The following is a 57671-nucleotide window of genomic DNA, read 5'->3' on the forward strand; positions in this document are numbered from 1 at the left end:
AAGCTTTATTTACCGACTTTATCGTCTTGATTAAGCTGAACGTATTTATCAAAGTTTTGCGCATAATCGGTTAAGTTATCACTTAGCATCTGGCGATATTGTTTGACATAGAACTCGACGATATCGTCTTTTTCTTTGGCAAAGTCATCGCCTTTAACAAAACCGATAGAGGCCACTGAGGCGCTATAACGCGCGGCGGCGTACAATAAAGACGCGCCGACTTGACCTGAATGAGCATCAGGTCCCAATTGACTGTTTGCTACACCGATGATGGCATCCGCACGTTGATAAAATGCCTGCATTTCAGGGGTGATTTCAACATTAGCATCAACATTGTTGTCTTGAGTGTTGCTGTCTTGAATATTGTCTTGAGACATAAGCAATTCCTAATAAGTATCGGTAATTTTCAATTTATAGAGACGGTCTGTATGTAAGAGACTAAGGGGCATCAGGTAATATTTTACAACCCTGCGTCTGCTTTTAAGATTTCAGCTTTGTCTGTTTTTTCCCACGTAAAGGCAGTTTCAGAGCCGGGACGACCAAAATGGCCAAACGTCGCAGTCTGCTGATACATAGGCTGCAATAAGTTCAGCATACGGGTAATGCCATAAGGGCGCAGATCAAAATGGGTACGAATCAGGCGAATGATCTCGTCATGGCTGATGTTGCTAGTACCAAAGGTGTTGACCGAGATAGACGTCGGTTCAGCGACCCCAATGGCATAGCTCACTTGTACTTCACAGCGGTCAGCCAGTCCCGCAGCGACGATGTTTTTGGCCACATAACGCACGGCATAAGCGGCGCTGCGATCTACTTTTGAAGGGTCTTTGCCACTAAAAGCGCCGCCGCCATGACGTGCCATGCCGCCATAAGTATCAACGATGATTTTACGACCTGTTAATCCAGCATCACCAACTGGCCCACCAATGACAAATTTGCCCGTGGGATTGATATGATAGCGAGTGCCAGCATGCAGTAGATCAGCTGGTAATACTTGCTTAATGATAGATTCCATCACCGCTTCTTGCAGATCTGCCTGCGAGATACTAGGGTCATGCTGGGTCGATAGGACGACAGCATCGATAGCAATAGGACGAGTGCCATCATATTTTAAGGTCACTTGCGCCTTGGCATCGGGACGTAACCATGGTAGCTCACCTGCGCGGCGTAACTCAGACTGACGCTCCATTAAGCGATGGGCATATTCAATAGGGGCTGGCATCAATACTTCAGTCTCGTTGCTGGCATAGCCAAACATCAAGCCTTGATCGCCTGCACCTTGCTCTTCAGGATCGCTACGATCGACACCTTGGGCAATTTCTGGAGATTGCTTACCGAGCATGTTGATGACCGCACAGGTCTCGCCATCAAAACCCAAGTCTGAATGGTGATAACCGATACCATTGACGGTATCACGTACGATACGCTCGACGTCGATATTTGCCGTCGTGGTCACTTCACCTGCCAATATCACGGCACCGGTTTTAACCAAAGTTTCGCAGGCAACGCGGGCATGGAGATCTTCACGTAAGATGGCATCAAGGATAGCGTCTGATATTTGGTCAGCCATTTTATCAGGATGGCCTTCGCTCACAGATTCTGAGGTAAATAAGTTGTATTCGCGCATAGTTGGATCGCTTAATGGCAAGGACTGTAATCTATAAACTCAGTCATGATTAAATGTTAACGGAAAAATAAGGCAAAAGTGAATCAAAAAATTATGACATTTTACCGTGAATTGAGTGAAAACTCTAGCGATGGATAATACTAAGAAGTAACTAGGCATGGATTAGCCACGGTAAAAGTCATCAATATCGCTATTTTCTTGCCAGCGATATTCAGTATAGTGAGCGATCTGACGAGCCGTCTCTATATCATGTCTATCAGTGATAAAGCCAAGCGCCATATCCATGCCAGCACTAACCCCTGAAGAAGTATAAAACTTGCCATCGACGACCCAGCGCGCTTGCTCTACCCAATCAACTTTATCAGACTGCGATATTACCCATTGCCATGAGAGCTTATTAGACGTTGCACGCTTGCCATCCAGAACACCAGCTTTAGCCAATAATGCACTGCCTGTACAAACGCTAAGCGCCCAATCAGCGTGCTCAACCAATGCCCTAAGCGCCTGCAAAAACGGCTTGTGATAGACTTGCTGGCGAGTACCCATCCCGCCAACCATCAATACAATATCAGTCTGATACGCCAATTCTGTGACAGCGACCGTTTGCATCGCAACGCCATGCTTACTGCGAATGATACCACCACTCAGTGAGGCAAATTGCAGACGATAGTGCTCAGGCAAGCAGCCAAACATCTCGATAGGTCCAAACAGATCCAATGTTTCAAAATCATCAAAGAGTAGGGCAGTCAGCGTATGCATTAGGATTCCTTAATTCTAAATAAAGAATGGTTATAATTCCAAAAACTATAATCTTAAAAACTACAATTCCAAAAAATATAATCCTGAAAGCTATAGTTCTAAAAACTTGGCTTTGTCCTTAAACATACATTCCTCATAAACAGGGCAAGCACCGCATTTGGGTGTGCGAGCCTGACAGGTATAGCGGCCATGCAAAATCAGATAATGATGCGCATCTACGATAAAGTCATCTGGGATACGTTCGACCAGCTTGTTTTCAACGATTAACACGTTTTTACCAGTGGCGAGGCCAGTACGATTGCCGACGCGAAAGATATGCGTATCGACTGCCATGGTCGGCTGCCCAAAAGCGGTATTTAAGACCACATTGGCAGTTTTACGTCCAACGCCAGCGAGTGATTCTAAGTCCTTACGATTATCAGGAACGGTACTATTAAATTTCTCAATCAAATCTTGGCAGGTTTTAATGACGTTTTTGGCTTTGGCATTATATAAGCCAATATTTTTTATATAGGATTTTAAACCCTCTTCACCCAATGCCAAGATGGCTTCAGGGGTATTCGCCACAGGATATAATTGCTTGGTGGCAATATTGACACTGACATCCGTCGCTTGTGCCGATAAGATGACGGCAATCAGTAGCTCAAAATTACTTCTATAATGTAATTCCGTGACCGGCTCATCAATCGTTGCTGCCAACTTTTCAAAGAACGGACGGACGTCACGATTGGGCATACGCCGAGACGGCGGGGTATCGGCAGTTTTGTGTTTGACAGTTTTACTCATGGTATTTTTACTATGATTTTATTCGTTGGTTATTCAGAAGTGAGTACTCGCTATTAAAGTTGTGCAAGTTCAGTTTTTAATCCTTCAAGTTCTATTTTTTTGCGCTCATTTGGACGCACATTTAACTGCTTTTCTAATTTTTTAATTTTACTGCGCAGCTTGGCAGCGGCAATGGTGTTTTTTGCTTGAGCTTCACTGATATCTATAGACTGACTGGCGGCATTATTCAGTTTTGCCTCTACCATACTGACAACAGGCTTGCTATTGCTGCTGTCAGCAAGCTGCTCAGTGACGCGCCTAAGGTGCGTATGATAGCGCAGCCTTAAATCCTCTTGTTCTGCCTCGCGCTCAGAGATAGACAGCTCGCGCTCAATTGTGACTAGGTCAATGCAATCGACTGGGCAAGGGGCGATACAAAGCTCGCAGCCCGTGCACAAGTCCGTAAAAATAGTATGCATGTGTTTGCCAGTACCGACGATGGCGTCAACAGGACAGGCGGGTATGCATTTGGTGCAGCCGATACAGTCATCTTCACGGATAACGGCACGTACCTCGGTCGGTCGCGTCGATGTGGCGTCTATCGGCCACTGAGATGGCGCGGCTCTAAGGGTTGTTGTAGCGCTGGCGGGATTGACGATTTGCGCAATAGCATCAGTAACTGGTTGACCGCCCGGCACGCATTTATTGTATGGCTCGTTATCCACTACAATCGCGGTAGCATAAGGCAAGCAACCGTCCGGATGTTTGCACAGACCGCACTGCGTCTGCGGCAGACAGGCATCAATACGGGCAATTTTTGCCTGCATATCAGCAGGCAATGTCTCGATACGCAAGGTATCGAACAGGATTGGCAGATTGATTAGGCGAATATTACGACTGCTTTGCATTTAATTAAAAACCTTAACATCAGTCATCAAGACTGTCGTTATTAAAATAGATATAAATATTGAAATGATTGTCTTTTAGTCTAATTCTATAGTCAATCTACTATAGTACGATGCCTTGCTCATGGGCAACTTGGGCAATCAGCTCGTAGGCAATGCTGCCCTTAAACGGTATTTTGGGCAGATTAGAGAGGTCAAAAAAATCGGCGTGCGACAGCTCATCTTCTTGTATTACAATATCGCCAGCCGCATAAGATGCGCGAAAACCAAGCATTAAATTGGAAGGAAATGGCCATGGCTGACTGCTGACATAGCGAATATCTGATAGGCTGATGTTGACCTCTTCTGCCACTTCACGAACGACCGCATGCTCTAGACTTTCACCCACTTCTACAAAACCTGCAATCAAGCCGTACATGAGAGGACGTTTTTGTTCTCCATGGCGATGGTGATGAGCGAGTAAAATTTGCATCTCTCCCGTCTGTGGATTGGGGCGAGTGATAGCGGTGATAACGCAAGGCTGGACACGGGGATATTGGCGTAATCGGCATACTGGACAGACCATGGCGCGCTCATCTGCTGTGGCATGAACGACTGGGGATGCGCAGCGACTACAAAACTGCGTATCGGTTTGCCAGCGTAACAGTTGTATTGCTTGGCTAATCTGAGCCGATAAGGCGGCAGGTAGCTGGGTAATAAGCTGTCGATACGGTACAAAAGCGTTCCCGCTGCCCTCTGCAATGATGGGCAATGCGATATCATGCGCCATCGCATAATCATAAGTGATGGCACTGGCCGCTTGCGCAGTAAAAGCGACATTATTCTCGGCAGTTTCAGGCGCAAGCAAACCCTTTGTACCATCACTGATACTACTGTCAGCATCAGACTGCCAGTGATGTGGCGCTAGGCTTTCGAGTAGGGCGACGTTGCCTATTTGATAGGCGGGCACTGGTAGGTTGCCATTGTCGTTTGCATTTGACGATGGTGGTAGTTGGATTTGTAATGGCCACCAACCGTCAATCGTCTGACGGCAGAGGAGGGTATCATCACTAAATACAAAAGCGCGAGTCATAAGCAGGTTTCCAAACAGTCTAAAGTAAGTACGTAGCAAATGAAGAGCGAACTTGCTTTAAGTGGCTGTTTTGAAGTAACTATTTCAAAAGTAACTATTTCAAAAGTAACATTCAAAAGTAACATTCAAAAGTAACATTCAAAATCAATCGTTATCACAGCGCCGTCGCCGCTATCATTCTTAAGCGGCAAGTAATTGGCTTAAGCTTTGTTGACCAACATCAAGCGCCTGTTTACTCACGGGACGATTGTGCTCAAAACCATCTAAATGATGATCGACAGCCATAATCACATCAGCGATATAAGCCAGCGTACTATCATCGATACGGTGTCCGCTTTCGATGCGCTGCTGTATATAATTGGCCAATTGGCTCAGCATGCTAGCTGGGGTCGGCAGTTGCAAAAAGCGTACCGCGCCTGCCACTTGGCGTAGCATTTCAGGTATATTCTGAATATTGAGCATATCGCGCTCAGGCTCAGATAAATAATCATTAATCGCTTGCTCAGCACTGGCGATAGCCGTACGACTTTCTTGTATTAACGTATCATAGGCAGTATTGAGCTGATGCAATGAGATATGGGGGTTGTTCAGCGGCAGATAGATAGCCCCAGGGGTATGCATCTCAGCCATGGAAATAGTGGCATTTTCAGCATGCATCAATGCCAAGAGTAAATGATCGAAATCTTCAGGCGAGGGCGCACGCCACTTGCTTACCGCGTCGGCTGCTGTACTCAGGCTGCTCGCGGCATTTGACAGTCCCAACAAGCGTAATGCTGAGCCCAGTACCGTCAGCTGTTCGATAATTTGTGCCGTCTGCATATCAGCAGGATTGAGCGAATCACCACGCGCGTAGCTATCCACATCTTCTTTAATCGTATTGATTTGAGTCTGAATAATAGCGTTTAAAGTGTCTGTCAGCGCGCGGTTAGGACCGAATAAGAAGCGCTTCATTTGTTCGCGCTGTGGGTCTTCTAATTGGTTAACCGCATATTGTTCACGCAGCAGTTGCGCCGCTTCATTATCACGCTGACAGGCAAAGCTGACTAGATCAGCAAAACGCGTGTCCATGATAGGTAGATAGCTCTGGAACTGCTGCTCTAAATAAATAAGCGTATGCTTTTGGCTGAGGTTAAGCGGCAAAATGGTCGCGATATCAGTGACAGCGGCGGCGGCAGCTTGCCAGAATAGACTCTTGCTCTGAGCAGCTATCAAAGCACAAGCAGCACTCATGGCATCTAATTTTTTCTGAGCGTCTTGAGTTACTACGCCATCTTGGTTGAGCAGTGCAATACCAAGACCACTACGATACGCATAGGTCAGCAGCTCACTGTCGAGGTTAAGCTCGTGCAGGGGCTGAAAGTTCTGTTCAGGATTGGCAATAATGACACTGCTACTACCAAATGTCGCAAAATAATCCGATTCGATTGGCGCTAGCTGCCCATGAGCATTAAGCTTATTAATGATTGGTAATAATAAAGTCGGCTCTACTGACTCTGTCAACAGTACAAATTCCACATAACGATCGAGGGTCATGATGGCTTGTGATAAATCCATAATCAAGGCAGTATCATTATTATCACCACTGTCATAAAGGCGCTGCAGACCATTGACGATGGCGGTATTTAACACTTCTGCACCAACCAAAGAAATCAGCTCAAAAATACAAGACAGCTGCTTTAGCACGGTAATAGAGTCTAATAATAAAGGCGCTTGACTGTTATCATCGTTAAATTCGCTTAGATGAATCTCAGTGTCTTTAAGGGTGACGATAATTTCATCATGCAACAAATGTAGCGATGGCAAATTAAAGTCAGTAACGCTAAGCGTGGGAGCAGTTAATTTCATTTGGGCAGACTGGTTCATAGGTGTTTTTCCATAACGTACTGATGAAAATAGCGATCATTTAAAGGATGAGTTAACAGGCGTTTATGCGTAAAGGCTAACGCTTATAACAATCAAGACTACCGTATCCAAATGTCAGTATAAGAGGTTATTTTAATATAAGAGGTTATTTTAATCACGTGCTACATGTTTGCTTTTAATTCAGGATATTGTTCGGCCAACTCGCTATACCACTGCTGGCTGGCCATCTCATCGGTGGGTGACACTAATAATAAGGACGCCAAATTAGCAAAGCTGGCGTGGGCTGTTTGTCCGCCGTCTGCTTGTGAGTCTTCTTCGATGGCGAGGGTGACCTGACCGCCCGTCATTGCTAGATAGACTTCAGCTAAAATCTCGGAATCCAATAATGCCCCGTGGAAAGTACGGTCTTGTTTACCGACATCTAAGCGGCGCACGAGGGCATCTAGGGTGTTTTTTTGTCCTGGATATTGCTGTTTGGCCATGACTAGCGAGTCAGTGACTTTTACCCGCTGTGCAAAGTCATGCATGCCAACTTTAGCGAACTCCATGTTTAAGAAGTTCATATCAAAGGTGGCGTTGTGAGCGATGATTTCGGCACCGTCCATAAAGTCATAGAGTGACTGAGCGACTTGATCAAAGGTTGGCTTGTCGGTTAAAAACGCTTCAGAGATACCATGAATGCGAATCACTTCCTCATCCATCCCGCGCTGCGGGTTGATATAGACGTGTAGCTTTTCACCGGTGAATTTGCGCCCGATCATCTCAACAATACCAACTTCAATGATACGGTCGCCTTTTTGTGGATCAAGTCCGGTGGTCTCGGTATCCATAATGAGCTGGCGATCGGACTCGTGACGGTGTATCGGCTTGGGTAGCAATGGCTTAAAATATGGATTGGCACGACTGGTGTCACCATCAAATTTTGGCTCATCAGTTGCCATATCTGGATTATCATTATTTATTATAGTGTCAGTCGTCATCGTCTGGGCTTCTGGCATGTTGGGGGTACTCATTGGTTTGCTAGCATTGTCATGGCTTTGTTCGTCTAATAAAGGGTTGTCGAATGGTTCATCATCGAGCGCTTCTTCGTCAAGCTCATCATCGATATCAAGACCCAACGGATCATATTTTAGCCAGTCATCATTATTAGAGCCACTTTGATTAGAGGCGCTTTGATTAGAGCCACTTTGTGCTTTATCAGGCATTATTTGCTCTTTTTTTTTAGCCATTTCTTGCGACTCTATGCTCGATGATGCTTCACTACTGGACGTCACGCCTAAGTTTGCCAGCTCATCGGCTTTTTCATTGCCCGCATGTCCGGCGTGACCCTTCACCCAGTGCCAGTCAACATCGCGCTGTTGGCATAGTGCATCTAATTGTTGCCAAAGGTCTTGATTGGCAACGGGTTTTTTACTGGCTGTTTTCCAGCCTCGTTTTTTCCAACCTTCAATCCATTCGGTAATGCCTTTTTTGACATAGCTGGAGTCTGTCCAAATCTCGAGGTTTTGCTCATGTGGACTATGAGTCAATGCTTGTATCGCGCCCATCAGCTCCATGCGATTATTGGTCGTTTCTTTATCGCCACCATATAAATCCTGCGTACGCCCATCACTGAATATCAAATGCGCGCCCCAACCACCAGCGCCCGGGTTGCCTTTGCAGGCGCCATCGGTGTAGGCCACTGTGGTGTTTGCTTTGGCGGCCAACGGATCAATCGCGTGGTCTTTATAACTATGTGGCGTAGAGGTACGATTGTCTGACATAAAAACTTTGTGACCTAATAAATGAGAAACGTAGGGTGGCGTTAAGAGATTTTGGGAGCACCATAAAAACAATAGCGGCGCACCACTTAACTGCGCTTGAGTATAACAAATCTATCGCTGATATGGGCAATCGTAACGCACAAAATCGCAAAACCACATATCATAATAGTAACCCTGCAGTTTTCTGTTAAAATAAGCAGGATTGCGCCAAGCTGACCAGCATTTGGCAGCACGAGCATCAACGTATTTAACCCAAAATAGCACTAGTAGCAATTCTCAAAGTGGCTGCGTCGTTTTAAAGATGAATGCATAAAAAATAGCGTAAACTGCCATTTAAATAACGATGGTCATGGCTACTTTTTCGCCATTAACAATTAAAATTAACGATACTGTTTATCAACGGCTTGCTTCCTAAAAGTTTTAATGCATGAATGCAGGATAACCCTATTATGTCCTTACGCTCAAACGTTTTTTATAAAAGATTGACGCTGTTGATGGTCAGTATCACGGCAAGCAGCGCGTTACTGTTGAGCGCTTGTAATGATAGTAATACCCAAGCCGATACCGACGTGGTTGAAGCCGCAGCAGATCTGTCTGTCTTTGAAGGCTGCTATACGGTCAGTCATGACGAGCCTGCGCAAATAAAAGTCAGTCAACAGGACGGCGCTTGGGTGATGCAAATGAAGGAGCCAGCAAGCGCCAAGCGTGTTTGGGATGACGCTGAACCGTTAGAAGTACTCGAAAATAGCGAGATACCCACGTTTTTCTCTATCGACCCTGACAATGTCGATGCAGTCATCGGCCGTCCCGATAGGGTGCTGGTACTGGCTCATGTGAAGCCTGTCTATGCCAATATCGATCCGCTACTGGACAGTGAGTATTTGTCGTATATCTATCGCGGTGCCAATACTATCTATCGCGTAGAGTGTGATGACGTTAATACTGATATTTTAGCCAATCCCCATGCCAATATTATCATTGATAATGTCGGTACAGGCAGCTAAGAAAATGGTCTGATTAGCATTAGGGTCTGTTGAACATTCAAATGTGGCACTGGCAGTGGCTATTTTTTAGACAATACGCAGTGAAATTTTTGACGCCTAGTCATTCTAGGTTAGATAATTTCGCCATGTGTTGGCAAAAAATAGCCCTGCCCTGGAAGGCTGATGCTAAAATCACCCCAAACGTTGTTGTAAACCTAGCTAAGGTCTCGACATTATCGTCGGTTTACGCCTGATTTGATAAAAGGTTTGGGACGATTTTAGCAATCAGCAGTCCTAATATTTGAATGTTCAACAGACCCTAAGTACATCTCATCGATTATAGACAATCTTTTCTCATAATCAGTCTTTTCTTATAAGCAGTCTTTTCTCATAAGTAGTCAAGTCATTAGAGTCAGGTAATATGAATTTTTTTAGTTATGTGGTGTTGGGTGGGTTTTCTTATGCGGCTGGTTGGGCGATAAGAAGCTATGTATTAAACAAAAAACCTGAACCTGAGCAGCCTTATAATCTTAAGCATCCAGCCATCTTGGCGTATTTGGGCGGGTTCTTTATTGTTATGCTCATTATCTCATGGCTCATCGGTCGCTACTTGCTTGGGCATACCGCTATCGATTTGCCGTTTATCATTATAAACAGCCTCGTTGCGACCTTTGTTTATTCATTCGGTCTTAATCCAGAAAAAGCCCGTTATGATGTGCCAGATTGATAAAGAGTTGAAAAGGTAAATGTATAAATAGCTTAAAAGGTTTCTATTTTAAGCTTGTAAAAAACACGGTCAGTGAGTGCCTCATTGATCGTGTTTTTTATAAGTGATTGTTTACTAGATTATTTATCTGTTTTCTTTGAGCTTTTACTTTTATCTTCTAGCTTTTTATCAGTCGGCTTTGAGGCAGCGTCTTTATTAGACTTTTCATCTTTAGAAGCTGTCTGCTCATCTTTCCAAGTTTTGTACTTGCGCAAGTCTTTTTCCATGAGCTTGAGACAAAATTTCAGTACCAATGCATCATCGATTTGACCGATAAAGGGAATAAAATCTGGAATGATGTCAATAGGGTTCAGGACATAGAGCAGACCGACCACTGCCGCAGAAATAGTTTTGTAGGGAATATTGCGATAGTTGCCTTGATAATAATCTTTGACTAAACTCATCAGCAGTAGCAAATCCTTAGCATAACGCTCAAGGCCGCGACCGTTTTCGAGCTGGTCATTGAGCTTATCTTCTTTACCTAAAATGACCTTAATACTGTCTATCAGGCTTTTATTATCTTTCTCTTTGTCAGCCATACTCATATTCCTTATTTTTTGTTAAAGACTATTGAACGCCCTTTACTATAACAAGAGTAGCGACTTCAGCCAAATAAGACTGTGAGTGATTCTGTATCGTTTTGTTGACTATAGCAGCGATAGATTGAGCTGAGCTAAACCATCCTAAGACGCGATATTGTCCAAACCTGCGTTATAATCCAGTTTATGAGATCTTATAAAACAAATATTTAACGTGTGCTAAAGACGTCTGTCCAACAGACCCTAGCTGCATGGCAAAAAAGGTAGAATAATGACTAAGAAATTTTCTGAGCTGAATCGTCGCCAGTTTTTACGTCAAGTCGGAATCAGCGCAGGGGCAGGGCTGTTAGCGACCCAAAGCATTACTCAAGCACTGGCTGCTAATACTACTGGGCAAGATAGCAGCACGCAATTTACCAAAGATGATCTGCCAACGGCGTTGATGGATGAGAGCCTGCCATCAGGACAAGCACAACAAGCAGCGCCCGAAACATTGCAGGTGCAAACGAGTTGTATCACGCCAAATATTGAGACGCGGCTTTTTGCCAGCTCCAATGTCGGCGGTAGTGACGAGCGTAATGAGTTGGCGTTAGATCGCATGGCTTGTGCGGGCTTTAAGGTGGATAATCCTGCGATTACCAAACGGCAGTATTTACGCTTTGCGGGTACGGATTCGCAGCGCGCTAGTGATTTGCAAAACATTGCTACGGGTGCGATTAAAGCGCCTAAACTGCTACTTGGTGTACGCGGCGGCTATGGTGCGATGCGTTTATTGCCGATGGTTGATTGGTCAACTTTAGGTCGTATTATGAAGGAGCGCGGCACGATACTGGCGGGCTTTAGCGATGTGACCGCGATTCAGTGTGCGCTACTGGCAAAAGGCGGTATGAGCTCACTTGCCGCGCCGATGCTCTATAGCGAGTTTGGCAAAACCAAACCCGACCAAGTCAGCTGTCGCCAATTTGTAGAAGCATTAACCAATCCCAATCTGACTATCAATATAGCAGATGCGTCGTTAACCAGTGTAAATTTACCCAGTATTCTGACAAATTCTGAGCCAAAAAATCTAACCGGCACTATGTGGGGTGGCAATCTAAGCGTGGTATCGGCGCTGGCAGGTAGTGAGTATTTGCCACGTATTGCTGGCGGTATCGTATTTTTAGAAGATGTCGGCGAGCAAGCTTACCGCATCGAGCGCATGCTCTATGATTTGTATTTGGCAGGGGTGTTTAAAGGTCAGCAAGCGATTGTATTCGGTGCGTTATCGGGTAGCGGTGAGGACAGTTATGATAAGCGTTATGATGTCGCCACCGTCATTCGTCAATTGCATCAGCTGACAGGATTGCCGATTTATAGCGGCATGCGCTTTGGTCATATTGGGCAAAAGCACAGCTTTACACTTGGCGCGAGGTGTCAGATTAGTCCAAATACAGTTGGTGGCTATCAATTGGTATTTAATGATTACCCAACGATTAAAGCCGATGCCATTCATGTCGAAGGCTTGTGGCAAAAAAGTTTAAGCCTATAGTCAAATCCAAATAAATCAGATACGTAGTTATCAGGTCGCTCAATGAAACGTTGTTTTTCTTGCGTGCTGTGCCTACGCCGACAGAGGCTGCAAAAAACAACGTTTCATCTCGCTGTATCGTTTTTATATCGAATGAATTATATAAAAATTGTTGCTGTGATAAATTTATTGCAGCCACGTATTACTTCTAAAAAGTCTACTATCAAGTTAAATCGCCAGTCGTGAAAATTTATCCTGATATTCTTTCGGGGTTAGCTCAGTAGCGCGTTTAAACAGCCGCGTAAATGACGAGATATCATCATAGCCGACTTGCTCAGTTAGCGATTTTATCGTCACATCGCCCAATTCCAGTAAGCGCTTGGCCTGCTCAATTCGTACTGCTTGAATATACTCAATTGGGCGCATAGTAACGCATGATTGAAAACGCCTGTTTAAGGTGCGCGGGGTGATATTCACCATAGCAGCCAAATTGCTCACCTGCATAGGTTGTTTGAAGTTTTCCTCGATAAATTCTTGTACCTGCTTAACCAACTGGTCAGCATGTGGTTTATGCAAGGTTACATTGGTATAGCTGTTTTGATTGCCGCGTTTACTATCAATAATTTGAGTTTTTGCCACTTGGGTAGAAATCTCACGTCCGCAATACCGCTCGATTAACAACAACCCCAAGTCATAAAAGGCGCTACCGCCTGCCGCACAGAATATATTGCCAGATTGATTCTTTGATTGAGTGACAAACTGGTTTTCCTGCAAATCAACCAATGGAAAATCGGTCTTAAACTTACTGGCATAACCCCAATGGGTGGTGGCTACTTTGCCATCGAGCAAGCCTGCTTTTGCCAAAAAGAAAGCGCCGCTACAATTACTAGCGATATCCGCTTTGGTGTTTGCCAGCCGCTGTAAATGCGAAATTAGAGCGCTATTTTGACTCAATACTTTATCGATTGAATCGCCAATCGTTGGAATTAATAGTAAGTCGCACTCTGTGACTTCCTGAATATCGCAATGCGCTCGCATAATCAAACGGTTGCTGCATCTGATATCCGCGCCACCTAAGCTTGCAATCTGCACGTCAAACCTTGGTTCTACTGCCTCATCCAAGAATCGCTGCCAGCTGACGCCAGTAAACGAAAATAAATCTAGCGCCCCAGCAAGCACACTACCGAGCACGCCATCGAAGCCAACGATAATCACTTTAAACGGTTTGAAGTAGGGCAAAATTTGGCTTCCTTTAAGTGTATGCAAATTTATGGCTGATATTCACCAGCTACAGGATACGTAATTTGAAATTCACTCACTATAGGTTAGAGAGGATGTCTTATTTGACCATAATTATGTCATAAATGACAATACGGCAAGGCGTTAAATTAGATTAATATCAATGCATCACCAAATTTCATAAGTTAACGAGAATACTATGGCAGCAGATACACTTATCAATGACTTTGAGTTACCGTTCCAACTCTACGATGTATTGGGCACAGAAAATTTAACCGAGCATCCAAAATTTGCCGAACACAGCCGCGAAACCTTTGATGCGGTATTAGGCACCGCCAATAAAATCGCCACTCAGTTATTCTTACCGCACAACCATGTGGCGGATAAAAATGAGCCGCAGTTTGACGGCAAAAAAGTCAGCATGATAGACGATGTCAAAGTCGCCTTTGATGCGTTTCGTGAATCAGGTTTTATCGCCGGTCGTTATAGCTTTGACGATGGCGGCATGCAATTACCTGAAACAGTGATGACGGCGGTAGCAGGCTATTTTATGGCAGCCAACCCATCAACCACCGCTTATCCATTTTTAACCACGGCGGCGATTAATGTCATCTCACATTTCGCCAGTAATGAGATTAAACAGGCCTTTATGCCGCGTATGCTAACGGGTGAATTTACCGGCACCATGGCATTAACCGAACCACATGCCGGCTCATCGCTTGCTGATATTAAAACTACGGCTGTCAAACAAGACGATGGTAGCTATCGCGTCAAAGGCAGCAAGATTTATATCTCAGCGGGTGATCATGAGTTGTCCGACAATATCGTGCATTTGGTCTTAGCCAAGGTGCCGGGCGGTCCTGCTGGCGTCAAAGGAATCTCTTTATTTGCCGTACCAAAATACCGTCTAAATGATGATTTATCGGTTGGCGAGCGCAATGACGTGCATTTAACGGGTCTTATTCATAAGCTTGGCTATCGCGGCGCGACTTCCACGGCATTAAGCTTTGGCGATGCAGGCGAGTGTCACGGCTATCTGATTGGGGATGAGCATTTTGGTCTGCGCTACATGTTCAAAATGATGAATGAAGCGCGCATTGCGGTTGGCTTTGGCGCAGCGATGATTGGCTATCGTGGCTATCAGTATTCGCTCGATTATGCCAAAGACAGAACGCAGGGCAGAATCGCACCGAATAATAAGCCTGAAGATGCGGCAACGGCAATCATTCAGCATGGTGATGTCAAGCGTATGCTGCTCGCGCAAAAAGCCTATAGCGAGGGCGGTATATCACTCTGTCTATATGGCTCAAACCTAATCGACCGTATCAATACGTGTGAAGATGCAACACTAAAGGCTGAGCTATCAGAACTGCTAGATTTATTAACCCCAGTATTAAAAGCATGGCCCTCTGAATATGGGCCGAAAGCCAATGATTTAGGTATTCAAGTATTGGGCGGTGCAGGCTACACGCGTGAGTATCAGGCTGAGCAGTTTTGGCGTGACAATCGTCTCAATCCCATTCATGAAGGCACAAATGGCGTGCAAGCGTTAGATTTGTCATTCCGTAAGTTATGGCAAAACAAGGGTCTTGGTATTCAAATTCTAAAACGTGAAATTACCCAAGACTTAGAAAGTATCAGCACACCAGAAACTGCCAAACTTGCCGGTAAATTGATGCCTTATATGGGTCATATGCATGAAGTGCTCGTGCATTTAAGCAAAATCCTGCAAACGGAAAAAGCACTTACATTAACGGGTAATGCACAAGCACTAATGAATATTTTTGCCTCCATTGTGGTCAGCTGGATTTGGATTCGCCAAGCCAGCAAAGCTGAGCAATTGCTAAGCGAAATTAGTGAAACCACGGATGTTGAGAAACAAAACTTCTATCATGGCAAAATACAGGCGGCAAAATACTTTATCGATTGGGAATTGCCGTTAATCAAGCGCGATATTGAGCTGTTAAATAACGACAATGCAGTATGTACCAATATGCAAGCAGAATGGTTTTAAGTAATTGTTTGGAATGTTTTCAATATAAGAACATGCCTGAACAATACGACTAATGTGATGCTGGGATGAATTTTTCGAAGCCTCTGGAGTGCAAAGCGCACAGCAAGCGAGAAAAATTTATCCCAGAAGAACGCTTTTTAATATATTTGGCTTATTTTGAATAAACTCTTTTTAAGCAAACGATACCAATGGCTTTTTATAAAAATTTAAAGGAATAAATAATGACAACTGATAACAAAAAGATGAATAAGCAGTGGCGACTCAAAGCAAGACCTGTGGGCGAACCAAACGCTGATACGTGGGAGTATACCGAGACAGAACTGCCGACTATCTCAGATGGTGAGCTGTTGATAAAAATTGAGTATATCTCGATGGATCCAGCGATGCGTGGCTGGTTAAACGATGCCAAATCTTATATCGAGCCGGTACAAATTGGTGATGTCATGCGTGCGGGTACCGTGGGCGAAGTCATTGAAAGTAAGCATGAGAAGTTTGCCATCGGCGATTATGTCTGTGGTCATAATGGCGTGCAGTCGTATGCGGTCAGTGATGGTACTGGGTTATACAAAGTCGATCCAAACCTTGCACCCTTATCTTATTACTTAGGCGTGCTCGGTATGCCGGGTATGACCGGTTACTTTGGCTTATTAAAAACAGGTGAGCCAAAAGCTGGCGAGACAGTGGTCGTCTCTGGTGCTGCGGGTGCGGTCGGTGGCTTGGTTGGACAGATTGCAAAACTAAAAGGCTGCCGTGTCGTTGGTATCGCAGGCGGTGCTGAGAAATGTAAATTCTTAGTCGATGAGCTAGGCTTCGATGCTGCGGTAGATTATAAAAATGAGGATGTCAAAAAAGGCTTAAAGCAAGCTTGTCCAAATGGGGTAGATGTCTTCTTTGACAACGTAGGCGGCGATATCTTAAATGACGTCCTGACCCAAATTAATCTGCGCGCGCGTATCGTGATTTGCGGTGCGATTAGCCAATATAACAACACCACAGCGGTAGAAGGGCCGTCAAACTATCTGTCATTATTGGTCAATCGTGCCCGTATGGAAGGCATCGTTGTCTTTGATAATATCAAAGAGTATCCAATCGCGATGAAAGAGATTGCTGGCTGGATTCAGTCGGGTGAGTTAAAAGTAAAAGATCATATCGTTGAAGGTATCGAGACTTTCCCTGATACGTTGATGATGCTCTTTAAAGGTGAAAATTTCGGCAAACTGGTACTTAAGGTAGAGGGATAAATCATGACACTGAATACAAATGGAATTGCATCAGACGTAGCCAGTAACGTTTCTGGTAAACGTATTTTAATCACGGGCGGTGCGTCTGGCATTGGTGCGGCAAGTGCGTTATTGTTAGCCAGTCGCGGTGCGAAAGTCGTGATCGGTGATATGGCCGAAGAGATGGGCGCAGCCGTTGCCAAGCAAGGTCAAGATGCGGGCAATAGTATCGTCTTTAAAAAAGTTGATGTGACGAGTGGCGACGAAGTGCGCGCATTATTTACCTTTGCCATGGAAACGCTGGGTGGTCTTGATGTGGTGGTAAATAATGCGGGCATCGACCATCAGCCTGCACCGATGCATGAGCTAAGCGATGAGGATTTTGACCGCAATATCGCCGTTAATTTAAAGGGTGTTTGGCATTGTATGCGTGCCGCCGTCACTTGTATGGCTCCGAATGGCGGTGGACATGTGATCAATGTGGCATCAATCGCAGGACTTCGTTCTGCGCCGTTGCTATCAGCTTATAGCGCTGCCAAACATGGCGTGATGGGACTGACGAAGTCTGCTGCTCATGAATATGCGCGCGTCAATATTCGTTTTAACGCCGTATGTCCAAGCTTTATTGATACGCCAATGGTGCAGAATACCATGGCGAAGATGGGCGAGCGCGCGCAAAAAGCCACTATTAATGCCAGTCCATTACGCCGTTTAGGTAAAGTCGATGAAGTGTCTGGCGCGATTGCTTGGCTCGCGAGTGATGAAAGCAGCTTTATGAATGGTCATGCGTTTACCCTCGATGGCGGTATGTTGGCTTAATAGTCAAATAACTGCTAAATCATTACGCTGTTAGCCTCGCTCAATGTACTGGCTTGTATAAAATAGATACTATCTACACTCAGCTGCCTTGTAATAGATTTGCAGTTTTTCGACTATAATTTATTAAGTGGTTACGATAAAAAATTGAAAACTGAATAGCTAATTCAAAATATAAGGAATAACGATGAAAGATTTATTTGATTTAACCGGCAAGATTGCTTTAGTCACTGGTGCCAGTCGTGGTATTGGCGAATCTATCGCCCGCTTATTGGCGTCAAGAGGCGCGCATGTGATTGTCTCTAGCCGTAAGATTGATGCTTGCCAAGCGGTCGCTGATAGCATCGTCGCCGACGGTCATAAAGCCAGCGCCTTTGCTTGTCATGTGGGTGATATGGATCAGATTGAGGCGATTTTTGAGCATATCAAAAGCGAATTTGGTCAGATTGATATTTTAGTTAATAACGCCGCGGCAAACCCTTATTACGGCCATATCTTAGATACCGACTTAGCGGCTTTTGATAAAACTGTCGAAGTCAATATTCGCGGTTATTTCTTTATGTCGACGGCAGCAGGCAAAATGATGCGCGAGCAGGGCGGCGGGGTGATTCTAAATACTGCCTCGGTCAATGGCTTGGTCGCGGGTGACAAGCAAGGTATCTATTCAATCACCAAAGCTGCTGTCATCAGTATGACTAAAGCCTTTGCTAAAGAATGTGGCCCACTAAATATTCGCGTTAATGCGTTATTACCGGGTCTGACCGATACCAAATTTGCTTCGGCATTAACGACCAATGATAAAGTCTTAAAGATGGCATTACATGCGATACCGTTAGGGCGCGTGGCTAATCCTGACGAGATGGCTGGCACAGTTTTATATCTAGTGTCTGACGCGTCAAGTTATACCACGGGCGCGACGGTCGTGGTTGATGGCGGCATGTTGGCTTAATCCGTTTATCACTATCGCTATATTTTTATAATAAAAAACACGTTCATTAGTAACGTGTTTTTTTATGTCTCAACGTTCATTACTTTTAGTTCACTACTTTCAGCTCATTGCTTTAAATTTATCTACTCGCACGTTTTGATATGAGGCGATTTAATAAGTGTAAGCCCTTTTCAATGATATTCGTCGTCCGCTGCATTAATGGACTCAATGGCTTGGGGTGCATATTAATTTTACTCATATCATTACCATAATGTGCTCTGACACGCTTATTCATAATAGCAAACCACAGTGGCGGGATATAGGCGGGCATAATCATCGTGGCATAACCTATCGGCAGTTGCGGTGCTTCCTCAAAATGTCTGAGCAATTGATAAGCGCGGCTTGGATGCGCGTGGTGATCAGAATGGCGCTGCAACTGATACAAAAACAAATTGGTCACCGTGTGATTACTATTCCAGCTGTGCTCCGGCTGCGTACGCTCAAACTGCCCGTTATCGTCTTGCTCTCTGAGCAGACCGTAGTGCTCTAGATAGTTCACCACTTCTAACAGACTAAAGCCGTATACCGCCTGCAAGCCAATAAAGGGTAGAAACTTTTTGCCAAAAGCCTTATAAAGGGTGGCATAAAGTACCGCCGACATCGCCCAACCTTGCAACAGCTCGTTGTCTTTACTCCAAAAGCCTTTTTGTCGACGGGCGAGCCGTTCGGTTTCAATGTTTACGGCGGAACGTAGACCCCCAAACACCGTACGCGGCAAAAACTGCCAAAAGCTCTCGTTGTACTTGCTACTGGCTGGATCTTTTGGGGTCGCGACCCAGCGGTGATGACCGAAATTATGCTCTATGGCGAAATGTCCATAGGCCGCTGGTGCAAGGCTGACGCGCGCCAAAGTACGATTTAAGTGGTCAGACTTATGGCCAAGCTCATGCGCGGTATTAATCGCAATACCACTGCCGATTCCTGCTGTCAAGGCAACGCCTAAACGATTATACCAAGGCAATTTTCGCTGACTATACTGGTAAGCCAACAGTCCAAAAGCCATATATTGTAACGGTATAAAAGCATGAGCAATCCACTTATAATAGGGGTCTTGGGCAAGCGCTTGCATAGCGCTATCAGGTGGGTTGCTATCATCTCGACCGACCAACACATCCGCCAACGGTATGATACCGTGGATCAAGATAGTCCCTGCCCACGCCAGCGCTGTATTTTTAAGCTCAAAACCTTTTTGATCTCGTAATCCTAACGCGAACAAGCAGCCTAATAGAGGCAGTGATGGACTACACAACCAAAACCGCCTTTTTGGGTCGCGCCATAATGAGCCATCCATCGCATCTTGAATGATGGCATGTTCTTTGATGCTTAATGTCTTAGTCATTATACGGTCCTTGTATAGTTAAGCTTCTATAAATCAGAAACGGTCTCAGACTTATCCAGTCTATTATTTATTGCACTCTTACTTGATTGCCTGATAGCCACTTCAAACCGTTCCATTTATATATAGTTGAATCACTATAAAAAATACAGTGCTGCTGGGATGAATTTTGCGCAGCCTCTGTCAGCGCAGACACAGCATGCAAGTAAAATTTATACCAGTAGCACTGGTAATATTAGCGTATCGGTTTTATATCGAATTGACTATAGTATCAATCAAAATTCTGATAATTTATTATGACCTTTGATATCATTCAAGACGGCGTTGATTGACAAAAAAATCTCACTTTGTGTCCAAAAGTGCAAATATATTCAGATTTAATCGTCGGGCTTCGTTATGTTGAGAACTTATACATAGCGTATATACGGTAATTAACGTTGATAACGCTCTTTGAAGTGAGTAGTTTGGGCGTGTCATCAATTAGCATATTGATACATTTAGTGGTCTTAAAATGGCTAAATTTTGCCAAACATCGTCAGCAATCTTGTCAATATGTTCATATTTACGGCAATTACTTCCTTGTTTGGCTGAAATTTTCCTCATTTTAAGCCTCACAATCTAAATGATGACACACCCTAGTATTGGTCTAAAATATGGATATTTTAAGTCGATTGTTTGATGAGATGCATTTGCAAAAGGTGCAATATATCACTGTCAATGCGCGCGGCTCTTGGCAACTGGTACAGAGTAGACAGGATGACTATTTGAGCTTTATTGTGGTTATCAGTGGCGAGGTGCATCTGTGCTATGGTAATGATAATAATGACAGGCAAGTGATCACAGCCAACAATATGATGATGTTGACCACACAAGACAGCTATGTCTGTCAATCAGCACCAATGGTGTCTAATCTAACGGCTAAAACAATCATGCCTGCACACACTGAAGGTCAGATTGGCTTAGAGATTGACAATACAGATAGCGGTCATAAAATTATTGCCCAAGGTAACCATGTTCAAACTAAGCATACTCAAACTAATCATATGCAAGATAATGAGACTCAATTTATTGTGTTACGCAGTCAGTTTGACACCGATATGGCAAGACCTTTGCTATCTGCGTTGCCAGCCAGTCTGCCGCCAGTGACCCAAAAGCACTCGGCTTACAATGATGTGGTGAATATTGGGTTGCAGTTTTTCTTATTAGAAGTGAGCTTGCAGCGCCCCGGCAAAACCACGATGCTTGAGCGCTTGGCTGGCATGTTGATGATTGAATGTATACGCGAGTATGTCGAACAGCTAGAAATGGCATCAGGATTTAATGACAGCATAAATCACGCTACGGATAATACCCTAGACAGTACGCCATCGTGGATTGATCATCCATGGCAGATAAACATTGATGCCGACAACAGTGGTGAAAATAATGCCATTAGAAACGGAGATGAAAATGGCAACTGGCTAGCTGCCCTAAAAGATCCTTGCCTGTCAAACACCCTCTATTTGATGCACCGCTACCCAGAAGATGCTTGGACGCTACAGAGCCTAGCAAAAGCATCTGGGCTGTCGCGCTCAGGACTTAATGAGCGTTTTAAGCAGTCCGTTGGTATCACGCCGCTGGCATATCTGAGTCACTATCGCTTGCGACTGGCGGCAAGATTTTTGCGGCAAGAACAGTATTCAATTAGCAAGATTAGTGAATTGGTAGGCTATGCGTCAGATCACTCGTTTAGTGGTGCATTCAAGCGGCGTTACGGGCAGTCACCCAGTCATTACCGCAAATCCCATAGCAAAAAATCAACGCCATAACGTGAATGTTGGTCACAAATAGATGGATGACTACGGGCGATTAATTGTGAGGATAACGATGAAAACAACAATAGAAACCACAATAGAAGCAAATATGAAAAGTCCTATTAAAGATAAAAAGCAGCCTCATCATAATGTAATGATAAACAATCATATAAAAACGAAGACGTGGCTATTTGTCCCTGCGACTCGAATCGATAGAGTAGCAAAAGCCTTTGTGAGCGGCGCAGATGCAGTGATTGTCGATCTAGAAGATGCGGTCGCCTGCGAAGATAAAACGCAAGCTCGCGACTCTGTAAAAAGTTATTATGACGAGCAGGATAATGTACAAAACCCACGACCGATTTGGCTACGTATCAATAAAGCGGGTAGTGATGAGTATAAAAAGGATTTAGAATTGTGCCAACAGCTGCCTAATCTGGCGGGTGTCGTATTGGCGAAAGCCGAACAAGCATCGGATATTGAAGCAGTTTATCAAGCCACTAACTTATCGGTAATTGCCTTAATAGAAAGTGCGCTTGGTCTGTATCAGATAGACGAGATGGCAAAAGCATCAGGGCTGTTGACATTTAGCTATGGTTTTTTAGATTTGTGTAATGACTTGGGTGTCACTGTTGGAACGCCAGCAGCAGACATCATCGCCAATCAGATTCGCTATCAATTAATCTTAACGGCAACAGTACATCAATTATTAGCGCCTATTGATACGGTTTATCCTGACTTTAAGGACGACGAAGGTTTAAGTGCTACAGTACAGCTTTGGTCACAGATGGGCATGTCAGGGATGCTGTGTATTCATCCCAAGCAAGTCGCCACCGTGCAAGCATCTTTACAACCAACAGAGAGCGAATTGTCATTTGCCAAACAAGTGCTAGAAGAGTACGACAGAAGCGGACAAGCGGTGTTTAAAATAGCAGGTCAGATGGTCGATGCGCCCGTAATCGAGCGCTGCCGTCAGTTGCTGAGTGGATAAAAGGTTGTTAATAGAGTGCGCCGAAATAGGCTAAAAAAGTAAAAAAGGCGCAGTACGGCTGGTTTTTGACTTTGCGACTTCTGCTGGCGTGCCTTCTACCACAATAAGACCGCCCTCATCACCAGCACCCGGACCCATATCGATAATCCAATCGCTGTTGCTAGCGACTTGCATATCGTGCTCAACCATAATCACCGTATTACCAGTTGCGACCAGCCCATTTAACTGTGCCATCAGCATCGCGACATCAGAAGGATGTAAGCCAGTCGTTGGTTCATCGAGCACATACAGCGTATCGCCGCGCTGGGTACGCTGCAGTTCGGTAGCAAGTTTGATACGCTGTGCTTCGCCACCAGACAACTCGGTTGCTGGTTGCCCAAGTCTTAGATAGCCAAGCCCAACTTTTAGCAAGGCATCTAAGGCGCGCATTATTGGGGCATCATCAACGAAAAATTCAGAAGCCGCTTCGACTGTCAAATCGAGTACTTCAGCGATGTTTTTGCCTTGATAAGTAATTTCTAAGGTTTCGTCATTGTAGCGCTGACCGTGGCACACTTGGCAAGGCGAGTAAACACTCGGCAGAAATAGCAGCTCAACGCTGACAAAACCGACGCCTTCGCAATTTGGGCAACGTCCTTTTTTAACGTTAAATGAAAAACGTCCAGCATCATAGTGCCTTGCTTTTGCTACTTTGGTGGCAGCAAATAACTTGCGCACATGGTCAAACAGTCCAGTATAAGTGGCCAGATTTGAGCGCGGTGTGCGCCCGATGGCTTTTTGGTCGACAGTGACTAAGCGTTTGATATGCTCCATACCACTGACTATCTCACCGCCTATTGGCGTTTCTTGTTCTTGCTCCAGTAAAGCCGCTTCATCGGTGGGTGCTTCAATCACGGTTTTTTGCCCTAGCGCATTGTAGACCAGTTCAACCAACGCTTGACTGACCAAACTCGATTTCCCCGAACCTGAAACGCCCGTCACTGTGGTTAATACCCCTAAAGGAAATGCCGCATCTAGCCCTTGTAAGTTATTACGCTCGATATTGGCAAGTTTTAGCCAATGATTAGGTTGTCTTGGCTGCTGGCTTGTTAATTGCTGGGCTTTTGGTTGCTGGGCTTTTGATTTTTTATTTTTGGAATCCCCATGAAAAAGATATTGTCCAGTATAAGAATCAGAGATATCTTGCAAGCCTGCGACAGGGCCGCTATAGATGATTTCACCGCCATGACTGCCCGCTTTTGGTCCGACATCGACTATCCAATCGGCATGGCGAATGACACTGACATCATGCTCGACAATGAATAATGAGTTACCCGCCGCTACCAGTTCATCTAGAGCGCCTAATAGCGCCTGAGTATCGGCAGGATGCAGGCCAGCGGACGGTTCATCGAGTACATAAACCACGCCAAATAGTTTAGAGCGAATTTGAGTGCCAAGTCTTAGGCGCTGTAGCTCACCGGGCGATAAGGTAGGCGTGGTACGTTCAAGCGATAAGTAACCTAGCCCAAGTCTGGTTAACGCTTCTACACGCGATAAAATATCGCTGGTAATACGCTTGGCAACAATGGCTTTTTCACGGTCGGGCATATCATCGCTGAGTTTTTTATTGGCAGCGTCGTGAAGTTTTAGCGCCAGTTCAGTCAAGGTTAATTGTGACAACTCGCCAATATCAAGCCCTGCAAATTTAACCGACAGCGATTCTTGTTTTAACTTTTTGCCATGGCAGCTTGGGCATTCTGAAATTTGCATGAACTGCGCCACGCGTTTTTTGGTACGTGGACTTTGGGTGGTGGCAAAAGAATGTAAGACGAAATTTTTTGCACTGGTAAAAGTGCCTTTATAATTGGGTTTTTCACCTTTTTTAATCGCCTCGCGTACTTGCTCGAGATTGTATTCTGGGTAAACCGGCACTTCTGGGGTTTCATTGGTAAATAAAATCCAATCGCGGGTTTCCTTGGGTAAGGTGTTCCAAGGTTTATCGATATCGTAGCCAAGTGTGGTCAATATCCGGCTCAGATTTTGCCCTTGCCATGCTGGTGGCCAAGCAGCAATGGCGCGTTCTCGAATGGTTTTCGTCTTGTCAGGCACGAGCAAATCTTCTGTGACCTCAAACACGCGGCCAATACCTGAGCAAGTAGGGCAAGCACCTTCTGGCGTATTTGGCGAAAAGGCATCGGCATATAGCATGTCTTGCCCAGCAGGGTATTCGCCTGCTCGCGAGTACAGCATGCGTAGACCATTTGAAATCGTCGTCACGCTACCAACCGATGAACGTACCGACGGCGTACCGCGCTGCTGTTGCAGGGCGACGGCGGGCGGTAAGCCTTCTATCGAATCGACATCAGGATCGCCAACTTGGTCAATCAAGCGCCGTGCATAGGGCGATACCGAATCAAGGTAGCGGCGTTGCGACTCAGCAAACAAGGTACCAAATGCCAGTGACGATTTGCCTGAGCCTGATATACCGGTAAAAACGACCAACGCATTACGCGGTAAATCCACATCGACATTTTTGAGATTGTGCACCCGCGCGCCCCTAACTTGAATGCTTTGTGCAGCGGTAAGGTTGTGGTTTTTGAGAGAAGTGTTAGATTTTTTATGATTAGATTTGTTATTATTGGTCGTCATACAACGCTTATTCCTTTGACTAAAAACGGCTTGTTAACGCTTTGATTCAACAATACCGTGTCTGTTTGATACTGTGTTCTTTTAATATCGTATCTGCTTAAAGTCATCCTACCACCTTAAAATCAAATCACTGCGCAGGCTTACGCTTTATACACAGAGGATAGACACAGCAACGTCAAACGATAACATTTATAAGGTTTACCCGATAAATTGCAGATTATAGAGGTTAAGAAATACGGCGTTTTGGCCGCTATTAAGCGGGCAAGTGGCGCGTTAACTGGGAATGCTTTATCATTAACCTTATCTATCAATCATTTATAAAAGTATTTTATGATTTTTATCAGCAATACCATTAGCCTGAATGACAGTGAAGTAGAGATTAGCGCCATACGTGCGCAAGGGGCAGGCGGGCAAAACGTTAATAAAGTCTCTTCTGCGATTCATTTGCGTTTTGATATTCATGCCTCAAGCTTAAGCGATGTCATTAAGCAGCGTTTATTGGACAGCAAAGACAGCCGAATCACCAAAGAAGGTGTGCTTATTATTAAAGCGCAGCAGTTTCGTACCCAAGAACGTAATCGAATTGATGCCTCGGAGCGGCTGCAAAGCTTTATTATAAAAGCCACTCATGTCAATAAAACCCGTAAAGCGACCAAACCTAGCAGAAATGCCAAACGTAAACGCGTCGATCAAAAAACCCAGCGCGGTAAGACCAAAGCTTTACGCGGTAAGGTAGATTTTTAAATAAACGGCTTACTCGGTTTTTTAATAAGCCAAACAGCAAAATGCCAGCCCATTTAATTGGCTGGCATTGTGTATAGGCTTATTTACTATCAAATTTTTAGCTAACCAAGTCTTCTACTTAATTCAGGAAAGCGCTTTATCATAAATAACATCAGTAGCAGTGACACACTGGCGATAGCGGCACCAACATAGCCGACGCTTGATATTGAAATATGCGTTACTGCATAACCACCAAACAGCGCACCTGCGCCAATGCCTAAATTAATAATCCCTGAGAACATCGACATCAGCATGTCTTGCGCCGTGACATCGACCATGATGACTTTGGCTTGCATAGAGATAATCAGCAGCATCAGCGCCGCGCCCCACAGTAACGCAATGAAACTCAGCGCCCAGATAGAGGTCACGGCAAACAATAGTACCAGCATAGATATCAGCATTAATATGATCGATATCAGCATCAATCTGGTATTAAAACGATCACCCCAGCGACTGAATATCACACTGCCTGCAATCCCTGCTACTCCAAATAATAGCAAGACAACCGTCACGGCGTTTTCACTAATAGCGCCAACCTGTCGCATAAAGGGTTCGATATAAGAGTAAGCGGTATAGTGCGCGGTAAAGACCAGTAAAATGAGTAGATACAAACAGACCAATAAGGGATTTTTGAGCAATTCTGGGATTTTTCTAAACGAGCCTTCAAACATACTTGGTAGCGTTGGCAATAGCCTGGCTTGCAAGATAAACACGATAAAAGCAATCACGCCAATACCGCCAAAGGTTGCCCGCCAACCAAACCATTGACCGACTAAGCGCCCTAGTGGCACGCCGAGCACCATCGCCAATGAAGTACCGGTCGCAAGTACGCTAAGTGCCAGTGCTTTTTTGCCTTCTGGTGCTACGCGTATCGCAATCGCTGCGGTGATTGACCAAAATATCGCGTGCGAAAGTGCAATACCAACACGGCTAATCAGCAATATATCAAAGCTCCAAGCAAATACTGATAACACATGGCTGGCAATAAAAACCACAAACAAGCCCAAAAGTAAGCTTTTACGCTCAAATCGGCTGGTGAGCAGCATCAATGGCAATGACATGGCCGCGACAATCCACGCATACAGCGTCAACATCCAGCCAGTTTCTGCTGTAGTGATGGAAAAATCTTGGGCGATGTCACTTAATAGGGCAACGGGGACAAATTCGGTAGTATTCATAATAAAGGCGCTGACGCCCATCAAAAATACTTGGAAATACTGAGTTCGGCGAGCATTTGCGCTCACCTCAAGGTTATGTTTCATATGATCCAATACAAATAAAGAAGGCGCTAATAGTGCAAATTAGCTGAAAAATAATTCATGAGTTTAAGCGTGATGTCGGAAATACATGGCGGCATAGGTCGTAATGATGAAAAAGAGGAGGGCAAGATAGCAAATCAGTTGCGGTATGTCAGAGCCTATCATCAGACCCTACTATTTTATCAGGAATCGACCGTTTTTTTGTAGGAGAGTCTTTAAAATTGGCGACCGAGTAACTGGTTGAATGGTTAAGTAAATCCGATGATGGCATCAGTGTCAGTTACATAGTGCTTATAGTGAGGTATCGCTATTTACGCTTGAATATAGGTATGATGACGCCATAAGGATAGGCATAGGCTAGGAATGCCTGATAACGTGATTTTAAATAATCATTGATATTTTACTAAGATGGGATAAAAGAAAAGCAATCTATGAAAACCGACACCAATAAACCATTAGCCTTTAGACGATACCCTTCAACGACGGCGCTGCAATGTTTTGAGACCGCTGCCCGTCATTTGAGTTTTACTAACGCGGCGCAAGAGATGCACATGACCCAAAGCGCTATCAGTAAGCAAGTGGCGCAGTTGGAGGAGATGCTAAACCTGTCTTTGTTTTATCGGACGCCGCACCGGATTTCACTGACCCCTGCTGGCAAGTCATATTATCTTGAAGTATTAGAGATTTTAAAACATATCGAGGTGGCGACCACCAATTTGATGTCGCATAGCAGTAATACCGAGCTGCTAAAAATCGTCTCACATCCGACATTTTGTGCCCGTTGGTTGATTCCAGCACTCAGTGGCTTTAGTCAAGAATATCCGCTTATTAACTTGGATATTAAAGAGCTGGCGGGGCCATTTTTTTCTGAAGACCAAAATGTCGATATTGCTTTTTTATATGGTGATGGCATGTGGAGCAATATGGAGGCCATAAAGCTGTTCGATGAATACTGCGTTGCGGTCTGTCAGCCGCAGTATTTGCGAGATAAAACACTGAGTACTGAGTGTATAAATGACTATGTGTTATTGCAAATAAGTTCGCGCTTAAGTGCGTGGTATGAGTACTTTAAGCAAAAAGATATCAGCGTCGATGGCACCTTTGTAGGTCCACGTTTTGAGACTTTCCATGCTTGTATTTCTGCCGCCTTACTGGGCTATGGTATAGCCTTAGTGCCGTTACGTTTGGTTGAGCCCGAGCTACAATCAGGCGCTTTAGTGCTGGCGTGGGATTATGCGGCAAAGGGTCGCGGCAGCTATTATGTGACTTATCCTGTTGCTTCAGGGCAATCGCATAAGGTCAAAGCGGTTTTAGAATGGATTACGGCTTATTTAGCAATCTCAGATGAGCGTGAAAAGGCGTTAGGGTTGGTTTTATAATGTCACTTACGTTTATTTATAACCTAAAGTATTTTTTATAGCACTGGTCTTGTTATTTTATCCTACAAAGTTGTTTGCTGTGAAAACTTAACAAGCTAAACAAAAAAACTGCCTTGATACGCAGTTTTTTGTTTTTAAAGGATTCGTTTAGGGAGCTAATTTACTGGCAATGACAAAAAGGAATGCCACCACAACTATTATTCGTTTGCTGCCGGAATGATGTTTTGTTGAAATGAGTCTAACTCAAGGAAGAGATAGAGATTCATCATGGACAAGCTTTATAACGTGACCGATGCCTTTACGATGGTGCATCCGCTCACGCTCGTCAAAGGCAAAAATGCCAGAGTTTGGGACGACAATGACCGCAGCTATATCGATTTTGTCGGCGGTATCGGCGTTTTAAACTTTGGTCATTGCCATCCTCACATCGTTGACGCCATCATTCAGCAAGCCCAGGCGCTGATTCACTATGCCTACAATGCGGCAGCGCATCAGCCGTATCAAACCTTTATGCCGCGATTGTGTGAGCTTGTGCCTATTAGCGGCGATCTGGCAGGGATGCTCACCAACTGCGGCGCAGAAGCAACCGAAAACGCTATAAAGATAGCACGCATGAAGACGGGTCGCACAGGCGTCATTGCGTTTGATGGTGGCTTTCATGGGCGCACACTGGCTGCGGTCAATCTCAATGGTAAGGTCGCGCCTTATAAGCGCGGGCTTGGTGCATTAGGGAGCGGCGTTTATCATATTCCTTTTCCCAGCCCCGATAACAATATCAGCGACGAGCAAGCGATTGATGCGCTCCAGCGTTTATTTATGGTAGAAACCGATATCGATAATATCGGTGCCATCATCGTCGAACCTGTACAAGGGGAAGGCGGTTTTCAATTGTTATCGCCCACCTTTGCGCAATATCTACGTAAGTTTTGTGATGAGCACGGCATGTTACTCATCATGGACGAAATTCAATCCGGTTATGGTCGTACGGGTACGCCGTTTGCTTTTACCCATTTAGGGATTGAGCCTGACCTTATTTTACTTGGCAAGAGTATCGCAGGCGGCTTGCCATTAGGCGCAGTCATCGGCAAGGCTAGTGTGGTCAATGGTCTTCCTAAAGGCAGTTTGGGCGGTACTTATTCTGGCAATCCAGTTGCTTGCGCCGCTGCCAATGCCACGCTTGATATCATGCAAGCTAATGACGTTTGGCAGTCAGCCAAGCATTATGCCCAGACGATTGAGACGACCATCAGCCAATGGCAGCAAGAAGGTATCTCACCTTGGTTATTTGGTCTTACTGGTATCGGTGCGATGCGCGGTATCGAGCTGCGCCATCCTGAGCATGATGTGCATCCAAGTGTGATGGCGCAAGTATTAACCAAAGCCCGCGAGCGTGGTCTATTGCTGATGCCAAGTGGGCAATATCGCCATATCATTCGCTTATTACCGCCACTTACCATAGATTCTGACACCCTAAAAGAAGGGTTGGATATTCTAAAAGAGGTACTCATCGCGCTTCCTGATGGATTGCCTGCCGCTTAATGTTTAGGAGTGCTTAGGCGTGCTGAGGATAGATAGCGCATCGTCATAACCAAATGCTCGAAACAAAATACTTATTATTAAGCTAAAGATTTATTAACTCTATTACAAGGATGTTTATTTGTGAAAAATAGTAGCGTCAGTCCAGATAAGGATTTTATCTGCAGCGATGATATCCGCCATGATTTCTCTATGGCCATGTCAGCGATGTACCAAGATGAGGTGCCGCTATACGGCGATTTGGTTGATTTGGTCAGTGATGTCAATGTCGAAGTATTAACCTCACATCCCGATATTAAATCACAACTGCTGCATACGGGCGAGATTGAGCGTCTAAGCATGGAGCGTCACGGGGCAATTAGGCTAGGTAGCGCAGCAGAGCTGAGCATGATGCGCCGTCTTTTTGCCGTGATGGGTATGCACCCTGTCGGCTACTACGATTTAGCGCCTGCTGGCGTGCCGGTGCATTCAACAGCTTTTCGCGCACTTGACTCGCATTCATTGCATAAAAGCCCCTTTCGCGTTTTTACCTCGTTATTGCGTTTAGATTTGATTGCCGATGAAAATTTACAACAAGAAGCCACGGCCACACTGGCGCAGCGTCAGATATTCACTACTGGCGTCATTGAGCTTATTGAAGTCTTTGAGGCGCAAGGTGGTTTGACTACTGAGCAAGCAGAGCAATTTGTCCAAGAAGCGTTAGAGACATTTCGTTGGCATGATAAAACGCCGGTGGCAAAAGCGCTCTATCAGCGTCTATTAAATCAGCATCCGCTCGTCGCTGATGTGGTCGGCTTTAAGGGTCCACATATCAATCATTTAACGCCTCGAACCTTGGATATTGATGCCGTACAACAAGGCATGCAAGCAAGAGGCATACCCTCAAAAGCCATTATCGAAGGGCCACCGCGTAGAGCGTGTCCTATCTTATTAAGGCAAACCAGTTTTAAAGCGCTACAAGAAGCGGTTGGCTTTAAAGTTGCTAATAACTCAGACGCTAGCCATGAAGAGTACGAGCAAGGGCATCATACCGCGCGCTTTGGAGAGATTGAGCAACGCGGTGTGGCGTTAACACAAAAGGGCCGCGCGCTTTATGATGAATTATTGGCCGCAGCTCGCCGCCAGCTTGGTGCTACCCCAAATGAGGACAATGCGGCTCAGTATAATCAAATTTTAACTGAGGTATTTACCGCTTTTCCTGATGATTATCAAACTCTACACGATGAGGGGCTGGCGTATTTTTATTACCAGTTGACGGACAGCACCCTTGATTCTGAGGACGGTCAAGCGTTGTTGGCCGGCAGCTTAAGCAATGATGATTTGAATAAACTGCCTAATGCTAAGCTGACTGCTCTGATTAATGATGAAGTGCTTCGCATTGAACCCATCGTTTATGAGGACTTTTTGCCTGTCAGTGCCGCCGGTATCTTTCAATCGAATCTGCAACAGGCGCAGCCAAGCCAATATGATGGTTACTCAAGCCAACAAGAGTTTGAACGTGATTTGGGGGCAGTCATTTACGATGAGATGGCATTGTATGAAGCGATGCAGGCGCAAAGCCTTGAGCAGTGCCTGTCTAGTGTCAATATTTAGTAAAATTTAGGCTAAAAATAGCCAGCGTATAGCCGACTTATTACTACGTCATTCCAAAAAGGAATGACTGCAAGAAATTTATTATTTTGCAACTTAGTAGGTAGCAGGGTAATTTTATAAGTCAGTCAAGGACGTAGTAAACCATTATACCAATAAGCAAAGGATTGATTATGATTAAGCAATACATGTCTGCCATGGGTGTCAAAGAAGAACAATATCAACATGGCGATTTTGAAGTCAATACGCCTATAGACGGTACGGTTATTGGCAAGATAACTCTAGATAGCGTTGATGATGTTAATAATAAAATCCAAAATGCCAAACAAGCCTTTCAAGAATGGCGTGTCGTTCCTGCCCCTAAACGTGGTGAGCTGATTCGTCTGTTGGGTGAAGTCCTGCGTGAACACAAAGAAGACTTAGGTATCTTAGTATCGCTAGAAGCCGGAAAAATCAAAGAAGAAGGCCTTGGCGAAGTACAAGAAATGATTGATATTTGTGACTTTGCCGTGGGCGTATCGCGTCAGCTTTATGGTCTAACCATCGCCTCAGAACGCCCAGGTCACCACATGCGTGAGACATGGCATCCACTTGGCGTCATCGGCGTCATCTCTGCCTTTAACTTCCCAGTCGCCGTTTGGTCTTGGAATACGGCACTGGCCATCGTCTGTGGCAACCCTGTCATCTGGAAACCTTCAGAAAAAACCCCACTTGTCGCCTTAGCTTGCCAAGCGTTATTTGAAAAAGCCTTGGCAAAATTTGGTGAAGCACCAGCACATTTATCGCAAATTATATTGGGCAAAACCGATATAGGTAATGCGTTGGTTGAAAACAAAGACATCGCTTTAGTCAGTGCCACCGGTAGTACGCGCATGGGCCGAGAAGTGGGGCCAAAAGTCGCTGAGCGTTTTGGTAAATGCTTGCTTGAGCTTGGCGGTAATAACGCCATGATTTTGGCACCCACTGCCGATTTAGATTTGGCACTACGTGGCATTTTATTCTCAGCAGTAGGAACGGCAGGGCAGCGCTGCACCACCTTACGCCGTCTGTTCGTTCATGAGTCGGTCAAAGACGATATCTTACCGCGCGTTAAGTCTGCATACGAGACGGTGAGCATCGGCCATCCGCTTGAAGGCAATTTGGTCGGTCCACTGATTGATGAAGACAGCTTTAATAATATGCAAGCGGCGTTAGAAAAGGCTCGCAATACTGGCGGTAAAGTCACAGGCGGCGAACGGGTGCTGATGGATAAATTCCCCGATGCTTATTATGTGACCCCTGCGATTGTTGAGCTTGATGAGCAAAATGACGTGGCACGTAGTGAGACGTTTGCGCCTATTTTATATGTCATGCCTTATAAAGAATTTGACGATGCGCTAGCGATGCAAAACGATGTGCCACAAGGGCTGTCATCTTGTATCTTTACCAATGACTTACGTGAAGCTGAAACGTTCCTCAGTGACCGCGGTAGTGATTGCGGTATCGCCAACGTCAATATCGGCACCAGCGGTGCTGAGATTGGCGGCGCATTTGGCGGCGAAAAAGAAACCGGCGGTGGTCGTGAATCAGGTTCTGATGCATGGAAAGCTTATATGCGTCGTCAGACCAATACGGTCAACTATTCAACCGAGCTGCCACTGGCGCAAGGCATCAACTTTGGCTAGTAAGAATGTGATGTGATGTGATGTGACGCTTGTTAAGTAGGCTCAGCGCCTATTTAACAAGCCAAGTATCAATTGTTTTGGTAGCCAATTATTAAGTATTTATTGTTTTGGTATGAAAGCCTGCGCAAGTGATGAATAACTATTCATGATTTCAAAAACAGGTTTTTTTACTCCCTTTTTAGTACTCTTTTCAGCGTTTTTTTTAGCATTATCAGCAGCCATGGATTGGTTGTTCCCACTACTGTTATATCTATGACAACAGTAACCACTACTAAGGAAGGTAGGTGTCTTATGATGGATGATAAACCTTATGACGAAGCTAAAGATGGCTACGGTCCGTCTTCTAGTTTTTTATTAGATATTGCACCTCTGGTGTTGACTGCCATTATTCTGATGGTGCAGTTTTTTGTATTCAAAGATTTTACCCCTCACATTCCCTTAGCTTGCGGTCTTTTAATCACCGGCTTGTTTATGAAGCTGCGTGGCCGTGATTGGGACGGCATGGAACAACGCTTTTTAAAGGTTGTTAAAATTGGTCTACCGGCCATGATTATCTTGATGGGCGTTGGTATGCTCATCGGGGCTTGGATTATCGCTGGTACCGTCCCTACGATTTTATACTACGGTTTTAGCATTTTTTCCCCTTCATCATTTCTAGTCTCCGTTTGTCTTATCTGCGCCATTATTTCTGTCGCAACCGGTACCTCTTGGGGCACGGTTGGTACAGTCGGTCTTGCTATGATGGGTATTGGGCTAGGCTTGGGAATCCCGCCGTCACTAACGGGCGGCGCTATCGTTTCTGGTGCTTTTTTTGGCGACAAGATGTCTCCTCTATCAGACACCACCAACTTAACGCCAGCAGCGGCTGGTGTTGAGCTTTGGGATCATATTCGCGGCATGTTGCCAACGACTGTACCTGCCATGGTGACTGCATTAATTATCTATGCTTGGATTGGGATGGGTTACGGTGCAGAAAATGTCGATTTATCTTCGATCAAAGAAATTCAAACCTCACTAGCGGCCAACTATAACTTGAGCGTGATTACTTTATTACCTGCTGTAGTCGTTGTCATTGCGGCGGTAATGAAAATGCCCGCTATTCCAACGGTATTATCAGGTGTAGTAGTTGCAGGCTTAGTCGCGTTCTTTATGCAAGGCGTGGGTGTTCACGATATCTTTAACGTCCTACAAAATGGCTTTGTCAGTGAGACAGGCTTTGCTGTCGTCGACCAACTGCTGTCTAAAGGCGGCATTATGTCAATGACTTGGGTTGTGACCTTGACCATCTTTGCCTTAGCCTTCGTTGGTGCCATTGAGCATTACGGTACGCTCAAAGCCATCATGGCAAAAATTAATAAGATGGTGAAATCAAGATTTGGCTTAGTAATTACCACTTATCTCAGCACTCTTGGTGTCGGTACGCTCATCGGTGACGTCTATACCACACTGGTATTGCCAGGCCGTCTACTCAAAGACAAATATCAAGAAATGGGCTATAAGCGCACGACGCTTACGCGCTCTATTGAAGATACCGGCACTCTGTTATCTCCTCTGATTCCTTGGAACATGGGTGGTAGTTTCGTTGCGGCAACACTAGGTATTGCGACCCTTACTTATGCGCCCTTTGCCTTTGCCTGCTGGTTATCGCCGCTATTTGGCTTGCTATGGGTATTCTTAGATAAATTTATTCCCCGTGAAGAACCTACTGTTAATAACGACACAAGCACGCTCTCCACTGTAGACAACGTGTAATTTATAAGGAATATAAGATGTTGCAAGAGCAATGTTTGTGGAATATGACCGCACCTATTATTGATACCTACAGCCAGATGAATAGCGATACTGAAGCAACTATCTGTATTATAGGCGGCGGTTATACCGGGTTATCGGCTGCGATTCATTTGGCAGAAAAAGGTGTCAAAGTTATCCTCTTAGAGAGCCATACCATTGGCAGTGGCGGTTCAGGAAAAAGCGTAGGGCTCGTCAATGCAGGTACTTGGGCGCGCCCTGATGATTTGAATATTGCGCTAGGTGAAGCAGCAGGTGAGCGTTTAACTGAAGCCCTTGGACAAGCCCCAAGCTTAGTATTCGACTTAATCAAGCGTTATAATATCGATGCACAAGCCACTCAAGCTGGCAATATCCACATGGCACATAACGCTAAAGGTGAAGTCGATGTCGATGTTAGATACGAGCAGCTAAGTCGTCGCGGCGCGAATGTTGAGGTATTGACCGGCAGCAAATGCCATGAGTATTGTGGGACTAAGAACATCAATAAGGCACTACTTGATCACCGTGCTGGTACCATAAACCCGCTGGCTTATGTCAGAGGACTGGCCAAAGTAGCGGCCAGTCTTGGTGTCACTATCTACGAACATTCAGCCGTTGAGGCACTAGAAAAAGTAGACGGTCATTGGTATACAAGAACCACTAAAGCGCGCGTGAAATCTGAGCGCGTCATTATTGCAACCAACGCTTATACCGAAGGCGAGTGGACAGAAATCAAAAAGACGTTTTATCTAGTGTATTACTATCAGATTGCATCTGAGCCGCTCAGCGGAGAGGCGGCAGATCGTATTTTGCCATACAAAACAGGGGCATGGGATACACGCTTGGCCTTGTCTAGCTTTCGCCGTGATGACGATGATCGTCTATTATTGGGAACAGTTGGTGGTACGCAGCTTAAACCAAAATCCTTTTATCAATCATGGGCCAATGCTGTGCAACAAAGCTATTATCCAGATTTACCAGCATTTAAGTGGCAGTATGAGTGGACTGGTAGCTTCGGCTTTACGCAAGATCATATCTTTCGAGTCATGGAACCCGCTGAAGGTTTACTGACAGCAACGGCTTATAACGGTCGCGGCATTACCACAGGCACGCTGATGGGTAAGTGCTTTGCAGATTATATAATGACAGGTAATAGGGACAGTATTCCCTTGCCATTTAAGACTTTAGAAGAGGCAAAAATATCTTTTGGAGGCATTAAGTCTGGCTTTACTGAGCTGGGACTGACTTTATATCATGCAGGTCAATGCCTAAGAATCATTGGATAACTTTATATTGGATAACTTTATTGAGTTATCGTCTGATTTTGCTAAAGTTCTTTTAAATATAAAGATATTTAGAGTTTTACGATGATAGGAAGACATTAATACTTGTTTGATTACTAAAGCGTATTAATATCCATATTTATTTTCTAGTATCTGATATGCTATTATCCTTGAGTCACTATCGTGGGTTTAACAGTTTTGTATCGTCATCCGTTATTTTAATTAATGACAGCGTACAAACCTTGCAACTTCCAGCACGATATAAAACAATTCTGGTAAAGCGCATGAGCCTGTACTCCGACATCCTCATCTGTGCCTGTTTTTATTTGCCTACTTGGGGTTATTTCAACGTTTTTCGTCGGAGTTACAGGAGTCTAAGGTGTTCAATATCATGAGCCACATTGCCAACCAATCCAAATATACTCGTCATTATCATCCACGTCATCTTCTTGCACAGTATGCGATCAATCAGATAGCAACACTTGAGCTGCGTCCGCAAGATATTGTCAAAGCCATGGGTTATCCTATCAAGCATACCATTCCTGCTTGTGAGCGACTGCGTCATGTATTGTCGAACAAATATCTCGGGCTTGATAGCAGCTATCTTGATAAATATTTTACTGCTGATGAGTTTTTAATAGCATTATTTACAGTGCTTGAGATACCTCATGCACCTTTTGCAGAAGATATTGCCCAAATTAAAGATGACTTAACACATTATCCTAGCCGGTTGCCAAAATATAGTTTGCGAGCAGAGGTAAACTTTGAGTTTACTGCGGACGTGAACTGGATGGCTCGTGGTGCTGCTTCGCGCTTGGCTCATATAAGATTGCCAGAGGGATTTGCCAAACTAGATGAGTCTGAGCGAGCGTCGATAGTGAAAAAAAGTATCTACAAGCATTATCGGCAGCACGAGGGCAACCTACCTTATAATGGTATGGTTAAAGGTTATCAATTAATCACTGAACAGCGTAATGAAGTGGTTGATAGCGTCAAATATGCTCTACCAGAATCTAAAGCGTGTTAAGTTTTAAATGTTAAATGCCAAAGGTCGAAGGTCGAAGCAAAGCCTGACGGTAATGTCAGACCGCTGACAGTGGTGACGAGTGCGAGATTTGACTAGTCACTTAACGACGCTTTTTCACATACCTTTCCTTGCTCATTTTGGTGCAGATATTCTTTAATTCACATTACTTCTAAAGCTTAGGTATTCGGCGGTGACAGCATCGGCATCTTCAATTTGTGGATAATGTCCCAACGCTGACATCTCAGCAACATTGGCATTCGGGATCAATTCACGGTAACGCTGAATCATATGTTTACCCGAGATGGGATCTTTGGCACCTGCAACCAGTTTAATTGGTATGCTGCTATTGATAATCGCGTCTACCCAGCGTTCACGATATTGTTGACGTTGTGGTATATAGTTAATCAGTTTATGCATCACTGCTAGACCATTATTATGAGTTAACAGCTGCCATAACGTTTCGATGACCTCAGGGGTTGGCGGCGTTGCTGGCCCAAATATTTGTTGTAAATTATCCGCAAACTTCTGCTTATTAATGAATTTGGATACCAAAGGACCTAAGGGCGACAATAATAATTTTTGAATCAAGATTGGTTTGTGAGTCTCAGGAAACAGGCCACCATTTAGAAAACAAACACTGTCAATGCGCCTTTTACTATTGTCACTACTGCCACTAACTTGCCTAGCTAATAACTCTTGTGCGACTGTGTCACCATAATCGTGTGCCAAAATATGATAGTCATGGATGCCAAGATTTTGCAAAAAAGTCTCAAAAATATCAGCCTGCTCACTAATTAAGTAGCGCGCGTCTTTGGGTTTGTCAGACAAGCCAAACCCCAACATATCGAGAGTGACAACGTAATAATGCTCAGTGAGCTTCTTCCACATACCTTCCCAATCCCAACTGGCACTGGGGAAACCATGAATTAACAGTAATACTGGCGCATTTTTATCTCCACCCTGACGGGTAAAAATTTTCTGACCGTCAATAAATACGAATTGTCCCTGTTGTTGCCATTCATTCAGCGTTATCATTATTGGCTCACTCCTCAAAAGACGGATCAGTTCGGTGCAGCTTTCTTAATAAGGCCGGCCACGCAATATCACCATTGGCTTCTTTAGTTACTTGCTTCGATGCCGCTTGAATGCCAGCCAATATTTGCGGTGATATCAAGGTTAATTCACTGCCGCCGCTCTGCGCTTTGATTTGGACCTCGCACGCTTTTTGCAAGATGTACATGTTTAAAAAGGCATCGGCCACAGTGCTTGCACAAGTGAGCAAACCATGATTGCGTAAAATCATGAAATTGGCTTCTCCAAGATCAGACACTAAGCGCACTTTTTCTTCAGGGTTCAAAGCAACACCTTCATAGTCATGATAAGTCAAGTTAGATAATGGAAATAAGGATTGTTGCGAGATAGGCAATAATCCTTGCTGTTGGGTAGATACAGCCACACCGTCGCTGGTATGGAGGTGGATAACGCAATGGGCATCACTACGAGCTTCGTGGACGGCACTATGAATGGTAAACCCTGCAGGATTGATGTCGAATTCTGATGACGACACTTTTTCACCAGCTTGATTGACTTTGACCAGACTAGAGGCGGTAATCTCTTCAAATAGTAAACCATAAGGGTTAATCAAAAATTCATCCTCAGTATCTGGCACACGTGCCGAAATATGAGTAAAGACCAAATCATCCCAGCCATATAAGGCAATCAATCGATAACAAGCGGCAAGGTTGACTCGCATCTGCCATTCTTGTTCGGTTACATGGTCTTTTACGTGGTCTTTTACATTGAGTGTTGAATTGCTTTTCATTATGTCATCCTTGAATTTCTTAGCTATTTTTGAAAGGCGATGAATCCATCATTTTGTCCGCACGGCTCCCTCAAATCTATATCCTACGATAAGTAAAAGCAATTGAATTCTTTATAAAGATAACTGTTACTCGCTTATGACACGTTTAAGATAGATGTTTGAAATCAATAGATTTCATTTAATTTTTATTTTGATAATTAGATTAAACGTTTGTATCCTCCAATTTTATTTCTCTTGGATTCACCATTGTCATACACTTAAAGGAGCCTATGAGTATCATATCCTTTAAGAGTGAAAATTATTATTGAGGGTCAGTGTTCGCATTGTTATCATAAGCGAGTGAAAGATGTTGCTGCTGTTTATCGTGGAAAAAATAAAAGTTTAAATATTATCTATTTATTGATTGCATCTGACAGATTATCAAAGACTATGAGAGCTTATAAAAAATTTTGATAACTGTTGTTGATCATTAGAAGTCTTTGCAGAGCGATATCGCTCTGCAAAGACTTTTTCTGTTAACTAATGAGACAGAAGATTTTAGACGCTAATACAGCGTAATAAGAGCTAATTCTTGCTGAATGAGTAAGAATATAAAGGAAGAATGAGGTAACATTAGCGTTAGAAGTAAGGGACGATTTTCAATAAAAAGGGAGTTTTACAATGAAGGGAATCACGCGTTTTTCGAATAGTTTGATGGAAAAATACTTACCGGATCCATTTTTATTTGTCATTATCTTAACCGTCGTGATTTTTGGTATGGGCTTAGGTCTAACCGATTCTTCACCGGTACAGATGGTGGCATATTGGGGTGAGGGCTTCTGGGCATTACTCGCGTTCTCAATGCAGATGGTACTGGTACTCGTCACTGGCTTTGTATTGGCAAGCAGCCCAATATTTAAAAAAGGATTGGGCAAACTTGCCGGCTTTGCCAAGTCGCCCGGTAGTGCGATTATTTTGGTAACCTTAGTCTCGCTTGCAGCGAGTTGGATCAACTGGGGATTTGGCTTGGTCATCGGTGCGTTATTCGCCAAAGAATTAGCGAAGCGTGTTGAACATGTCGATTACCGCTTATTGATTGCCAGTGCTTATTCTGGTTTTATTATTTGGCATGCCGGATTCTCGGGATCGATTCCTCTATCGATTGCCACAGAAGGCCATCCGTTCGTTGATAAAATTGGTATTATTCCGACGAGTGCGACTATCTTTGCGAGTTATAATTTAATTATCGTTGCAGCCTTGGTTATTATTGTGCCGTTACTAAACCGTCTGATGATGCCAAAAAAAGAAGATACGGTGACGGTGGATCCAAAAGTGTTGGCTGATCCAATCATTGAGGAACTACCAGAAAAATCAGCCATGACACCAGCAGAGCGTTTGGAAAACAGCTGGATACTATCGATGGTTATCGGTGTCATGGGCATAGCCTTTATCATCTATTATTTTGTGCAAAACGGCTTTGCATTGACGCTCGACTTGGTCAACTTTATGTTCTTGTTCCTTGGCATCATATTTCACGGAACACCGCGCAAGTATTTGATTGCCGTGCAAGAAGCGGTCAAAGGCGCAGGCGCAATTATTGTCCAATTTCCGTTTTATGCAGGCATTATGGGTATGATGACGGCGTCTGGCTTGGCAGCTGTTATGTCAGAAGCGTTCGTCAGCGTTTCGTCAGCAGACACGTTGCCACTTTTTGCCTTCTTAAGTGCAGGACTCGTCAACTTCTTTGTCCCGTCAGGCGGTGGACAGTGGGCAGTGCAAGCGCCGATTATGTTGGAAGCGGCAGAAATGCTTGGTAGTGACCCTGCAAAAGTTGCCATGGCGGTGGCATGGGGCGATGCTTGGACAAATATGATCCAGCCATTTTGGGCATTGCCCGCCTTAGCAATCGCTGGACTAAAAGCCAAAGATATCATGGGCTTTTGTGTCATCGTGTTGATTGTCAGTGGCGTTGTGATTGGTCTGGGATTATTGTTCTTATAAATAAATGCTAAAGTAATGACCTTGCTTTGAGTTAGGGGCGAGGTCTTTTTTATTCTTCTTTCCTGATTTTGAGTTACCTGTGAGAGATATTATGACTGTTCCACTGCATCGCCTGTATTCTTTTCGTCGTTGTCCTTATGCCATGCGTGCTAGGCTTGGCATCTTATTCGCTGAGTTACAAGTGGAGCTGCGGGAGATAACGCTCAAAAATAAACCGATGCAGATGCTAGCGATAAGTCCCAAAGCTACAGTGCCTGTTTTGCAACTGGCTGATGGTAGGGTGATTGAAGAGAGTAGAGAGATAATGGAGTGGGTGCTTGAGCAGCAAGATCCGCAAAGGTTGCTGGATTCAGAGGTTTTGCAACAGGCCAACGCTCTGATCGATAAAAACGATAACGAATTTAAACATTGGCTAGATCGTTATAAATACGCCGACCGTCATCCTGAGATGACCCAGACAGAGTATCGACAACGGGGTGAAGCCTTTTTACAGGTGTTAGAAGAATTGCTGACTCAAAACCCTTATTTGCTAGGCGATAGCATAACGATTGCCGATATTGGCGTCATGCCTTTTGTCCGTCAGTTTGCACATGTGGATCGCGATGTTTTTTATGATCTACCTTACCCAAATCTACAGCGCTGGCTGCAATATTGGCTGGCGCATCCATTATTCCTGCAAGCGATGAGCAAGTATCAGCCTTGGCAGGAAGAGGATGATGTGGTGTTGTTTCCTTCTTAACCCTAAGTGTTTAACGAGAAGGGTTCATTAAGATGAACGTGCGTTATTAACGAGATGCTTAGTGGATATAACCACGCTTCATGGTTAAAAGCAGTATTTGGCCTCCTAAGGCGAAACTGTACGGGTAAAAGTGTATCGACGAGCACTATAAGACGTATAATGGTAACCTGCCGTATAATTGCGTGATTAGTCATTGGTAATTAGTGGTTATCGACTTATCATTAAACAGCGTAATGAGATTATTGATAGCATTGAGTATGAGCTGCCAGAGTGTGAGCTGCCAGAGTGTGAGCGGTATTTTATGTATCACTTATTATCTAATAGCAATTAGCAGCAATAAAAATTTAACAAAGTACCTCCAAATAAAAAGGCCGTCCTGAATGAGCAATAATAACCCGTATAATTTTTTACCTTTGCAGCCGACTGGTAGAAACGAGACTGATACTGCTAACACTTATGCTCCTGAAGACATGATTAAAATATACGAGCAGCAGTTTCTCATTCAAGTACCTGAAGAAAAGCTGACCGAGTTTTTACCCGCGCTAAAGAGTTTTTATGATATTGACAATCATACGTTAGACGTCAGTGCGATTATTTTTGACGCAATCGCGGAGTCCTCTATCATTTATAATCATAAGGTCAAAGCAGGGCGCTATGAAATTCTAGGCGAGTTGGTAAAAGAAGTGATTGAATATGATGAAGACAATAAAAATGATGAAGGTATTGAAGACCTAGACGCTGAAGACAAAGAGATTCAAGCTTATACACTAGAGTGCAAGCGCACCTTTTTCATTAACGATGTAGAGATACCTTATCATTTTAACTTGTTCATTTATGGTGACGGTTATTCTACTTTGACCAAAAAAGAAACCGTATTAGAAAAAATGTACTGGTTCGTTAGAGGCAGATTCGAAGAAAATCTATTGGACGATACCGAAGAGAATGACAGTTTAGACTCGATCAATAAGCAGCTAGCCAGCTTAGGTATTCGAGAAATGGATCTGAACACTATAGATGAGACAGTGAGCTATGTTGAGGACAACATCATAGACGATGCCATGGTGGACGAGCTTAACACCTTATTAGATGCTGCTGAGTAGGTAGCAAGCGCTAAGAGTAGGGTATGTCCTAAATTCGCATGACAGTTATTTTAAAATACTGTTTATGCCAAAGCTGTTATAAAAAAGCCGTTACAAAAGAACATTTATACAAGATTATTGATATAAGGCACATTGCTATGCAACAAACACAGAACCCTGTGGATCAAAGACAAGATGCTGTAGAACATAAACCCGTATTCATGCCGAGAACCAACAGTGATAATCTGGTCAAAACGGACATGGTTCGGTTTGAGCGGCATGTGGGGTTTGCGAGTCGCCAAAAGAAAAAATCCATTAATGATATGCATCAAGTCATTCGTAAAAAGTATGGCTTTAGTCATGTCCTAGAGCTATCGAGTAAATCGGGCAATAAATTGAGTTTTCCGCTCAGTCCATTGAGCTTAAAGCTCACGAATGAGCAAGATGGGCAGCAATATAGTGTCGAAAACGCCTTTCAAAGCAGTATGGTTTTTGAGGATGGTGGCCCTTATATCGACTTGCTAAGTGTGCCGCCAAGACAAGCCAAAAAGGACGAGCGCTTAATAACTTCAGGTGAGCTGATTGGCTATAATTATTTTGGCATGGAATGGAGCGTAGAGCCGTTGACGACATTTTATGACTGGCTGTATATCAATGCCCTAAAGCAAAACCCGCATCTGCATGAGGAAGTCATGCAATATCAGGCCTTTACTGATCGTGAGTTTAATCCCAAAAAATCTATTCATTGTGCCGCTTATGCGCTGGCGATGTTTGTGGCGCTTAATAAACGCGAGTTGCTCGATAACATTGAAGACCCTGCGGTATTCTTCAATTTATATCATGAATTCAAAATAAGTAACACCGAGCAGCTTTTGGAAGAAGGGTGGGTTTGATTGCTCTGTGCTTTCAATTTGATATATGAAGTCAATTTGTTTTCTAAAAGCGACGATACAAATGAGCACTGAGTTTCCTATATAATACGAGCCATCCAGTTATTAATTATTCATTCAATTTAGGTTTTTTTCTTAGCAGGAAAAGCCTTTCATTAAGTAAAACGGTGCTTTATGTTTAACGCTTCCTCGACTCGTTTAAATAAATACATCAGCGAAAGCGGTATTTGCTCCAGACGCGACGCTGACCGCTTTATTGAACAAGGTAATGTGTACGTCAATGGCAAGCGTGCTCAAGTAGGCGCGCAAGTAGTCGCTGGAGATGCGGTAAAAGTTAACGGCCAGCTTATTGAGCCACGAGAGCCTGATGATTTTGTTTTTATTGTGTTGAATAAGCCAGTAGGTATTGTCAGCACCACCGAGAGCTCTGAGAAAAACAACATCGTCGATTTTGTGAGACATAGTTTACGTATTTTCCCCATCGGTCGTTTGGATAAGGACTCCCAAGGTTTAATCTTTTTGACCAACAATGGCGATCTGGTGAATAAGGTATTACGTGCTGGAAATAATCACGAAAAAGAATATTTGGTCACGGTCAATAAACCGATCACCGATAGTTTCATCGAGGGTTTGGCCGGTGGTGTGCCTATTTTGGGGCAGATGACAAAGAAATGCCCGGTTACTAAGGTCGCACCCACCGTGTTTAACATCACGCTAGTTCAGGGTTTGAACCGCCAAATTCGCCGTATGTGTGAGCATTTTGGCTATGAAGTGGTGAAGCTTGAACGTACACGGATTATGAATGTCAGTCTTAAGGGAATTCCCGTTGGAGACTGGCGAGATTTGACCGAAAAAGAGCTGTCTGTTTTACTGAAGTCTATAGGAGCGTCTTCTTCAGAGGACAATAAATCGGGCAAGAAGTCTCAGAATGCGCCTCGAAAAAAAGCTCGCACTGATAGCTCATCAAAGCCAAAATCATCTGCAAAACCAACGAGCGCCGCAAAGGGAAGTACCAAACACTCAAAGGATGGTGCTAGAAAGCCGAAAGGTTCTAAAGATAAGCGTCCTTTTGGTGATAGCAATAAATCTCGTGGCAATGGCAAACCTACTGCACGTGGCAAGCGTCCTTCAAAAGGTCGAGGCTCTAAGCGGTAACAGTCTTCAAAGCCATAGATTGACTTTTAGTTGTTGACTGGTTTAGAGCGTTTTACAAAAGATACTGTATAAAAATCCAGATAACTTAAAGTTTGATTGCTTTATTCATTTATGAAATGGCAATAAGCTAAATAATCTTAACCTTAATGAGATAATATTATGTTCAAGATAAAAGTAGAACGCATTGTCAAAAAACCGATTAATGAGGTTTTTGAAGCACTAAGTGACCACGCTAGCTATGGATTATTTAAAGCTGTAGGTACTGCTAAATTGTTGACTGAAGGTGACGAGGAACGCAATGGCGTTGGCGCTTTACGATCAGTACAAACGGGCACCTTTAAAGTATGGGAGCGCATTACGGCGTTTGAGCGTCCCACCCATATGCAATACAAAATCGAAAAATCTAAACCTATAAGAATGCAACATAACAAAGGCATGATTGATCTAAAAGATTTAGGAGACGGAACTACACACGTGACTTGGCTGTCTGAAGGTCGAATAGTTGTGCCATTAATTGGATGGGCGTTGGATCGTAAAATGCAAAAACAAGGTACAAAAGTATTTAATAGTATGCTCAAGTCTTTAGAGAGCAGATAAACTAAAAGCCGCTAAACTAGCGGCCTCGCTTGATTGTATTCCAAGTATTGCTTAGCGTTTTTATAGTTGTTCTCAATCAATATTGATTCATTGATTGAGAGCAACTACAATTACTCTTAATTGGACTCGTTCTTGGCGGCTTCAATGTCGTTAAAGCGTGCCAATTGCTCTGGTGTTGCTGGTTGTTGATGCTTCTCTTTCCACTCAGAATAGGGCATGCCATAAACAAGCTCACGCGCGTCTTCGTAGTCGATGTCAATCCCACGCTCTTCACCAGCTGCTTTATACCATTTGGATAAACAGTTGCGACAAAAGTCAGCAAGGTTCATTAAATCAATATTTTGTACGTCTTTACGCTCGTCCAAATGAGCCAATAAACGACGGAATGCTGCGGCTTCTAATTCGATGTTGGATTCTAATTTTGCCATAAGATTCTTCCTAATGGTTAATTGTTAATGGGTATTTATGCATTGTTATACAGGGCATTTTAAGAGTAATGATAACCTGTTTTCTGTTCATTTAATGGTTGTCCATTTATTAAAAATTTATTTACATGAGCTAACATTGAAATTCCCTCCAAACCTGAAAAATTGGATAAAAGAACTCAGCGCTTTATAAAATAGCCTGTGTAGATAATGGCTTTTGATAAAATAGCGCAGTCAAGTTAGGTGAGAAACCAAAGTAAGTAGTGATATAATGCCCTGATAATCAATATTTTATGAAGGTTTACGTTATGGCTCGCACCGCTAGCGCATTACACATTTTAGTCAAAGATAAAGCATTGGCTGACGACATTATTGCCAAACTCAAAAAAGGCGCGCAGTTTGATGTACTGGCTAAGAAACACTCCACCTGCCCATCAGGCAAAAAAGGTGGCAGCTTAGGTGAGTTTGAAAAAGGCGACATGGTACCAGCATTTGATAAAGTCTGCTTCAACAGTGAACTCTTTACCCCGCATTTAGTAAAAACCAAATTTGGCTGGCATGTGGTTAAAGTGCTTTATAGGACGTAAGCGTTAGAGACTGTAGTGGCATAGAAGCCTTAAACTGTTTTTAATAGATGATGCACACAAGAAAAGCCAGACAGCTTAGTTGTCTGGCTTTTTTAATTCTTGGTACTTATCTGTCTGCTAAAAATCATGCTGACGTATATGTGTACTTCAATCGGATAGTTATAACCATAGTATTTACATACAACATCATCTAAGTGAGCATAGCGTTGAGAAATCATCTCAAATTGTATTTATGCGCTAAGCTCATAATTCTCGCAAAGCGTCTTTACGTGCTTAATAAAGCCGCCTTTATTATTGTATGCCCAGTAGTCCGCCCATATTTGAATATCATAGGTGCTCTGCGTAATCCCCTAAAAATAGACAAAAAAAAGCCTCACATCTCCCATTAAGAGATGTGAGGCTTTTGCGCTTTATTCAAGCTAATTTGGAGCGGGAAAAGAGATTCGAACTCTCGACCCCAACCTTGGCAAGGTTATGCTCTACCACTGAGCTATTCCCGCTGATTATCAATTAACTGTCGTTAGTTGATGAAGGCGTATTATACGCAGTTTTTTAAGAGTGTCAACACCTATGACGAAAAAAGTAAAAGTTAGTAAGACAGGTATGTTATCTGGCCATAAATGTATGTTATAACAATTTCTTATAATATGCATTCCAAAAGCTTTGCATTAAATAAATAAGCTGGGATGTACTTTATAGTTAGTCATAATCAAATTAAAAACCAACAATACTTAGAATGATAAGTCAAAGGATAAGAAATGAGTCAACAATATACCATCGCTGATTATTTGTTTGATCGAATCGCTGAAGCGGGTACCACTGAAATATTTGGTGTGCCCGGTGATTTTAATTTAACATTTTTAGACAATGTTATCGCTTCTGATAAATTGCGCTGGGTGGGTAACACCAATGAGTTGAATGCAGGCTACGCAGCTGACGGCTATGCACGTGAGCGTGGTTTTGCCGCTATGGTAACGACTTTTGGCGTCGGTGAGCTGTCAGCGATTAATGCAACGGCAGGCTCGTTTGCAGAGTATGCACCGGTATTGCATGTGGTCGGCGCACCAAGCACAGCATTGCAAGATTCCAAACGCAGGATTCATCATACTTTGGGTGACGGGGTATTTAACCATTTTATTAAAATGGTCGAGCCGGTGACTGTGGCGCGCGCGCACATTACACCTGAAAATGCTGCTTCTGAGATTGATCGGGTTATTCGTCTGATTCTTAAAAAGCATCGTCCCGGTTATTTACTGTTATCACCAGATGTTGCAAAAACGCCCATTTATCCGCCGACGACCAAACTTGTCGATAGTGAAGAAGATATCACCAGTCAAGCGGCGTTAGATGATTTTAAGCAAGCGCTAATAGAATTTCTGCCAAACAAAACCACTACGCTTATGGCAGACTTGATGGTGCATCGTTTAGGGCTGCAAAAGCAGTTAAAAGCGTTGCTTGCCGATACCAATATTCCTTATACGACGCTATCGTGGGGCAAAACTTTGCTTGACGAAAACAGTGATCGTTGGGCAGGGACTTATGCAGGCGTGGCATCGCGTCCCGTCGTTAAGGATATGGTCGAAAACTGTGAGTGTTTGATTAAGATTGGCGTGCAGTATACGGATACGACGACAGCGGGTTTTAGCCAAAATATTGATGAAAATGTGGTGGTTGACCTGCATTATGAGCGTGCAAGTATCGCAGGCAGAAACTTTGCACCCATTGCCCTAAAAGATGCTCTAAAAACATTGCATGAGGTGATGACTTCAGATATTAACATTGTGCCAAAGCAGTTCTGTGAAGAGGTAAAGCCGCATGAGCAACATGGCAAGGATGATGAGGCTATCCGTCAAGATGACTTATGGCATATCATCGCTGATGCGCTTGATGATAAAAACTTGGTGTTTTCTGAACAAGGTACTGCCTATTTTGGTATCAGTGATGTGCGTCTGCCAGAAGGCGTGACGTCTTATGGACAGCCTATGTGGGGTTCTATCGGTTATACTTTGCCGGCGAGTTTAGGCGCGGCCATTGCATCGCCGCATAAGCGTAGTATTTTGCTGATTGGTGATGGCTCGGCATTATTAACCATTCAAGAGATTGCGGTCATGATTCAAGAGCGGGTCAATCCTGTGATTGTACTGATTAATAATGACGGCTATACCGTTGAGCGGGCGATTCATGGTGAAAACCAGTATTATAACGACATCCCTAAATGTGACTGGCAGCTGATGCCAAAAGCGTTTGGTGCTACTGATGATAATAGTCTGCTACTAAAAGCAGAGACAGCGGGTGAGTTAAAAGCAGCTCTCAAGCAAGCAGCTGCCGCCAAAGACAAGCTGGTTATGTTGGAAGTCATCGCTGGTAAGCATGATATCCCGCCACTACTGGCCGACATCAGTGCCGCGCTGAAGCCAAAAAATGATTGAGTAATTAATAAAAAACTCGCTTCATAAAAAAGTGCAAGAAGCCCCATCTAGCAATGTTGCTAAATGGGGCTTCTTGCACTTTTTTATCCTATAGATTAATTAATCAGTTATTGCTCTTATGTCGGTTTGCAGACTTTAGTATCATGGTAGATTGGGTTATTTCCAGCCCTTATCATTCCATAGGAGATGACCCCGTCGTGATTTGGCTAAAAATGCTTATTGGCGCTTTGATGGTTTTGCTCATTCAATTATTTGCGCAGACCAAATTCTTCTATCTGGCGGCATTGGCACCGCTATTCCCCACTTTTACGTTAATCAGTCACTTTATCGTCGGTACTGAGCGCAGTCCCGCTGATTTAAAGGTCGCGCTGATATTCAGTATGCTTGGCGTCATACCGCATTTGATTTATACATTTGTGGTGTTTTTTAGCATCAGTTATATGAGCTTATACAAGGCATTGCTATTAGGTGTGGCCGCTTGGACGGTTGCGGCGGCTATTCTAGTACTGACATGGCAATACATTCAAGGTTAAGTAATATTAAGACGTAAACTCTTTTAGCACAGCAATGGCATTTTATAGGCTTCACCTTAATATCTGAGCGTTTTTTATTGAAGTCTTTTTTATTGATTTAGTATTGGCTGCTAGTTCTGATGGTGATGCTAATATCATTACAAATAATTGTCATTCATATTTTGAATAATGGCCGCTTATGATAGGCTCACTGGTGTAATATCTACTAACAGCAAGATAACGAAAACCCCATCGCAATCAATTACTATTCTTAATAATAACAAATAGGGCTCAAAAAAAATGGATACCTTAAATATCCTGTATCTCGTAGGCGCAGTACTAATTTTCGCCAGTATCATGGCGAGTACATTGTCGGCGCGCTTAGGTGTACCATTGTTGTTGCTGTTTTTGATAGTGGGTATGTTGGCAGGCGAGCAGGGTATCTTGGGTATTGAGTTCTCTCAATATGCGCTAGCCAATTTCGTAGGGCAGGCCGCCTTAGCCTGTATCTTGCTAGATGGTGGTTTACGTACGTCCTTTAAATCGTTTCGAGTAGGGCTAAAACCTGCGATTACGCTGGCCACGTGGGGTGTGTTGGTCACGGTCATGGTGCTAGGTGTATTTGTCACTTGGCTGCTTGATGTCGATTGGCGCTTTGGTTTGCTGATGGCAGCGATTGTCGGCTCAACCGATGCAGCAGCGGTATTTTCTCTATTACGTAATGGCGGCGTCAAGCTTAACGACCGTGTACAAGCAACGCTTGAACTTGAGTCTGGTGCCAACGATCCCTTAGCTATTTTATTGGTTACTGGTCTTATCGCCTTGAATGTTGATCCTGATGGTCAGACAGTATTTGGCTTTTTAGTTTTATTGCTACAGCAGCTGAGCTTTGGGCTAGGGATGGGCTTGTTATTCGGTTATTTCTTATCCCGATTATTGCCCAAGGTACATCTGGCAGAGGGTATGTATGCCATCTTGATACTGTCGGCTGGCTTGGCAGTGTTTGCAGCGACCAATTTAATCGGTGGTAGTGGATTTTTAGCCGTTTATCTTACTGGTGTGCTGATAGGTAACCATAAAGTGCGCTCAACCGAACACGTCATGCGGGTGATGGATAGCTTTGCGTGGTTATCACAAGCAGTGCTGTTTGTCGTTTTAGGTTTATTAGTCACGCCATCGAACGTCCTCAATGTTTGGTATTACTCGGTCGCCATTGCCGCCTTTATGATTTTGATTGCCCGTCCCATCGCGGTCTATACCAGCGTGAAGCCTTTTAAGTTTAAAGACAGAGAGATTGGCTTTATTTCTTGGGTGGGCTTGCGTGGCGCTGTGCCTATTACTCTTGCGATATTGCCTGTCATGGCAGGGATAGACAACGCCTTTATGCTGTTTGATATTGCTTTTGGCGTGGTGGTTTTATCTTTGATTTTGCAAGGTACAACCATTCCCTTTATGGCAGATTTATTCAAAGTACGTATTCCGAATAATAAAGACCCAGAAGAAAAACATGAGGTTTGGGTGTCGGACAAGGCGAGTATTACGTTATATCAGTTTCAAGTGAAGTCAGGGGCGTTTGCCATTGGCCGCCATCCGAGGGGTATCTCTAATCGCGTCAATCCTGATGAGATTAGTATTTTTGCTTTGGTACGTGGGCAGCAGATTGTGATTGTCGATGATAATACCAAGCTCAAATTTGGAGACAGTGTCTGGTATGCTATGCGCGGTGATCACGCCAGCCAGATTGCTAAGATATTCAATGATACAACATTAGACCGAAAAGCCATCGATGACTTTTATGGCGATTGGCTACTATCACCTAGCGTCAAGCTTGGCGACTTGCCATTCTTGACTGGTGTCATGACCCCCGAATCTTTGGTCGATAAACTTAAGTCCAAACCTAAAGACGACGAAAAAAGCATGTGGTCGCAGACGGTTGCTGAATATGTCAAAGCCAGCTTAGCTATGACGCCAGTATCAGGAGATACCGTTGCCATCAATGACGAATGGTCATTAGTCATCAAAGAAGTCGATGATCAAGGCAAGCTCAGAACCATTGGTCTAAAGCGTCAGGAGCAACCAGCAGCGTAAACTGGTTTATAGGAGATTTTTATCACTTCGGTGTTTTTTCTAAATCAATTCGGTGCGTTTTCTAATAAAAGACGCATCATTTGACTTAAAAAGTCGGCGACTTGTTTGTGCAGGTTTTCTCGGTAAGCCCAATGATGCTTGACCTCATAACTGGCCTCATTGGGCAGTAGTATTTTCATCAGCCCCATCTCTTCATAACGTTTGGCTAAATCATTAGGCAAATAGCCAACATGATGACCTGCCAAAATCAGCTGCGCGGTTGCCTCCATATGATAAGTGGTAGCGCTTAACGTCTTGGGGCGGACATGATTGATGCTCATATCAGTAATATACCCTCGTTTTATCCATGGATGGTTTTGTTCCAAGTCCTCAAAGCTTAAGCCTTCTGACTCATAAAACAGTTTATGCTCGCGTCCGCAGCAGACGACTTGTCTTTCAATAAATGCTGGCTGAAAAGTGAGTAATGGTGGAAAACTACCAAAATAACCCACGCCAATATCACTCTCGTTACTCAGCAGCTTCTCCAGCATGCTTTCAGGGCTTTGCACATCGATAGAAAAATGAATGAGTGGATTGTCATGGTAACTAGAGGCCAAGCACTGGCGCAAGGCATCATAAAAAGACGTCGGCATCTGATCAATGAGACACAGTCGGATATGACCGCCACGCACCGAGTCCAATTGCCGAATATAATGCAGTTGATGCTGAAAGCTGGCCACCGCTTCGGTAAAACTCAAGCAAGCCTCGTAAACCGCAGCGCCATCTTCTGTCAGCTTAAAACCCGCGCGGCCACGATGACAAAGCGTCATACCCAAGCGATCTTCTAAATGGGTTAAATGTCCACTAATGACAGAGGGCGTCACATTTAAGCGCGACTGAGCGGCGGTCACGCCTTGACACTCCACGATTGCCATAAAGCTACGCAAGGTTTTGATGTCTATTTTTATCAATTCATCTAACATCGAAAGTTATGTTCCCGTATCTATTGTCTTGACCAAAACTTTTATAAAACTTCTAATAATAACGATTAAATCTAACTTACTACGAAAAAATAGAAGTTTACTTCTGAATTTTACCATGGTCTGCCTACCGATATTTAGGTATTGTCAGAGTCATATAAAAATTGATATATAACAAATTGTCTATTTCGACGACATAAAACAAGGATGTGAATTATGAAATTCAATCAACCATTGAGCGGCAACGACATGCCAAGATTTGGCGGCTTTGCTTCTATGATGCGCCTGCCAACTCAGGCTGATGCAGCAGGATTAGACGTGGCTTTCGTTGGTGTACCTATGGATATTGGGGCGTCAAACCGTAGCGGTGCCAGATTGGGCCCTCGCCAGATTCGCGATGAATCACGCATGATTCGCCCTTATAACGTTGCCACTCGCGCGGCACCCTTTGAGTCTTTACAAGTCGCTGATATCGGCGACGTACCTATCAATACCTTCAATCTCTTAAAAAGTATCGATATCATCGAAAAGTTCTATACAGAAAAAGTCGTGAATCATGGTGCTATCCCATTGACATTGGGCGGCGATCATACCATTGCTTTGCCTATTCTGCGTGCACTCGCCAAAAAACATGGCCCTGTCGGTATGGTACATATTGATGCGCATGCAGATATCAATGATGAGATGTTCGGCGAAAAAATCGCTCATGGTACGCCGTTTCGCCGTGCTGTCGAAGAGAACCTTATCGATGGTAATCGTGTGGTACAGATTGGTCTGCGTGGCACTGGATATAGTGCTGAAGAATTTGATTGGTCAACCCAACAAGGCTTTCGCGTGGTTCCTGCCGAAGAGTGTTGGTATAAGTCGCTGACGCCATTGATGGCAGAAGTCCGTGAAAAGCTTGGTGACGGTCCTGTCTATTTAAGTTTCGATATCGATGGTATTGATCCGGCATTTGCACCGGGTACGGGAACGGCTGAAATCGGTGGCTTAACCTCGACGCAAGCTATTGAAATTATTCGCGGTATGCGTGGCCTTGATGTCGTCGGAGGTGATTTAGTAGAAGTGTCACCACCGTACGACCCATTTGGTAATACCTCTGTATTAGCCGCGAACTTATTGTTTGAGATGCTGTGTATCTTGCCAGGCGTCCGCTACGACGATAAGGTCAAAGCAGTCTATTAATCATCATTCGTTATCTTTTCGCCAAATTTATCCTTTGTTAATAGGGTGATATGGGTTTGTAGTTTAGACTTAACGATTTTTTTATACGATATTGAATTTTTAGGATGATTAACTCATGACGCAAATGATGCAAACGCCTGCTTCAGCACCAGCCATACCGTCTTTGACCTGCGGTGAGCTGCTCGTGCAATGGCTAGAGTATTATGGGGTAGAGACGGTATTTGGTATTCCGGGTGTCCATACGGTCGAGCTATATCGAGGTCTACCGAGTACCAGTATTCGCCACGTGACACCGCGTCACGAGCAAGGTGCTGGATTTATGGCTGATGGCTATTACCGTGCGTCTGGCAAAGTTGGCGTCTGCTTTATTATCACTGGTCCCGGTATGACCAACATCATGACTGCTATGGCGCAAGCCTTGGCTGACTCTATCCCGATGCTCGTGATATCTAGTGTTAATAAGGTAAAAGATACCGGTAGTGGTGAAGGGCACTTGCATGAACTACATGACCAACAAGGTATGGTTAGTAAGGTAGCGCTCACCAGCAAAACCATCTGGCAGCCTGAAGCATTACCGAAAGTCATCGCCGAAGCTTTTGCTTTGTTTAATGGCGCGCGTCCGGGCCCCGTGCATATCCAGCTACCTATTGATGTGATTACCGCCAATGCCAGTCATGTCGCCAAGCCTCCTAGCTTGAGTCATATTGCAAAAGGTCAAGATAATACGAATGGCTTGACCTTTCCGCAAGTGATGCGACCGCTGCCCAATCCTGCGCAATTAGATTTGATTGTTGAAACTTTGAAAGCCGCAAAGAATCCCGTGATTCTTTATGGTGGTGGCTGTGTTGATGTCGACCATGATGCACAAAAACTGGCAGAGCTTATCGATGCACCGACTTTTTTGACCATCAATGCTAAAGGGTTGCTACCACCTAATCATCCGTTGAGTTTGGGTAGCAATCAGTCATTAGATACCGGCCGTGCTGTTATTAGCGAGGCTGATTTAGTATTAGCCATTGGCACTGAGCTGGGTGAGACTGATTATGACGTGTTCTTTAATGGTGAGTTTAAAATCAATGGCACGCTGATTCGCATTGACTGCGATGCTCAGCAATTGCAGCGTCCTTTTAGAGCCGATATCGCCGTATTATCCGATGCGCAAGTGGCTATCAGTGGGCTGTGTAACCGTTTAGAGGATCAGGCGTTAAACCATCAAGCAGTAGCGCGAGTAGCTGATGCAAAACAGTCACTTATAGAAAACATGACACCAGATTTTGCGGGTCAAAATGCGCTGCTGCAGCTGATTCGGGATGAGGTAGAAGACGTTATCTTTGTTGGTGATTCGACCCAGCCTGTCTATAGCGGCAACCTTGGCTTTGAAGCGTTGGCAACGCGTCGATGGTTTAACTCATCGACTGGATTTGGCACGTTAGGCTATGGTTTGCCTGCTGCAATTGGGGCTATGATTGGCTCAAACAGTCCGGTGGTTAGCTTGATTGGCGACGGTGGTATTCAGTTTACGATTGCCGAGCTCATCTGCGCCGCTGAGCTTGAGCTGCCGTTAATTGTCCTGCTGTGGAATAACCAAGGCTATGGCGAGATTCGTCGTTATATGGAGGAGGGCGGGTTGCCACTGATCGGGGTTAATATTAAGACGCCGAATTTTGAGCCATTAGCCGCAGGCTTTGGTGCTGGTTATCGTAGAATTACAGCCAAACAGCAACTGCTAGATGCATTGAAAGAAGATATTAAAGGCAAGCAACCTATTATTTATGAAGTTGATGAATCTGATGCATTTCTAACCGAAATGGGTAAGAGTTTTAGTTGTTTTAGTTAAAGGTTAAAGGCAGTGACATTAATAGTAAGAACACTAACAATAGTGAGGCTGGCTATATTAAAGTGTGCTGAATGAAGGACATAAAGAGGCAGATAAAAAACTCATTGCTAAATACGGTATCGCTATTTATTTATTTGAGAGATTAAGAAACCGAATCATAAAAAATTTACCCATAAGAAACTGAATCGACTCATTCGCTCAACCCAAGGATCGGTCAAAAAGCGAAAGAAACATTGGCGGTCGTCGCCTATCATGGAGGAATAAAATGACGAGTCATATTAGTAAGTCACAGCAGCCAGTTTTAGGAAACAATGCTGTCGATCCCAGAACACCAGAGGGGATACAATGGCGAGCAGCATTGTGGAAATTCCTGTTATTTTCCGCCCTTGGTATCGCCTTATTTATCATTCCATTCCAGTGGGATGGCAAGGTTACTATTTTATTAGGGGTATTGACCGATGCGCTGCAAGGCTGGATAGGCGACTATGTGGTTTACGTGGCCTTAGCGATTGTTACTACCTCCTTTATCGGTGCACTTGCTATTAAGCTGCTACGACCTACTTTGCAGCAAGACTCGATGCTAAAGAAGCTCTTCGATGTTGAATGGTTATGGCTCGCCGCCCGTTTTTTAGGCGCAGTATTTATCTGGATGATCTTTTTACAAGTAGGCCCTGAGTTTATTATTAATCGTAATACTGGCGGCGTTATTTTTGAAGATTTGATTCCGATTTTGATTCCTCTCTTCTTTTTCGCCATCTTATCGTTACCGTTTTTGACCGATTTTGGCTTGATGGAATTTTTAGGGACGCTATCGAGCAAGGTATTTATCAAGCTGTTTAAACTGCCCGGACGCTCAGCGGTCGATGCGATGTCTTCTTGGTTTGGCGCGGCGTCTATTGGTTTGCTCGTGACCATGCAAGAGTATGACAAAAGCTACTATAGCCAGCGTGAAGCGGCGATTATTGCCACGACTTTTTCGGTGACCTCAATTGCCTTTACGTATGTCGTTGCCAAGACTATTGGCGTTGACAATAACTTTGTCTTCTTTTATCTCACCATCGCGTTGACCGGTTTTGTCGCGGCCATTATCATGCCACGTATCCCGCCATTGTCATTAAAGGCCGACACTTACCATTCTGGCAAATGTATGCTGGATGAAGAGATTCCTGCGCAGTATAGTATGCCGCAGTGGGCGCTCAATCGTGCCGTGACGCGTGCGCACTCTATGCCCAGTCTGGCGAGCGTATTTAAGCATAGCGTAAAGAATCTATTTGATATTTATTTCGGCTTAATCCCTGTTATTTTCGCTATCGGCACCATTGGTCTGGGGCTAGCAGAGTACACGCCTGTATTCAATTGGATATCCGCGCCCCTCGTGCCAGTGCTTGAATTGTTAAAGATTCCAGAAGCGGCAGAAGCTGCGCCTGCCATGATTATGGGCTTTGCTGATATGTATCTACCAGCGTTGGTTGGTAAAAGCATTGAAAGTGAGATGACACGATTTATCGTTGGAGCGGCCTCTATT

The 57671-nt window shown here is 44.1% G+C and carries 48 protein-coding genes and 1 tRNA gene (1 of these 49 running past the window's edge); 30 read left to right on the forward strand and 19 right to left on the reverse strand.

The annotated features are described in order from the left end of the window. Positions 1–5: 5 nt before the first annotated feature. The 8 genes from CXF65_RS10580 to dnaQ all read right to left on the reverse strand — a co-directional run bounded on the left by CXF65_RS10580 (position 6) and on the right by dnaQ (position 8754). Positions 6–302, reverse strand: coding sequence for a DUF3144 domain-containing protein (locus CXF65_RS10580; protein ID WP_051395061.1), 297 nt, complete (start codon positions 300–302; stop codon positions 6–8). Positions 303–460: 158 nt separating this feature from the next. Then, entirely contained in the window at positions 461–1627 is a 1167-nt protein-coding gene (gene metK, locus CXF65_RS10585; protein WP_025650834.1) for a methionine adenosyltransferase, read from the reverse strand. A gap of 162 nt (positions 1628–1789) precedes the next feature. Continuing rightward, complete coding sequence (locus CXF65_RS10590) at positions 1790–2386, reverse strand: DJ-1/PfpI family protein (RefSeq protein WP_101212026.1); 597 nt, start codon at positions 2384–2386, stop codon at positions 1790–1792. 90 nt (positions 2387–2476) lie between these two features. Then, positions 2477–3172, reverse strand: coding sequence for an endonuclease III (nth, locus tag CXF65_RS10595; protein WP_025650836.1), 696 nt, complete (start codon positions 3170–3172; stop codon positions 2477–2479). Between the two features lie 53 nt (positions 3173–3225). Beyond that, positions 3226–4059, reverse strand: a complete 834-nt coding sequence (locus CXF65_RS10600; RefSeq protein WP_101212027.1) for an RnfABCDGE type electron transport complex subunit B — start codon at positions 4057–4059, stop codon at positions 3226–3228. Between the two features lie 100 nt (positions 4060–4159). Further along, positions 4160–5128: an NAD(+) diphosphatase gene (gene nudC / locus CXF65_RS10605; protein WP_198552000.1), complete on the reverse strand. Its 969-nt coding sequence runs from the start codon at positions 5126–5128 to the stop codon at positions 4160–4162. A 180-nt stretch (positions 5129–5308) separates the two neighbouring features. Beyond that, the gene (locus CXF65_RS10610; protein WP_025650839.1) at positions 5309–6991 is read right to left on the reverse strand and encodes a hypothetical protein; all 1683 of its coding nucleotides are present in this window, start codon (positions 6989–6991) and stop codon (positions 5309–5311) included. 161 nt (positions 6992–7152) lie between these two features. Further along, positions 7153–8754 carry a DNA polymerase III subunit epsilon gene (gene dnaQ / locus CXF65_RS10615; RefSeq protein WP_025650840.1) on the reverse strand — a complete coding sequence of 534 codons (1602 nt, stop codon included), beginning with the start codon at positions 8752–8754 and terminating at the stop codon, positions 7153–7155. 449 nt (positions 8755–9203) lie between these two features. On the opposite strand from dnaQ, the gene CXF65_RS10620 reads away from it, so the two are divergent. Together CXF65_RS10620 and CXF65_RS10625 are read left to right on the forward strand one after the other, a co-directional pair. After that, positions 9204–9758, forward strand: a complete 555-nt coding sequence (locus tag CXF65_RS10620) for a hypothetical protein (RefSeq protein ID WP_217271560.1) — start codon at positions 9204–9206, stop codon at positions 9756–9758. A 400-nt stretch (positions 9759–10158) separates the two neighbouring features. Beyond that, entirely contained in the window at positions 10159–10464 is a 306-nt protein-coding gene (locus CXF65_RS10625) for a hypothetical protein (protein ID WP_025650842.1), read from the forward strand. A gap of 119 nt (positions 10465–10583) precedes the next feature. Here the strand turns inward: CXF65_RS10625 and CXF65_RS10630 are convergent, their stop codons facing one another. After that, a complete protein-coding gene (locus CXF65_RS10630) occupies positions 10584–11042 on the reverse strand; it encodes a YkvA family protein (protein ID WP_101212028.1) in 459 nt (152 codons plus the stop codon). A 271-nt stretch (positions 11043–11313) separates the two neighbouring features. On the opposite strand from CXF65_RS10630, the gene CXF65_RS10635 reads away from it, so the two are divergent. After that, positions 11314–12570, forward strand: coding sequence for an LD-carboxypeptidase (locus CXF65_RS10635; protein ID WP_025650844.1), 1257 nt, complete (start codon positions 11314–11316; stop codon positions 12568–12570). Between the two features lie 207 nt (positions 12571–12777). Here CXF65_RS10635 and CXF65_RS10640 read toward each other — a convergent pair whose 3' ends face one another. Further along, positions 12778–13788, reverse strand: a complete 1011-nt coding sequence (locus CXF65_RS10640) for a GlxA family transcriptional regulator (RefSeq protein WP_025650845.1) — start codon at positions 13786–13788, stop codon at positions 12778–12780. 199 nt (positions 13789–13987) lie between these two features. Here CXF65_RS10640 and CXF65_RS10645 point away from each other — a divergent pair, with 199 nt between their 5' ends. From CXF65_RS10645 to CXF65_RS10660, 4 genes are all read left to right on the forward strand, one after another. After that, positions 13988–15802, forward strand: a complete 1815-nt coding sequence (locus tag CXF65_RS10645) for an acyl-CoA dehydrogenase (RefSeq protein WP_101212029.1) — start codon at positions 13988–13990, stop codon at positions 15800–15802. A gap of 221 nt (positions 15803–16023) precedes the next feature. Continuing rightward, a complete protein-coding gene (locus CXF65_RS10650; protein ID WP_037024851.1) occupies positions 16024–17043 on the forward strand; it encodes an NADP-dependent oxidoreductase in 1020 nt (339 codons plus the stop codon). Between the two features lie 3 nt (positions 17044–17046). Then, entirely contained in the window at positions 17047–17841 is a 795-nt protein-coding gene (locus CXF65_RS10655) for an SDR family NAD(P)-dependent oxidoreductase (protein WP_025650848.1), read from the forward strand. A gap of 184 nt (positions 17842–18025) precedes the next feature. Further along, positions 18026–18787, forward strand: a complete 762-nt coding sequence (locus CXF65_RS10660; RefSeq protein WP_101212030.1) for an SDR family oxidoreductase — start codon at positions 18026–18028, stop codon at positions 18785–18787. 118 nt (positions 18788–18905) lie between these two features. Here CXF65_RS10660 and CXF65_RS10665 read toward each other — a convergent pair whose 3' ends face one another. Beyond that, on the reverse strand, positions 18906–20165 hold the full coding sequence (locus CXF65_RS10665; protein ID WP_101212031.1) for an alkane 1-monooxygenase: 1260 nt from the start codon (positions 20163–20165) through the stop codon (positions 18906–18908). Between the two features lie 650 nt (positions 20166–20815). On the opposite strand from CXF65_RS10665, the gene CXF65_RS10670 reads away from it, so the two are divergent. Further along, positions 20816–21970 (forward strand): AraC family transcriptional regulator, encoded by a 1155-nt coding sequence (locus CXF65_RS10670; protein WP_101212032.1) that lies wholly within the window; start codon positions 20816–20818, stop codon positions 21968–21970. A 58-nt stretch (positions 21971–22028) separates the two neighbouring features. Beyond that, a complete protein-coding gene (locus CXF65_RS10675) occupies positions 22029–22943 on the forward strand; it encodes an HpcH/HpaI aldolase/citrate lyase family protein (RefSeq protein ID WP_227523254.1) in 915 nt (304 codons plus the stop codon). A 30-nt stretch (positions 22944–22973) separates the two neighbouring features. On the opposite strand, the gene uvrA is transcribed toward CXF65_RS10675, so the two are convergent. Next, positions 22974–25571, reverse strand: a complete 2598-nt coding sequence (uvrA, locus tag CXF65_RS10680) for an excinuclease ABC subunit UvrA (protein WP_101212033.1) — start codon at positions 25569–25571, stop codon at positions 22974–22976. A 330-nt stretch (positions 25572–25901) separates the two neighbouring features. Between uvrA and arfB the strand changes: the two genes are divergently transcribed. Then, entirely contained in the window at positions 25902–26315 is a 414-nt protein-coding gene (arfB, locus tag CXF65_RS10685) for an alternative ribosome rescue aminoacyl-tRNA hydrolase ArfB (RefSeq protein WP_101212034.1), read from the forward strand. A gap of 101 nt (positions 26316–26416) precedes the next feature. On the opposite strand, the gene CXF65_RS10690 is transcribed toward arfB, so the two are convergent. Next, positions 26417–27616 carry a sugar transporter gene (locus CXF65_RS10690; protein WP_101212035.1) on the reverse strand — a complete coding sequence of 400 codons (1200 nt, stop codon included), beginning with the start codon at positions 27614–27616 and terminating at the stop codon, positions 26417–26419. A gap of 428 nt (positions 27617–28044) precedes the next feature. Here CXF65_RS10690 and CXF65_RS10695 point away from each other — a divergent pair, with 428 nt between their 5' ends. The 4 genes from CXF65_RS10695 (at position 28045) to CXF65_RS10710 (ending at position 33782) form a co-directional block, all read left to right on the forward strand. Further along, complete coding sequence (locus CXF65_RS10695; protein WP_101212036.1) at positions 28045–28992, forward strand: LysR substrate-binding domain-containing protein; 948 nt, start codon at positions 28045–28047, stop codon at positions 28990–28992. Positions 28993–29259: 267 nt separating this feature from the next. Next, positions 29260–30531 (forward strand): aspartate aminotransferase family protein, encoded by a 1272-nt coding sequence (locus CXF65_RS10700; RefSeq protein ID WP_101212037.1) that lies wholly within the window; start codon positions 29260–29262, stop codon positions 30529–30531. Positions 30532–30720: 189 nt separating this feature from the next. Then, a complete protein-coding gene (locus CXF65_RS10705) occupies positions 30721–32121 on the forward strand; it encodes a VOC family protein (protein WP_051395060.1) in 1401 nt (466 codons plus the stop codon). Positions 32122–32291: 170 nt separating this feature from the next. Next, entirely contained in the window at positions 32292–33782 is a 1491-nt protein-coding gene (locus tag CXF65_RS10710; protein WP_101212038.1) for an aldehyde dehydrogenase family protein, read from the forward strand. Positions 33783–33881: 99 nt separating this feature from the next. On the opposite strand, the gene CXF65_RS15215 is transcribed toward CXF65_RS10710, so the two are convergent. Continuing rightward, positions 33882–34004, reverse strand: a complete 123-nt coding sequence (locus tag CXF65_RS15215) for a hypothetical protein (protein WP_264754737.1) — start codon at positions 34002–34004, stop codon at positions 33882–33884. A 69-nt stretch (positions 34005–34073) separates the two neighbouring features. On the opposite strand from CXF65_RS15215, the gene nhaC reads away from it, so the two are divergent. The 3 genes from nhaC to CXF65_RS10725 all read left to right on the forward strand — a co-directional run bounded on the left by nhaC (position 34074) and on the right by CXF65_RS10725 (position 37862). Then, positions 34074–35534 carry a Na+/H+ antiporter NhaC gene (gene nhaC, locus CXF65_RS10715; RefSeq protein WP_025650858.1) on the forward strand — a complete coding sequence of 487 codons (1461 nt, stop codon included), beginning with the start codon at positions 34074–34076 and terminating at the stop codon, positions 35532–35534. A 17-nt stretch (positions 35535–35551) separates the two neighbouring features. Then, the gene (locus CXF65_RS10720) at positions 35552–36838 is read left to right on the forward strand and encodes an NAD(P)/FAD-dependent oxidoreductase (protein ID WP_101212039.1); all 1287 of its coding nucleotides are present in this window, start codon (positions 35552–35554) and stop codon (positions 36836–36838) included. Positions 36839–37226: 388 nt separating this feature from the next. Then, complete coding sequence (locus tag CXF65_RS10725) at positions 37227–37862, forward strand: hypothetical protein (RefSeq protein ID WP_101212040.1); 636 nt, start codon at positions 37227–37229, stop codon at positions 37860–37862. 153 nt (positions 37863–38015) lie between these two features. On the opposite strand, the gene CXF65_RS10730 is transcribed toward CXF65_RS10725, so the two are convergent. Both CXF65_RS10730 and CXF65_RS10735 read right to left on the reverse strand, forming a co-directional pair. Then, positions 38016–38897 carry an alpha/beta fold hydrolase gene (locus CXF65_RS10730; protein ID WP_101212041.1) on the reverse strand — a complete coding sequence of 294 codons (882 nt, stop codon included), beginning with the start codon at positions 38895–38897 and terminating at the stop codon, positions 38016–38018. A 7-nt stretch (positions 38898–38904) separates the two neighbouring features. Further along, on the reverse strand, positions 38905–39684 hold the full coding sequence (locus tag CXF65_RS10735; RefSeq protein WP_101212042.1) for a class II aldolase/adducin family protein: 780 nt from the start codon (positions 39682–39684) through the stop codon (positions 38905–38907). 660 nt (positions 39685–40344) lie between these two features. On the opposite strand from CXF65_RS10735, the gene CXF65_RS10740 reads away from it, so the two are divergent. The 6 genes from CXF65_RS10740 (at position 40345) to CXF65_RS10765 (ending at position 46124) form a co-directional block, all read left to right on the forward strand. After that, on the forward strand, positions 40345–41664 hold the full coding sequence (locus tag CXF65_RS10740; RefSeq protein WP_025650863.1) for a short-chain fatty acid transporter: 1320 nt from the start codon (positions 40345–40347) through the stop codon (positions 41662–41664). A gap of 91 nt (positions 41665–41755) precedes the next feature. Further along, complete coding sequence (locus tag CXF65_RS10745) at positions 41756–42403, forward strand: glutathione S-transferase (RefSeq protein WP_101212043.1); 648 nt, start codon at positions 41756–41758, stop codon at positions 42401–42403. Between the two features lie 380 nt (positions 42404–42783). Then, entirely contained in the window at positions 42784–43503 is a 720-nt protein-coding gene (locus tag CXF65_RS10750; protein WP_025650865.1) for a hypothetical protein, read from the forward strand. Between the two features lie 158 nt (positions 43504–43661). Then, entirely contained in the window at positions 43662–44375 is a 714-nt protein-coding gene (locus tag CXF65_RS10755; protein WP_025650866.1) for a DUF6977 family protein, read from the forward strand. A 171-nt stretch (positions 44376–44546) separates the two neighbouring features. Continuing rightward, positions 44547–45527 (forward strand): 23S rRNA pseudouridine(2604) synthase RluF, encoded by a 981-nt coding sequence (rluF, locus tag CXF65_RS10760; RefSeq protein WP_101212044.1) that lies wholly within the window; start codon positions 44547–44549, stop codon positions 45525–45527. 159 nt (positions 45528–45686) lie between these two features. After that, entirely contained in the window at positions 45687–46124 is a 438-nt protein-coding gene (locus CXF65_RS10765) for an SRPBCC family protein (RefSeq protein WP_101212045.1), read from the forward strand. 116 nt (positions 46125–46240) lie between these two features. Here the strand turns inward: CXF65_RS10765 and CXF65_RS10770 are convergent, their stop codons facing one another. After that, a complete protein-coding gene (locus CXF65_RS10770; protein WP_025650869.1) occupies positions 46241–46552 on the reverse strand; it encodes a DUF1244 domain-containing protein in 312 nt (103 codons plus the stop codon). 305 nt (positions 46553–46857) lie between these two features. Between CXF65_RS10770 and ppiC the strand changes: the two genes are divergently transcribed. Then, positions 46858–47136 (forward strand): peptidylprolyl isomerase PpiC, encoded by a 279-nt coding sequence (gene ppiC, locus CXF65_RS10775; RefSeq protein ID WP_025650870.1) that lies wholly within the window; start codon positions 46858–46860, stop codon positions 47134–47136. 425 nt (positions 47137–47561) lie between these two features. Here ppiC and CXF65_RS10780 read toward each other — a convergent pair. After that, positions 47562–47636: transfer RNA gene (locus CXF65_RS10780), tRNA-Gly, on the reverse strand. 258 nt (positions 47637–47894) lie between these two features. On the opposite strand from CXF65_RS10780, the gene CXF65_RS10785 reads away from it, so the two are divergent. The 3 genes from CXF65_RS10785 (at position 47895) to CXF65_RS10795 (ending at position 52165) form a co-directional block, all read left to right on the forward strand. Then, positions 47895–49565, forward strand: coding sequence for an alpha-keto acid decarboxylase family protein (locus CXF65_RS10785; RefSeq protein WP_101212046.1), 1671 nt, complete (start codon positions 47895–47897; stop codon positions 49563–49565). A gap of 197 nt (positions 49566–49762) precedes the next feature. After that, entirely contained in the window at positions 49763–50098 is a 336-nt protein-coding gene (locus CXF65_RS10790; protein WP_227523255.1) for a GlpM family protein, read from the forward strand. A gap of 279 nt (positions 50099–50377) precedes the next feature. After that, a complete protein-coding gene (locus tag CXF65_RS10795) occupies positions 50378–52165 on the forward strand; it encodes a potassium/proton antiporter (RefSeq protein WP_101212048.1) in 1788 nt (595 codons plus the stop codon). Between the two features lie 44 nt (positions 52166–52209). On the opposite strand, the gene CXF65_RS10800 is transcribed toward CXF65_RS10795, so the two are convergent. After that, positions 52210–53127, reverse strand: coding sequence for a LysR family transcriptional regulator (locus tag CXF65_RS10800; protein ID WP_101212049.1), 918 nt, complete (start codon positions 53125–53127; stop codon positions 52210–52212). Between the two features lie 213 nt (positions 53128–53340). Between CXF65_RS10800 and speB the strand changes: the two genes are divergently transcribed. The 3 genes from speB to CXF65_RS10815 all read left to right on the forward strand — a co-directional run. Then, entirely contained in the window at positions 53341–54309 is a 969-nt protein-coding gene (gene speB / locus CXF65_RS10805; RefSeq protein WP_101212050.1) for an agmatinase, read from the forward strand. Positions 54310–54424: 115 nt separating this feature from the next. Next, positions 54425–56146 (forward strand): 5-guanidino-2-oxopentanoate decarboxylase, encoded by a 1722-nt coding sequence (locus CXF65_RS10810; RefSeq protein WP_101212051.1) that lies wholly within the window; start codon positions 54425–54427, stop codon positions 56144–56146. A gap of 265 nt (positions 56147–56411) precedes the next feature. Continuing rightward, positions 56412–57671 carry the 5' portion of a YjiH family protein gene (locus CXF65_RS10815; RefSeq protein ID WP_101212052.1) on the forward strand. Its footprint extends 147 nt past the window's final position, so only the first 1260 of its 1407 coding nucleotides appear in the window; it begins with the start codon at positions 56412–56414; the stop codon falls past the right edge of the window.

The sequence above is a fragment of the Psychrobacter sp. Sarcosine-3u-12 genome (genome assembly GCF_002836005.1).
In the GTDB taxonomy this organism is placed as follows: Bacteria; Pseudomonadota; Gammaproteobacteria; order Pseudomonadales; family Moraxellaceae; genus Psychrobacter; species Psychrobacter okhotskensis.

What these genes read in the sequence shown, in the direction of transcription:
- CXF65_RS10580 (WP_051395061.1), bottom strand. Translation starts at nt 302, where the DNA reads ATGCAGGCATTTTATCAACGTGCGGATGCCATCATCGGTGTAGCAAAC.
- metK (WP_025650834.1), bottom strand. Translation starts at nt 1,627, where the DNA reads ATGCGCGAATACAACTTATTTACCTCAGAATCTGTGAGCGAAGGCCAT.
- CXF65_RS10590 (WP_101212026.1), bottom strand. Translation starts at nt 2,386, where the DNA reads ATGCATACGCTGACTGCCCTACTCTTTGATGATTTTGAAACATTGGAT.
- nth (WP_025650836.1), bottom strand. Translation starts at nt 3,172, where the DNA reads ATGAGTAAAACTGTCAAACACAAAACTGCCGATACCCCGCCGTCTCGG.
- CXF65_RS10600 (WP_101212027.1), bottom strand. Translation starts at nt 4,059, where the DNA reads ATGCAAAGCAGTCGTAATATTCGCCTAATCAATCTGCCAATCCTGTTC.
- nudC (WP_198552000.1), bottom strand. Translation starts at nt 5,128, where the DNA reads ATGACTCGCGCTTTTGTATTTAGTGATGATACCCTCCTCTGCCGTCAG.
- CXF65_RS10610 (WP_025650839.1), bottom strand. Translation starts at nt 6,991, where the DNA reads ATGAACCAGTCTGCCCAAATGAAATTAACTGCTCCCACGCTTAGCGTT.
- dnaQ (WP_025650840.1), bottom strand. Translation starts at nt 8,754, where the DNA reads ATGTCAGACAATCGTACCTCTACGCCACATAGTTATAAAGACCACGCG.
- CXF65_RS10620 (WP_217271560.1), top strand. Translation starts at nt 9,204, where the DNA reads ATGTCCTTACGCTCAAACGTTTTTTATAAAAGATTGACGCTGTTGATG.
- CXF65_RS10625 (WP_025650842.1), top strand. Translation starts at nt 10,159, where the DNA reads ATGAATTTTTTTAGTTATGTGGTGTTGGGTGGGTTTTCTTATGCGGCT.
- CXF65_RS10630 (WP_101212028.1), bottom strand. Translation starts at nt 11,042, where the DNA reads ATGGCTGACAAAGAGAAAGATAATAAAAGCCTGATAGACAGTATTAAG.
- CXF65_RS10635 (WP_025650844.1), top strand. Translation starts at nt 11,314, where the DNA reads ATGACTAAGAAATTTTCTGAGCTGAATCGTCGCCAGTTTTTACGTCAA.
- CXF65_RS10645 (WP_101212029.1), top strand. Translation starts at nt 13,988, where the DNA reads ATGGCAGCAGATACACTTATCAATGACTTTGAGTTACCGTTCCAACTC.
- CXF65_RS10650 (WP_037024851.1), top strand. Translation starts at nt 16,024, where the DNA reads ATGACAACTGATAACAAAAAGATGAATAAGCAGTGGCGACTCAAAGCA.
- CXF65_RS10655 (WP_025650848.1), top strand. Translation starts at nt 17,047, where the DNA reads ATGACACTGAATACAAATGGAATTGCATCAGACGTAGCCAGTAACGTT.
- CXF65_RS10660 (WP_101212030.1), top strand. Translation starts at nt 18,026, where the DNA reads ATGAAAGATTTATTTGATTTAACCGGCAAGATTGCTTTAGTCACTGGT.
- CXF65_RS10665 (WP_101212031.1), bottom strand. Translation starts at nt 20,165, where the DNA reads ATGACTAAGACATTAAGCATCAAAGAACATGCCATCATTCAAGATGCG.
- CXF65_RS10670 (WP_101212032.1), top strand. Translation starts at nt 20,816, where the DNA reads ATGGATATTTTAAGTCGATTGTTTGATGAGATGCATTTGCAAAAGGTG.
- CXF65_RS10675 (WP_227523254.1), top strand. Translation starts at nt 22,029, where the DNA reads ATGAAAACAACAATAGAAACCACAATAGAAGCAAATATGAAAAGTCCT.
- uvrA (WP_101212033.1), bottom strand. Translation starts at nt 25,571, where the DNA reads ATGACGACCAATAATAACAAATCTAATCATAAAAAATCTAACACTTCT.
- arfB (WP_101212034.1), top strand. Translation starts at nt 25,902, where the DNA reads ATGATTTTTATCAGCAATACCATTAGCCTGAATGACAGTGAAGTAGAG.
- CXF65_RS10690 (WP_101212035.1), bottom strand. Translation starts at nt 27,616, where the DNA reads ATGAAACATAACCTTGAGGTGAGCGCAAATGCTCGCCGAACTCAGTAT.
- CXF65_RS10695 (WP_101212036.1), top strand. Translation starts at nt 28,045, where the DNA reads ATGAAAACCGACACCAATAAACCATTAGCCTTTAGACGATACCCTTCA.
- CXF65_RS10700 (WP_101212037.1), top strand. Translation starts at nt 29,260, where the DNA reads ATGGACAAGCTTTATAACGTGACCGATGCCTTTACGATGGTGCATCCG.
- CXF65_RS10705 (WP_051395060.1), top strand. Translation starts at nt 30,721, where the DNA reads ATGGCCATGTCAGCGATGTACCAAGATGAGGTGCCGCTATACGGCGAT.
- CXF65_RS10710 (WP_101212038.1), top strand. Translation starts at nt 32,292, where the DNA reads ATGATTAAGCAATACATGTCTGCCATGGGTGTCAAAGAAGAACAATAT.
- CXF65_RS15215 (WP_264754737.1), bottom strand. Translation starts at nt 34,004, where the DNA reads ATGGCTGCTGATAATGCTAAAAAAAACGCTGAAAAGAGTACTAAAAAG.
- nhaC (WP_025650858.1), top strand. Translation starts at nt 34,074, where the DNA reads ATGATGGATGATAAACCTTATGACGAAGCTAAAGATGGCTACGGTCCG.
- CXF65_RS10720 (WP_101212039.1), top strand. Translation starts at nt 35,552, where the DNA reads ATGTTGCAAGAGCAATGTTTGTGGAATATGACCGCACCTATTATTGAT.
- CXF65_RS10725 (WP_101212040.1), top strand. Translation starts at nt 37,227, where the DNA reads ATGAGCCACATTGCCAACCAATCCAAATATACTCGTCATTATCATCCA.
- CXF65_RS10730 (WP_101212041.1), bottom strand. Translation starts at nt 38,897, where the DNA reads ATGATAACGCTGAATGAATGGCAACAACAGGGACAATTCGTATTTATT.
- CXF65_RS10735 (WP_101212042.1), bottom strand. Translation starts at nt 39,684, where the DNA reads ATGAAAAGCAATTCAACACTCAATGTAAAAGACCACGTAAAAGACCAT.
- CXF65_RS10740 (WP_025650863.1), top strand. Translation starts at nt 40,345, where the DNA reads ATGAAGGGAATCACGCGTTTTTCGAATAGTTTGATGGAAAAATACTTA.
- CXF65_RS10745 (WP_101212043.1), top strand. Translation starts at nt 41,756, where the DNA reads ATGACTGTTCCACTGCATCGCCTGTATTCTTTTCGTCGTTGTCCTTAT.
- CXF65_RS10750 (WP_025650865.1), top strand. Translation starts at nt 42,784, where the DNA reads ATGAGCAATAATAACCCGTATAATTTTTTACCTTTGCAGCCGACTGGT.
- rluF (WP_101212044.1), top strand. Translation starts at nt 44,547, where the DNA reads ATGTTTAACGCTTCCTCGACTCGTTTAAATAAATACATCAGCGAAAGC.
- CXF65_RS10765 (WP_101212045.1), top strand. Translation starts at nt 45,687, where the DNA reads ATGTTCAAGATAAAAGTAGAACGCATTGTCAAAAAACCGATTAATGAG.
- CXF65_RS10770 (WP_025650869.1), bottom strand. Translation starts at nt 46,552, where the DNA reads ATGGCAAAATTAGAATCCAACATCGAATTAGAAGCCGCAGCATTCCGT.
- ppiC (WP_025650870.1), top strand. Translation starts at nt 46,858, where the DNA reads ATGGCTCGCACCGCTAGCGCATTACACATTTTAGTCAAAGATAAAGCA.
- CXF65_RS10785 (WP_101212046.1), top strand. Translation starts at nt 47,895, where the DNA reads ATGAGTCAACAATATACCATCGCTGATTATTTGTTTGATCGAATCGCT.
- CXF65_RS10795 (WP_101212048.1), top strand. Translation starts at nt 50,378, where the DNA reads ATGGATACCTTAAATATCCTGTATCTCGTAGGCGCAGTACTAATTTTC.
- CXF65_RS10800 (WP_101212049.1), bottom strand. Translation starts at nt 53,127, where the DNA reads ATGTTAGATGAATTGATAAAAATAGACATCAAAACCTTGCGTAGCTTT.
- speB (WP_101212050.1), top strand. Translation starts at nt 53,341, where the DNA reads ATGAAATTCAATCAACCATTGAGCGGCAACGACATGCCAAGATTTGGC.
- CXF65_RS10810 (WP_101212051.1), top strand. Translation starts at nt 54,425, where the DNA reads ATGACGCAAATGATGCAAACGCCTGCTTCAGCACCAGCCATACCGTCT.